Genomic DNA, 57,671 nt, shown 5'->3' with positions numbered 1-57,671 from the left:
ACCACGTACGCCTTGGTCGGCCGTAATGATAAAGGTCGATTCGCAGTCAACAATACGTCCGGCAAGTGCCTCCGGCGAAAAGCCTGCAAAAACAACTGAATGGACAGCGCCGATACGTGCACAGGCGAGCATTGCATAAGCGGCTTCAAGGATCATGGGGAGATAGATTGTAACCCGATCACCTTTTTTTACGCCGCGTTTTTTTAAAATATTGGCGAAGCGGCAAACATTGTCGTAAAGCTCTTTATAGGTGACTTTTTTATCAATATAGGGGTTGTCACCTTCCCAGATCATGGCAACCTGATCGCCACGACTTTTCAAATGCCTGTCGATGCAATTATAGGTTACATTTGTGACGCCGTCTTCATACCATTTGATTGATACGCGTCCGCGAAAACTTGTATTTTTTACCTTTGTAAAAGGTTTGAACCAGTCAATGCGCCGGCCATGTTTCGACCAGAATGCATCCGGATCCTTTATGCTTTCATCATACCATTGAAGATATGTTTCACGATCAATCAGGGCATTTTTCTTGATATTACTAGATACAGGATAGACTTTATCCGACATCTTCTCCTCCTTTCGTGCTGCAATTCTCCTCACGCAACACTTTCTTTATGAAATATCCATTTGTGATGGGTATTTGATATTTACATTAAATGGTATCGTCGGCTTCTTGGAAGTCTTAAAATGATGTTTTTAAAAAACTTATCGTGAATGATTAGAAAAAATCGAAGTAAAATAATTAGAAATTGTCAATTTTTGTTTGTTTTTTACTGAAAATATTCGCCAAGGCATCGATTTTGAAAGACCGGGCAGTAGTTAAAAACAATGAAGTCGTGGCACTTCATGTTGTGTTCGGTATTTGAAAGGAAAATGCTATGTTGGATGAAAAGCTGATACTCTCGCGTGAAGAGGCATTAAAAAGCGGAACCGATGGTTCATCACAAAAATCAGGTCATCAGACAGCAACCGGATCTGCTTCAAAGGCTCAATTGAAAAATCCGCTGGATGCCTATCCACGCCCACCCTATTCGACGGAAAAACAACAAGCTCCCGGACTTGCATCAAAGTTGACACCACTCGCCGATCATGGCGAAAAAACTTACAAAGGGTCGGGTAAACTTTTAGGTAGAAAAGCCTTGATTACGGGTGGTGACAGCGGCATCGGGCGGGCGGTTGCAATAGCTTTTGCGCGTGAAGGTGCCGATGTTGCAATTAATTATCTGAAAGAAGAAGAATCAGACGCGCAAGAGGTCATCGAACTTATCGAACAGGCAGGGCGCAAAGGATTTGCAATTCCCGGAGATCTGACCGATCGGCATTTTTGCGAAAAATTGGTCGAGGAAGCAGTTCAAAAACTGGGCGGCCTTGATATTCTGGTGAATAATGCCGGCCGTCAACAGGCGGTGGAAGCTCTTGCCGATCTCACAGACGAATCTTTTGACAAGACGATCAAAACCAACATTTACGCACCTTTCCGTGTAACAAAAGCTGCATTGCCACACATTCCGGCAGGTGGTTCCATCATTATTACGTCTTCGATTCAGGCATTTGACCCGTCTGCTACCTTGTTTGACTATGCTCAAACCAAGGCTGCCAATGTTGCTTTTGCCAAATCGCTGGCAAAACAACTGGCTCCGAAAGGCATTCGCGTCAATGCTGTTGCCCCCGGTCCCTTCTGGACACCATTGCAACCTGCCGGTGGCCAGCTCATGAAAGCCTTGCCGCAATTCGGTTCCGAAACACCTTTGAAGCGTGCCGGACAGCCGGTTGAAATTGCACCCCTTTATGTTTTGCTGGCATCAGAAGAAGCGAGCTATTGTTCTGGCCAGGTCTTTGGTGCGGCCGGTGGAATCGGCATGGATAGCTGATTATTGGTGAGAAATCGGCGGACGATGACCGAATATTGCCGAACCGACGCGCACACTTGTGGCACCGAAGGCAATGGCTGTTTCATAATCCGCCGACATTCCCATTGACAGTTTTTCCACTCCCGCCTCTTTTGCCAATTTTGCAAGAAGGGCAAAATAGGGGCCGGGATTTTCACCAACCGGCGGAATACACATCAAGCCGACAATATCAAGATGATGGTCGTTCTTGCAATGTTTGACAAACTCAACTGCTTCGTTCGGGGCAATACCGGCTTTTTGTGGCTCTTCCCCGATATTGACCTGCACATAGCAGGCGAGCTTCCGGTTTTGTTTTAACATTTCTTCTTGAAGAAATTTTGCAATTTTTTCTCTGTCAACCGTTTCGATCACGTCAAAAAGCTGGACTGCTTCTTTTGTTTTATTTGATTGCAAAGGCCCGATGAGATGGAGTTTGAGATCAGGAAATTCGTCGCGCAATTGCGGCCATTTGCTTTCTGCTTCCTGAACACGGTTTTCACCGAAAACACGTTGTCCTGCTTCAAGAAGCGGGTGAATATCTTCAACTCCGAAAGTTTTTGACACAGCGATAAGCTGAACGTCATCAGCCGCACGTTTTGCATCATTGCACGCTTTGACGATATTCTCTTTGACTTTTTGCCATTGTGCAATAACCGCATCCATAGTCATTTTCCCTTCTTCATCAATTTTAATGAATAAAAGCGCATAGAAATGGTTGACGCTTTCCTTAATCCGTGGTGAAGCACGTATTGAGTTTTTTGACCACATTTTGCAAGAGTATAATTGTAATGGCAACCGAACGCTACAATCCACGCGCGACTGAACAGAAATGGCAGTCAATCTGGGGCGAAAAAGAAGTTTTCAAAACCGATAATAATGACCCGCGTGAAAAATACTATGTGTTGGAAATGTTTCCCTACCCTTCAGGACGCATCCACATGGGGCATGTGCGCAATTATGCGATGGGGGATGTGGTTGCCCGTTATAAACGCGCCCGCGGATTTAATGTTTTGCACCCGATGGGTTGGGATGCTTTCGGCATGCCGGCAGAAAATGCCGCTATGCAACACAAAGTTCACCCGAAAGACTGGACTTACCAGAACATCGCTTCCATGAAAAAGCAGTTGAAGTCCATGGGGCTTTCTCTCGACTGGTCGCGCGAATTCGCAACCTGCGATGTCGAATATTACCATCGCCAGCAAATGCTTTTTCTCGATATGTATGAAAAAGGGCTTGTTGATCGTAAAACATCCAAGGTCAATTGGGATCCGGTCGATCATACAGTGCTTGCAAACGAGCAAGTCATTGACGGGCGAGGCTGGCGTTCGGGTGCTTTGGTCGAACAGCGTGAGCTTACGCAGTGGTTTTTCAAAATCACCAAATTCAGTCAGGAACTTCTGGATGGTTTGAACGGTCTTGATGAATGGCCGGAAAAAGTGCGTGTTATGCAACGCAACTGGATCGGAAAATCCGAAGGTGCGCTGTTGCGTTGGGAAATCGCCAAGGAAACGCCGATAGACGGTTTCAGTGAAATCGAGTGTTTTTCCACCCGCCCCGATACGATATTCGGTGCTTCGTTTATCGCTATTGCTGCCGATCATCCGCTTGCCCGCAAACTTGCCGAAAAAAATACGAAACTGAAAGATTTTATCGACGAATGTCACCGCAAGGGAACTTCGACAGCCGAGATAGAAACAGCCGAGAAAAAAGGCTTCGATACCGGTTTGAAAGTTGTCCATCCATTTGATGATAAATGGGAAATACCCGTTTATGTCGCCAATTTCGTTTTGATGGAATATGGTACAGGGGCAGTTTTCGGCTGTCCTGCCCACGATCAACGCGATCTTGATTTTGCCAATAAATATGAATTGCCGGTACGTCCGGTTGTTTTGCCAGAAGGTGCGGATCCCGACAGTTTTGTTGTCACGGAAGAAGCCCATACCGAAGACGGCGTTATGATTAATTCCGGTTTTCTTGACGGATTAAAGCCGAAAGCCGCATTTGAAGAAGTTCTCAAACACTTGTCAGGCCAGATGTTGAACGGTCGTCCGCAAGCCGAACGGAAAGTTCAATTCCGCCTGCGTGACTGGGGTATTTCGCGGCAACGTTATTGGGGATGTCCGATTCCGATTATCCATTGTGATGATTGCGGGGATGTACCGGTTCCGCGTGCCGATTTACCGGTAAAATTGCCCGATGATGTCACATTCGACAAACCTGGTAATCCGCTTGACCGCCACCCGACATGGAAATTTGTCAAATGCCCGCATTGTGGCAAGCCCGCACGACGGGAAACCGATACGATGGATACTTTTGTTGATTCCTCGTGGTATTATGCCCGCTTTACTGCGCCACGGGAAAATGAACCGACAAACAGGGAGGCGATCAGGAAATGGTTGCCGGTCGACCAATATATCGGTGGCATCGAACACGCGATTTTGCATTTGTTGTATTCGCGCTTTTTCATGCGGGCAATGAAAATGACCGGCCACGTCAATGTTGACGAGCCGTTCAAAGGGCTATTTACGCAAGGCATGGTGGTTCACGAGACCTATCATAACAAGGAAGGTTGGGTCGCACCTGCCGATATCCGGATTGTAGAAAAGGATGGTGTGCGTCGTGCGACACTTCTCTCCGATGGCAGTCCGGTAGAAATCGGTTCAATCGAAAAAATGTCGAAGTCGAAGAAAAATGTCGTCGATCCCGATGATATTATTTCTTCCTATGGTGCTGATACCGCACGGCTTTTCATGCTGTCCGATTCACCGCCCGAACGCGATGTTATCTGGACCGAAGCAGGAGCAGAAGGTGCCCACCGTTTTGTGCAACGTGTCTGGCGGTTGATTTCGTCAAGTGCCGAAATATTGGCACATGTCAAACCGCAAGCCGGAACAAAGGGTGCAGCACTTGATATTTCCAAAGCGGCGCATCGCACACTTGCGAAAGTGGCCGATGACATTGAAAAGCTTGCTTTCAACCGCGCTGTGGCGCGCCTTTATGAACTCGTCAATAAACTCGCTCCGGAGTTACAGAATCTGGAACAGGCAGATGACGAAAAGAGGTCGGCACTCAGACAGGCTCTGGATTTCTTCATCATCATGATTTCGCCAATGACTCCGCATCTTGCGGAAGAATGTCATGCTGCTTTGGGAGAGACCGATCTGGTTGCCAAGATGTCCTGGCCACACTACGACCCTGCTTTAATTGTGGATAACGAGATAACTATCCCGATCCAGATTAACGGGAAAAAGCGTGGTGATTTGACAATTGCCCGCAATGCGGATCAATCTACTATCGAAAAGGCTGTTCTTGCGCTCGATTTTGTGCAATCAAATCTGGCAGGCAAGAAGCCGAAGAAAATAATTGTAGTTCCACAAAGGATCGTCAATGTTGTTGCCTGACCGTATTCTACATAGCATCAGACCTTTAACAACTGCTGTACTATTGGGGACAACGCTTGCTATATCGGCTTGTACTGTCCAGCCGCTCTATCACGGCGATGCGAATGGTACGGCGCAACTTAATGTTTCGCCGTCTATCCGCTCGAAATTGTCTGGCGTTATTATTGACGCACCAACCGACCGGTTTAACCAGTTGGTTCGTAACCGGTTGATTTTCTTGTTAAATGGTGGCGCAGGTGAGCCATCCGCGCCGACTTACCAACTGTCACTTGGAACAAGTTATTCTGTTCGTACGGCTGTCCAGATGGATATTGGCGATTCGACCGATCGTACGGGCCGTGCATCTGCCGGTGCTATTGATGGCCGTTCAAGCTATGTTCTTAAAGATATGAAGAATAAACCGCTTGCCAAACGCACACGGACTGTCAGTGCCTCGTTTGACCGTCCTCGTCAGGAATATGCAAACTTGCAAGCCGAAGAGGATGCCAAGAAGCGTGCAGCAGAAGAGCTCGCCGAACAGATCTTCCTGTCTCTGGCTCAGGACGTATCGAAGTTGAAGTGATTCGTTGTTCCGGCAGGTGAAAAATCTGCCGGAATTTTTTAATTCTATTCCGTTTGTTTTGTTTCATATCATTGCGAAACACTGTTCTATTGCAAATCGCCATCCGGAATTCGAGCGCTCTTGTTGTTCTGTTGAATTCGATAATTTTTTAACTTTTTGGATTGGCATTATCCGCTTCTATCGTAAGTGTTGAAGAGATTGACGAAAAACCGACGCGTTTTCCTTGGTCGATATTTTGTGGAATTATTCGTTTAACCGGATGCACTCATTTATACCCGCACTTGTTGAGCCATGTGCGACATGTGCGAGTATACCGGTTTGACAAAACGGTCTTACTTGCCATGCGGTCTTATATGTCATGGCGGATATAGTCATCTTCCGGTTCATTCGGGTTGTTGTTTTTTTAAAGAAAATATCCGGATGACAATATATGATATGAACAGGAAAAAGCCCGATCATTCAGTCATATGACCGGTCAAGGACTCAAACAATCGTTCATAAAACGGGTTTCAAAATTGGATAGATCGCGTTTTTCATGTTAGCGGATAATATAAACCGGATAAAATAAAAGCATTGGAAAATCGCTTTTTCCAGTGCTTTTGTTTGGCCGCAAATCGGGCTTTCAATTGTTATTTGTCTTTGTTGAAATCGTGGTTCAGGCAATGGTCTGGCCGGTTTTTTTCCAATCATTCATGAAAATTTCAAGACCTTTATCGGTTAGTGGATGTTTTATCAGCAATTTCAAAATTGAAGGTGGAATTGTCGCGACATCGGCACCGATAAGGGCGGCTTCCTTGACATGATTGACCGTGCGGATAGAGGCGGCAAGAATTTGGGTTTTAAAATCATAATTATCAAAAATTGTACGGATTTCACCAATCAGATCCATGCCGTTCAATCCGATATCGTCAAGCCGTCCGATAAAAGGTGAAACATAGGTTGCACCGGCTTTGGCCGCAAGCAATGCCTGAGTGGCTGAAAAACATAAAGTCATATTGGTTTTCAGCCCTTTTCCGGCCAGAGTCTTACAGGCTCTCAATCCGTCAAATGTCATCGGAAGTTTGATGCAAATATTGTCGGCAACTTTTGCCAATATTTGCGCCTGTTTCATCATTCCGTCAAAATCGGTGGCGGTCACTTCCGCTGATACAGGCCCGTCTACGAGTGCACAAATCTCTTTTGTTACTTCGATAATATCCCGACCGGATTTCAAAATAAGGGAAGGGTTGGTTGTGACACCGTCAACAAGTCCGAGATTATTGAGTTCCGAAATCTCTTCGATAATAGCAGTATCAACAAAAAATTTCATGTTTAGACTCCCAAGTTTTCCGGTACGATCCGGCATTTGGCAATTGCTATGATTTTGCTGTTATGGTCCATTGTTTTATGTAAAAGCAAGTCCAACATGTTACGAGCGATGATAAAAAACGAATCAAAGACACCAAAAACCGTTTCAGTGTTGGTACCGATGCCGGCAGAAACAGCTTATAGCTATTCTGTGCCCGACGATATGAATGTAACTGCCGGATCGATTGTGCGCGTGCCTCTGGGGCCAAGAGAAGTGGCCGGTCTCGTGACCGATGAAGCAAACAGCAGTAACAAAGTGGCAGCAAAAAAATTGCGGCCGATTTCCCGATTGTTCGATTGTCCGCCACTTTCTGCGGATATGATGCGCTTTATCCATTTTGTTTCGGATTATACTTTGTCCCCTCCGGGGATGGTGGCTCGTATGGTTTTACGGGTTCCGGCGGCATTTGATCCCGAACCGGCAATTCCGGGCTTGCGCTATTGTGGTGGCAAAGTCGAAAAAATGACGGCTGCACGCAAACGCGTTCTGGAACTTGCACAAAATGGCATGGCCTGGACCAAATCGGGGCTTGCCCATGCTGCCGGCACGTCGACAAGTGTTGTCGAAGGGTTGAAAAATTCCGGTCTGTTTGAAGAAATAGAAATGCCGCCACCCCCTGTGGTCGCCTATCCCGATCCTGATTATGCCCGTCCGTCATTGGAAACAGCACAGAAATTGGCCGCTGATGAACTTATCAATGCCGTCGAGGCGGATTGTTTCAAAGTTTTATTGCTGGATGGTGTGACAGGTTCGGGAAAAACGGAAGTCTATTTTGAAGCGGTTGCGGAAACGCTTAAAAAAGGCAAACAGGTTCTTATTCTTTTACCGGAAATAGCGTTAACCCAGCAATTTCTTGACAGGTTTGAAAGCCGCTTCGGTGCACCACCGGCAGAATGGCATTCCGATCTCACACCGAAACAACGCGAGCATGTTTGGCGACAGGTCATTGAAGGGCGGATAAGAGTCGTTGCCGGAGCCCGTTCTGCTCTGTTTCTTCCTTTTGAAAATCTTGGACTGATTATTGTCGATGAAGAACATGACACTGCTTACAAACAGGAAGATCGTGTCTTTTATAATGCGCGTGATATGGCAGTTGCACGCGGTTCTTTCGGAAAATTTCCGGTTATTTTATCTTCCGCTACACCGTCGGTGGAAAGCAAGGTCAATGCCCTTCAGGGGCGTTATCACGCGGTTCATCTTCCATCCCGTTTCAAACAGGCGGCGATGCCGGATTTGCGCGCTATCGATATGCGCAAAAATGCACCTCCGTCTGGCCGGTTTTTGTCACCGCCGCTTGAATTGGCTATGCGCGAGGTGATCGAGCGCAAAGAACAATCCCTTATTTTTCTTAATCGACGTGGTTATGCTCCTTTGACATTATGTCGTGTCTGCGGTCACCGTTTCCAATGCCCGAATTGTTCAAGCTGGTTGGTGGAACATCGCTTTCGCGGGCAACTTATGTGCCACCATTGCGGCTATCATGAACCTATACCGGAAGCTTGTCCCGAATGCGGCACACTCGATCATCTGGTTGCTTGTGGTCCGGGGGTGGAAAGAATTGCCGAGGAAACGTTGAAGCTTTTTCCTGAGGCACGCATTCTGGTGTTGTCGACCGATTTGATAGGGGGTGTCAAAAGACTGCGGCTGGAGCTTGAAACAATTGCAAAAGGCGAAGTCGATATTATCATCGGAACGCAATTGGTTGCCAAAGGTCACCATTTTCCCGGAATTTCACTGGTTGGCGTGGTTGATGCCGATCTCGGACTTGCCAATGGCGATCCGCGTGCAGCCGAAAGAACATTTCAACTTTTATCGCAAGTCACCGGTCGCGCAGGCCGTACCGGATTGAAAAGTCAGGGATTGATCCAAACCTATCAGCCCGATCACCCCGTTATGCAGGCTATTATTTCGGGCGATAGTGAAGCTTTCTACAAAAGAGAGATTGACGAAAGGGCACGGCATAACCTTCCGCCTTTCGGGCGTCTGGCCGCACTTATTGTTTCATCGGAAAACCGGAGTGCCGCTGAAGCACATGCACGCGGTTTGCGTCAGGCTGCACCATCGGCAGATGAAATATCGGTTCTGGGGCCTGCCGAAGCACCATTGGCATTGGTACGCGGAAGATATCGCTTCCGGCTGCTTGTTCATGGAAGCCGCCGTGCCGATATGCAATCTTTCATTCGTGCAATGATTGCCAAGGGGCCGAAAATCCGTGGTACAATACGTGTGCAGGTTGACATTGATCCACAAAGTTTCATTTAATGTTGGTGCTTCGGCATCATAAGGGAAAGCCGCGTAAGTTTGAAAACGCGTGAATTTGAAAAGATGTCGAGCTTGGGCGTTCCAAATCGTATCCAGGGGATCGGGATAATGCGTTTTTTATTGGTATTATCAGCCTTGCTGCTTTCGACAAGCACAGTTTTTTCTCAATCTGTTTCCGACGTTATTGGCCACGATAGCCAGAATAACAAAAAAAGTGCCGATGTTACGGTTTTTGTTTTTGCCTATAGTATGCTCAAAGAATCGGACAAAGTGTTTATGCCGATGATTGAAGAACCGGCAAACAATATGCTGAAGATCTGTAAAAAGCCTTCCCGTAAGGCAAGACAATGGGTCTATATGAACATTGTCCAGCAATACGATCATATTCTCAAGGAAATTTATCAATTGGAAAAGGGGCTGAGTATCAATGGCAAGGCAGAGCCTGGTCCCGTAGCCACGCGCATGGCAAAAACATTGAGTGAACGTCGCGATATGATGGAAACTGCACGTGCACTTGATCTTTCTTCCGAAGTGGTGGAAGGGCGCATGGAAAACAACGATGCTTTGATGGATAAGGCACTCATTGAAACGGGCGATACTGTTGCGTCTTCGGCATTTGATACTTTCAGGGAAACAAATACTGCAAAAATAAAGTCCGTTCCTCAGGATATTGAAAAAATGTTGCAAGAAAATTGCCTGAAAGATCCGTCGGGGGAAGAGAATTTCATTGTACCATCAGCCCAATAATCATTGTCCCCGTTTTCTTTTTTGCGAAAGCATGCATATAGAATCGTAACGCAGGTATTATAGGAAATGAAGCACAATTCGGGCTTTACAGGATCTGGAGGCAGGTAATCATGATTGAACTATACTTTCCCCAAACTTGCGGAGAATGGCTTGCCTGGCTCGTGGCGTGGGGATATGTGATTGTCGGCTTGTTCTATTTTTTCTGGCCGAAAGTCGCAATGCGTATGTTCTGGACCTACCCGCAACAAGAATCAGCATCACTTCTTGCGGCAATAAGGGGAAATATGGGCGGCCTACCAATTGGTCTGGGGATAAGTTACCTGTTATTTGCCCAGCCATTTCTTGTGATTGCACTGTTTTTAGCAGCATTTTTTTGCATTGTAGGAAGGCTTGCTTCATTTATAATTGACAAAAGCTTTTCTGGCTTTAATGTCATTGCGCTATTAATCGAAATAGTGTTTGCATTAGCCAGTTTTGTTTATGCTTTCGGTTTTGTAGCTTAAATATTAAAAAAATAAGGCATAGTTTTAAAAAGCAGCCTGTTGCGGTGTTGCGAGTCGCAATTGTGTATGCTAGATGGCTATCAACTTTTTAATATTTAAATAGCGGTTGCATACCGACAACGTGAAAAGTTATCTGGCATCACCGAGTTGGCAGTTTTTATGTCAGCTCTCTGCTAAGGGGAAAGACAGGATAGAGTGTCAAAGTCGTCTTCGCTTACATCTGCAGTAGCCGAACGTTATGCTGCTTCACTTTTTGATCTGGCACATGAATCCGACTGTGTCGATGCTGTAGAAAAAGAACTATCTTCATGCCTTTCATCAATCGAATCAAATGACGATTTAAAACGTCTGGTCTTCAGTCCGGTTTTTTCATCTGTCGAACAGGAAAAAGCAGTGGCTGCTTTGTGCAAAGAAGCAGGAATGGACAAAAATAAGGCCAGTCGTTATGTCGCCAATTTTTTATGTGTTGTAGCATCCAACCGGCGGCTTTTTGTATTGCCGGCCATTGTTTCGGCCTACCATGCTATGGCAGCCAAATTCCGCGGCGAAATATCGGCGGAAGTTGTTTCGGCACAACAATTGACTTCAGCTCAGGAAAAAGAGCTGAAAGCAACATTGAAAGGTGTAGCAGGTAAAGATGTAACCCTGCATACAACTGTAAATCCGGATATATTGGGTGGTCTTATCGTCCGACTCGGTTCGCGTCAGATTGATACGTCACTTTTATCGAAATTGTCTTCGCTTAAGCTTGCACTGAAAGAGGTCGGCTGATGGATATTAAACCGTCGGAAATATCTAAAATCCTGAAAAATCAAATCGAAAATTTCGGTAAGGAAGCCGAAGTTTCCGAAGTTGGTCAGGTTCTGTCTGTGGGTGACGGTATCGCCCGTGTTTATGGTCTGGATAATGTTCAGGCCGGTGAAATGGTCGAATTTCCCGGTGGTGTGCGCGGTATGGCGCTCAACCTCGAAACTGATAATGTCGGTGTTGTTATTTTCGGCTCGGACCGCGATATTTGTGAAGGTGATACGGTCAAGCGCACAAAAACCATCGTTGATGTTCCTGTCGGCCCGGAACTTCTTGGCCGTGTCGTCGACGCTTTGGGTAACCCGATTGATGGCAAAGGTCCGATCAATGCCAAAGAACGCCGCCGCGTTGATGTGAAGGCTCCCGGAATTATTCCGCGTAAATCGGTTCATGAGCCGATGTCGACCGGTCTTAAGGCAATTGACGCACTTATTCCGATTGGGCGTGGCCAGCGTGAACTCGTCATCGGCGACCGCCAGACAGGTAAAACGGCAATTCTTCTTGATACATTTCTTAATCAGAAGCCGGCACATGACGAAAATAAAGAAAAAGACAAACTTTATTGCGTCTATGTTGCAGTCGGTCAAAAACGTTCGACCGTTGCGCGCTTTGTCAAGGCTCTGGAAGAACGTGGCGCACTCGAATATTCGATCATTGTGGCTGCCACTGCTTCCGAACCTGCTCCGATGCAGTTTATTGCACCATTTGCCGGTTGTGCAATTGGCGAATATTTCCGTGATAACGGCAAGCATGCATTGATCGGCTATGATGACCTGTCGAAACAGGCTGTGGCCTATCGTCAAATGTCATTGTTGCTGCGCCGTCCGCCGGGGCGTGAAGCTTATCCGGGCGATGTCTTCTATCTGCACTCCCGTTTGCTTGAACGCGCAGCCAAGATGAATGATGCCCATGGTGCGGGTTCGCTAACAGCTCTTCCTGTTATCGAAACACAGGCCAATGACGTTTCGGCCTATATTCCGACCAATGTTATTTCGATTACAGATGGTCAGATATTCCTTGAAACGAATTTGTTCTATCAAGGTATCCGTCCGGCTGTGAATGTCGGTTTGTCGGTTTCCCGTGTTGGTTCTGCTGCCCAGATCAAGGCAATGAAGCAGGTTGCAGGTTCGATCAAAGGTGAACTTGCACAATATCGCGAAATGGCGGCTTTTGCCCAGTTCGGCTCCGATCTTGATGCTTCGACCCAGCGTTTGCTCAATCGTGGTGCACGACTGACCGAGCTGTTGAAGCAGCCACAATTTTCACCGTTGAAGACAGAAGAACAGGTTGTTGTTATTTTTGCCGGTGTGAATGGCTATCTCGACAAGATTGCTGTCAATCAGGTTAGCAAGTTCGAGCAAGGATTTCTGACATTGATGCGGACCGATCACAAGGATATTCTTGATGGTATCCGTAACGAGCAAAAGTTGACAGATGAATTGAAGAATAAGCTTACGACTGTTTTGGAAACTTATTCCAAGAATTTTTCTTGATCTTATGATGGGACGGTTTAATGGCTTCGTTAAAAGATCTTAGAGATCGTATCGCCTCGGTTAAGGCGACGCAGAAAATCACCCGTGCGATGCAAATGGTCGCTGCGGCGAAACTGCGTCGCGCCGAAGAGGCGGCGGAAGCAGCGCGTCCGTATGCGCAACGTATGGCTGCGGTGCTCACCGATCTTGCTTCTCGTATCGGGGCAGAGGATGCGCCAAAACTGATGGTGGGAACGGGTAAGGACAATGTCCACCTTCTTATTGTCTGCACGGCGGAGCGCGGGCTTTGCGGTGGTTTCAATTCACAGATTGCCCGTCATGCGATAGAGCATATCAAAGTTCTGCTCGCAGAAGGCAAGACTGTCAAAATTTTGACTGTGGGCAAAAAAGGCTTCGATATTCTGCATCGTGATTTCGGTCAATACATTATCGATCATATCAGCTTGCGTGAAGCCAAACATCTTAACTATTCACACGCCAAAAATATTGCTGAAAAAGTTATCGAATTGTTCAAAAATGGCGAATTTGATGTTTGCACATTGTTCTATTCGGAATTTGTGTCGGTCATCAATCAACAGCCGACAGCCCAGCAACTTGTTCCTGCTCCTACAATTGAAGAGGAAGAAGACATTCAGGAAAAATCTGTTGTTCCTGCCGTTTATATTTATGAACCTGATGCAGCGACAATTCTGGATACGCTTATTCCGCGAAATATCGGAGTGCAGATTTTTCGGGCACTGCTTGAAAACGGGGCCGGAGAAATGGGTGCCAAGATGAGCGCGATGGATAATGCAACGCGTAACGCCGGTGAAATGATCAATAAATTGTCGATCACTTATAACCGTCAACGTCAGGCTCAGATCACGACAGAACTGATAGAAATTATTGCGGGCGCAGAAGCGCTCTAATATGGAAGGTAAGGATCGATGGCAAAAGCGGCGACCCCAAAGACGGCAGCCACAAAGGCTGCGGAAAAGAAAGTAACAGCAAAAGCTGCTGCCAAACCGGCAGCCTCGACAGCTTCAGCTAAAACAGCACCGGCATCTGCCAGTAATAAAGGTGCCTATAAGCTTGACACGACAAAAGGTGTTGTCGGGCACGTAACGCAGATTATCGGTGCTGTTGTCGACGTTCAGTTTGACGGGCATTTGCCGAAGATCTTGAATGCGCTTGAAACCGAAAATCTGGGACATCGGCTCGTTCTCGAGGTTGCCCAGCACCTCGGCGAAAATACAGTTCGTACAATTGCAATGGACACCACCGACGGTTTGGTTCGCGGTCAGGAAGTTGTCGATACCGGCGCACCGATCTCGGTTCCGGTCGGCGAAGCAACGCTCGGTCGTATCATGAATGTTATCGGCGAACCGGTTGACGAAGTCGGACCGATCCAATCCGATAAAAAGCGCGCCATTCACCAGCCGGCTCCGGCCTATGTCGATCAATCGACCGAATCGGAAATTCTGGTTACCGGTATCAAAGTGGTTGATCTTCTTGCTCCTTATTCAAAAGGCGGTAAAGTCGGTTTGTTCGGTGGTGCCGGTGTTGGTAAAACAGTTCTGATTATGGAACTCATCAACAATATTGCCAAGGCACATGGCGGCTATTCGGTTTTTGCCGGTGTTGGTGAACGTACCCGTGAAGGTAACGACCTTTATCACGAAATGATCGAAAGCCATGTGAATGTCGACCCGAAAGAGCATAACGGTTCTGCAAAAGGTTCAAAATGTGCTCTGGTTTATGGACAGATGAACGAATCACCGGGTGCCCGTGCACGTGTTGCACTTTCCGGCTTGACGGTTGCCGAAAGCTTCCGTGATGACGGTCAGGATGTGCTGTTCTTCGTGGATAATATTTTCCGCTTTACCCAAGCCGGTTCGGAAGTTTCCGCTCTTCTCGGCCGTATTCCTTCGGCAGTGGGCTATCAGCCGACTTTGGCGACCGATATGGGTGCTTTGCAGGAACGTATTACAACAACCAACAAAGGTTCGATCACATCCGTTCAGGCCATTTACGTTCCTGCCGATGACTTGACCGATCCGGCTCCTGCAACATCGTTTGCCCACTTGGATGCGACGACTGTTTTGTCACGTTCGATTGCTGAAAAAGGTATTTACCCCGCTGTCGATCCGCTTGACTCTTCGTCGCGTATGCTTGACCCGCTTGTTGTCGGTGAAGAACACTATAATGTTGCCCGTCAGGTGCAGACTATTCTTCAACGTTATAAATCGCTGCAAGATATTATCGCAATTCTTGGTATGGACGAGTTGTCGGAAGAAGATAAGCTTGTTGTGGCTCGTGCCCGCAAGATCGAACGTTTTCTGTCCCAGCCATTCCACGTTGCCGAAGTGTTCACCGGTTCACCGGGGAAACTGGTTGCCCTTGAAGACACAATCAAAGGCTTTAAAGGACTTTGCGCCGGTGAATATGACTATCTTCCGGAATCGGCTTTCTATATGGTTGGTTCGATCGACGAAGCTGTCGAAAAAGCGCAGCGTCTTGCCGAGCAGGTATCGTAATAAAATTGGTTCTGTCGCCTTTTATATTGGCGACAGAACCGTTTGCAGTGTCTTGCCCGCACGGGAAGATCTAATTTTGCACTGCAAATAGTTTGAAATCTTCAGGTCTTCTGGACTTATGCGGATTTTATCATTTGTCGTTAGTGTAAGGTGACGAAAGATATGGCTAAGACGTTTTTATTTGAACTGGTTTCTCCGGAGCAATTGTTGCTTTCGGAGCAGGCAACAGAAGTTGTCTTGCCGGGAAGTGAAGGCTATATGACCATTCTTCCGGATCACTCTCCTGTTATGACTGCGGTAACTCCCGGAATTATTACTGTAAAATCGGCAACCGGCCAAATGTCTTTTGTTGTTTATGGTGGTTTTGCGGATATAAACCGGAATGGATGTTCTTTGTTGGCCGAGTCGGCGGTATCGCTCGAAAAGTTCGATATAAATGATTTGCAACGGCGTATCAACGAAGCCCGTGATGTCTTCCAGGAAGCCGAGACGGATGAAGCCCGCAATAGAGCAGAAGATTTTCTTCATCAATTGACATCTGTCGAAAATGTTATTTCGACCACCTGATTGGTCGAACTGTTCGGCTATTCTATAAGAATTTTCAATTTACATTTGCGGGGCTACGTCTGTTAGCCCTTTTTTGTTACGTCTGTTAGCCCTTTTTTGGCTTCTTGATATTATGAATTCGGGAAATATTTTTTGAGTTGAAAGTTATTTCACATGTGAATTTGATTGAATTTTTAATTATTATGAGGTTAAAAAAATATATATACTGACTTTAATTTAAAAATATAATGATAAATCCGATCTGTTAGCTTAATCCTTTCGTTTCAAGTTCAGTTGTATTAAAAAAATAGCGGTAGTCGGCGACGAATTAACTAATATTGTCGATTTCTATGATTGTTTGTTTATCAAAACGAACATCTATGGATATTTTTTCGAGCTTCAATGACAATAGCGTTGTTAGCCTTTTGCAGGCAATTATGCAGCCCGTCATAATCGCGTCACCGATAGACGTGTTTGCAAGAGACGTGTTGACAAGCGATATGTTGGCAAGAAATGCATTTGATAGAAATCTACTTCCCGAAGATGCGCTTGCAAGAGATCCAGTTGTCAGGCAAGTGGATGAAAGGGTATCAGAAAAAACGATTAAAATCCTGGCAGCACCAAATAGCTATTGTTCGTGGCCGGACACCATCTTTGAAGATCAATAGCGTTCCTTCCGAAACATAGAATTTGAAACAAAATGAACAAAGCCTTGCGGCCGTTACGGATGCAGTTTTTTCCCGAAACCCGTCAACTTCCAAGAAAAGCACCAATCATGTTGGAACCGGTAAATGTGAGCGTGTGCGGGCAATTGCCAATATACTGGAAATTTTAAAAATTATCGGCCGTTCCGGAAGTCCGGAACGTTCATTTGTACCGAATTTCTTAACGTTAAACACCCGAAACCGGTTTCAATTTTTTATCATCCTGTTTTTGTTTTGACGATTCAAGGCTTTCGGCTAAAACCGTTTCTATCAGGCAATAAAATTCTCGCACAAAAACGTTATTCATCAATCTTTATAGAAAGCTTTTTGAAAGATTGACTCATAAACGCCACAATTATTAGTTGAATGAACAACTTCAATTCTAACCTGTCGTATTTTCAAAATTATCGACTCTGCAAAGACTGAACCATCAGCCCTTTGCAGAATTCGGCCAAGCGTTTCCGGAAATCTTTAAACCGGTTCAACCCTTCGTGAGGAATAAGGAAGTGAATTGCGAACAAATTGTTAGACTTATATATGTCGCATCATAATCATTAGCATGCTACATAAAGTCGCGGAATATAAATAATGAAAAACGCCAACCAATCAGTGTTGTTTATTGATTTGCTATTCAAGGTGAGCCGTAAATTGCGGAATCTGTTGGATGCCCGTATTCGTGAACATGGATTGACTTTGGCGCGTGCGCTAACATTATCGGCTTTAAAGGATCAGGACGATTTTTTTCAAAAAAATTTGGCTGAAGAACTGGGAATCGAACATGCGACTTTGGTGCGATTGATCGACGCATTGGAAGAGCAGGGGTTGGTTGTACGCAATGTTGCTGAAGATGACCGCCGCGCCAAACGTGTCACTTTAACGCCGGAGGGGAGGGAAACTGTCGAAGAAATTGAAGCTTATGCTTCTGAACTCAGTCGTGATGTCATGTCCGGCATAAAGGAAACGGGTATTGTCGGGGCAATGGGTGTTCTCCAGCATATCGCCGATGCAGTTGAAAAAGAGGGGCACGCATGAGCACCGGCGTTCTACCACTTCCTGACGACGAACGGGAACCACCGTTTCCAAATCCCGGCAAGATATTTGCCGGACCGGTTCACAAGTGTCTTCTCTATATTTTCGCAGCCAGTCTTCTTCAGTGGGTCTATGGTCTCGGCGCCAATATGGTGCAATCCAACATTACCCAATTGACAGGTTTTTTCCATGCGACGGTTGAAGAAACGACATGGCTTGTCGGTGCTTATATGGCCCCGAATGTCAGTCTTTCCATTTTTCTCATCAAAATACGCAATCAATACGGGTTACGACTGTTTGCAGAATTGTCGATTATCGGCTTTTTATTGACATGTATATTGCATTTGTTTGTCACAAGCTTGCAGTCGGCAATTATTATCCGGTTTTTCGCAGGTATTGCGGCTGCACCCATGTCGTCACTTGCTTTTTTCTATATGATCGAAGCATTCGCGCCAGCCAAAAAGCGCACTGTGGGCTTAAGTCTCAACTTGATGAATATTGCTCTTGCGGTTCCTTTATCACGACTGGTTTCACCTGCATTGATCGATCACGCCGGCTTTCACGCATTGTTCGCTTTGGAAATGGGACTTGCGCTTATCGGTTTCGCTTGCATTTTCTATTTGCCGCTAACGCCGATCAAAAGAGCCAAAGTGATCGAGAAGCTGGACTATGTCAGCTACGGACTCATCGCTGTCGGTCTTGGAATTAACGCGGCCATTATGCCGGTTGGAAAATTATATTGGTGGCGCGAAGTATCGTGGATGGGGTGGTGGCTCGCTATTGCCGTTTTCTGCCTTATGCTTGCCTCGGTCATCGAACTGAACCGGAAAAATCCGTTGATTGATCTGCGTTGGCTATTCAGCAAAGAAATGCTTCACATCGCAATTGTTCTTCTCATGTTCAGGATTTTGCTGTCGGAACAGGCGACACTGGCTTCCAATTTTTTCAACCTGTTCGGGCTACTTAATCGCGAAATGGAAGTTATGCACGCCGGAGTGGTGGTCGGCACGGTTCTGGGCGGTCTTTCCTGTGCTATATTTTTCAAGCCTGGCCGCGAGGATTTGTTCCACGTCATTGCGCTTATTCTGCTTGCTGGCGGGTCCTTCATGGATAGCCATGCAACCAACCTCACAAGACCGGACCAGATGATATTAAGTCAAGCAATGATTGGCGTTGGCTATGCGTTGTTTTTGCCTCCTTCCATGTCAAAGGGGCTGGCAACCGCGATCGCCAGAGGACCGAATTATATTCTGAGTTTTATTGCCGTCTTTCTGTTTACACAAAATACGGGTGGATTGATGAGTTCGGCGTTTTTCGGCAGTTTGCAAATTGTCTTTGAAAAATATCATTCAAATATCCTCACCCAACAAATTGTGATGAGCAATCCGATTGTAGCAAATGGTGTCAATCAGCTCTCGGATGCCTACGCCCATGTGATCAGCGATCCGGTATTGCGACATAGCGAGGGGCTTGCGGCATTAGCAAAAAGGTCGACACTCGAGGCCAATGTTCTGGCTTATAATGATGTGTTCCGCCTTTATTCATGTATCGCTCTTATTGTTCTGGTGATGTTGCTCATCAGAATGGCTTTGCGTGGATATAAAAATTTTCGTGACAAACAAGTCCAGTTATCGACACAAACAGCCTGAAAAACAGGCGCTAAAATGCGGATGAAATGGAATGATAAGATTTTTACGTTCAAGAGCAACGGCTGTTTCTATTATTGCAGGTATTTGCGGGATATTGCTGATATTATGGGCATGGCAATTGCCGCCCTTTATCAGCAGTATCGAAACCACAGATAACGCCTATATAAAAGGTTTTGTGACGATGATTAGCCCGCAAGTGGCGGGTAATATATCAAGCGTGAAAATCCAGGATTACGAGCACGTCAAAGAAGGTCAATTGCTTTTTGAAATAGAAGATCGCATTTTCAAACAGAGATTAGATCAGGCCGTTGCCATACTGGATTCAAAGAAGGCAGCATTGGCAAGTTCTTTTCAGCAGGAAGAATCAGCAAAAGCCGATATACGTTCAGCGGAAGCTGCCTTCACCAAATCGGAACTCAATTGGAAACGTGTCGAACCGTTGACACAACGCGGTGTATCTTCGCAAAGCAGCGAGGATTCGGCCCGCGCCGACCGTGACCAGAAAAGTGCGGAACTGGAAGTCAAAGTACAAGCTTTGAAGAAAATTCTTGTCGATCGCGAAGGTTTGAAGGCCGATGTCGAAAGTGCGGAAGCTGCCGTCGAACTTGCACAAATAGACTTAGATCATACGAAGATCTACTCCCCGCGTGACGGGCGCGTTGGCGAAGTTGGTGCAAAACTCGGACAATATGTAACGGCAGGAACCCAGCTTCTGGCAGTGGTTCCCGACGATGTCTGGATTGTCGCCAACTACAAAGAAACGCAATGTGCCAATATGAAAATCGGCCAACCTGTGGTGTTCTCGGTCGACGCATTGGATGGCTATAAATTGAAAGGTCATGTTTCCCGCTTTTCACCGGCTGCGGGTTCGGAATTTGCTGTTCTGAAGCCGGATAATGCAACAGGCAATTTCACCAAAGTTGCCCAACGTATTCCGGTGCGTATCGAAATAGATCCGGACCAGCAATATGTTGACAGGCTTATCCCCGGTATGTCGGTCATTCCCCATGTTGATACATCTGTCGATCCGCAAAGCCATGGAAAATAACAGATCATATTGAAACGGCTTCGTTCGTTTCATCTTCCGACGACTTTTAGAAAATTTAAAAAAAGCTATGAAACGGTGGCGGATTGCGTTAATTCGTAATCCTGCCATTTGCTTTCGGCTTGACAGTTGGTATTGTAAAATTAGAAAAATAACATAGGGAACATACACTCGATGGATTATTTTTTTCAGCAACTGATAAACGGAGTTGCTCTTGGGGCTATTTATGGGCTGATCGCCATTGGCTACACGATGGTCTATGGTATATTGGGCATGATTAATTTTGCCCATGGTGATGTGTTCATGATCGGCGCGTTCATTGCAATGATCGTTTTTATGATGTTGTTGACATTGCCTGCGGCTGTACCGATTGCCCTGGCACTTCTGATTATGTTGATTGTCTCCATGGTTTTCACCTCTGTGTGGGCGTGGGTTATCGAACGTGTAGCCTATCGGCCGTTGCGCGGCTCTTTCCGTCTTGCGCCATTGATTACCGCCATTGGCATGTCGTTTGTTTTGCGCAATTTCGTTCAGGTCGAACAGGGGCCACGGAACAAGCCTATTCCGGAAATGATAAGTGGCGGTTTTGTAATTCCCGGAACCGATGTTTTTGTTTTGAACAAGCAGCTTCTGGTCGTCGTGGTGACCGCAGTTCTCCTTTTCATTTTTTCCCATATTGTTAGCAAAACGCCGCTTGGCCGCGCTCAACGGGCTGTCGAACAAGATGGTAAAATGGCAGCACTTTTGGGTATCAACGTTGATCGTGTTATTTCTATAACGTTCATTATGGGTGCAGCGCTTGCAGCGATTGCCGGAACGCTTTACCTCATGAATTACGGCCAAATCCATTTTGCCGACGGTTTTATTCCGGGCATCAAAGCTTTCACTGCTGCGGTTCTTGGCGGTATCGGGTCTTTGCCCGGTGCGGTTCTTGGCGGCCTTCTTATAGGTTTGACCGAAGCATTATGGCAAACCTATTTTCCGCCTGAATATAAAGACGTCGCAGTCTTTCTCATTCTTGCAATTGTTCTTGTCTTTATGCCATCCGGTATTCTTGGACGGCCAGAAGTTGAAAAGGTCTAGACGGCGGCCATGACCCAGATGAAATCCTTGCCAAATACCGGAAAAGTCGACATTGTCCGAGCCTTTCGCGAAGGTCTGATAACAGCGTTTATCGCCTTGTTGCTATTTGCCTTTATCGTCGGTTTCAGGGCTGATCTCAATTTGAAAAACGAGATGACGCTAACGCCGCAAATCGGCTATCTCATCAATTATGTGATTATTGCCGGCGTCGGGCGTTTTACGTGGTGTCTGTTTGGAGGCGGCACGAAAGGTGCGGTTTTTGCAATTGTTCCTTCGGTCATCCTGTTTGTCGCCTATCGTGCGTGGCTTTATTATGAAGACGCATCTGCCCAATCGACTTATAATCTGTCAGCTCAGGCACATCAGCTCTTGATTACGGGAATTGTGCTCGTTGTTTTTGTTCTGCTTGCCTTTATTTTTCTTTATGCCAAAGGGCTTCAACAAGCGATCAGAATAACAGTAAGAGAGGTAACACCCGGCTTTCAGAAATATGCGCCCGGATGTATTCTTGCTTTATTACTCGTATATCCGTTTTTTATTACAACCTTTGTGGTCGACAATCTGGCGCAGTCACAAAAATGGATTGATAATTATGCGATCCAGATTTTGATTTATGTGATGCTTGCATGGGGGCTTAATATCGTTGTCGGCCTCGCCGGACTGCTTGATTTGGGTTATGTTGCCTTTTATGCAGTGGGAGCCTATACGGTTGCGCTCCTTGGCAACCATTTCGGTTTTTCATTCTGGCTGTGTTTGCCTTTGGCAGGTATTTTTGCCGCCCTTTGGGGAATGATGCTGGGGTTTCCGGTATTAAGATTACGCGGCGATTATCTGGCTATTGTTACTCTGGCCTTTGGTGAAATTATCCGCACAATCTTGCAAAACTGGACGCCGGTTACCGGTGGAGCTGCGGGACTGTCGGTACAAAAAGCAACCTTCTTCGGTATTCCTTTCACCAAGGGTGATGGTGGTTTTGCCGCATTTTTCGGGCTGAATTTTCAGGCCGCCCATTATAAGATATTTCTTTATTACGTCATTCTTGTCATGGTGGTCATAACGGCGTGGGTTGTCGTGAGATTGCGCCGCCTACCCATCGGACGGGCATGGGAAGCTTTGAGAGAAGATGAAATTGCCTGCCGTTCGCTCGGCATCAATACCGTCACAACAAAATTGACAGCGTTTTCTATTGGCGCAATGTTTGGTGGTTTTGCCGGTGCATTTTTTGCAGCAAGGCAAGGGCGCGCCGATTATACCAGTTTTATTTTCGATGAATCGGCCATTATTCTGGCAATCGTTGTGCTCGGTGGCATGGGTTCACTTGGCGGAATAGCTGTTGCCGCCGCCGTCATGATCGGCGGTACCGAATTGCTTCGTGATGTTCCCGCCCTGCAAATGATATTCGGGCCCGATTTCGACCCGCCGCAATATCGTATGTTGTGGTTTGGTCTGGCTATGGTGTTTGTTATGGTGTGGAAGCCGCGAGGCTTTGTCGGCAAGCGCGAGCCGAGTGCTTTTCTGAAAGTGAAGAAAGCTGTTTCAGGTGATTTTACAAAAGAAGGAAACGGCTGATGGCTGACGATAATACCCTTCTTCAGATCGAACATTTGCGGATGCAATTTGGCGGTCTTGTTGCTGTTGATGATTTGAGCTTCAATGTCGAGCGGGGAAAAATAACAGCGCTGATCGGGCCGAATGGTGCAGGTAAAACAACTGTTTTTAACTGTATTACCGGCTTTTATCGCCCGACTGGCGGAATGCTTTCTCTCCACACAAACGAAGGAAAAACGTTTCTGTTGGAGCGACTTGCCGATTACGAGATTACCAAGAAAGCAAAAGTTGCCCGTACGTTCCAGAATATACGTCTGTTCACCGGTTTGACGGTTCTCGAAAATCTGCTTGTTGCACAGCATAACGAGTTGATGCGCGCCTCCGGTATGACCGTGCTTGGTCTGTTCGGCTTTCCTTCCTATAAGCGGGCAGCCAAAGAGGCGATCAAAAAGGCGGAAATCTGGCTTGAAAAAATCAATCTCGTCAATCGTGCGGATGATCCTGCGGGTGATCTCCCTTATGGAGACCAGCGGCGTCTGGAAATTGCACGGGCAATGTGCACCGAGCCGCAACTTCTATGTCTTGATGAACCGGCAGCCGGTCTCAACCCGAAAGAATCGCTGGAACTCAATGATTTGCTTTTGAATATACGTGATGTCGAGCACACATCGGTGCTGCTTATCGAGCACGATATGTCGGTGGTGATGGAAATATCCGATCACGTTGTTGTTCTCGAATACGGGTCGAAAATTGCCGACGGCACGCCGGAAATGGTTAAAAACGATCCGAAGGTTATTGCAGCCTATCTTGGCGTTGACGAGGATGAGGCGGCTTCCGGTGAGGTTACGTCCGGCGGGGAGATAACGGGAAGTGTTGAAATCTCCGAAACAGAAATCATTTCTGCCGACTCGCAGGAACAAGAGGAAAAGCGTTCATGAGTAGCGATGCACCAGAACTCCTTAAAGTCGAAAATATCGAAACTTATTACGGTGCTATTCAGGCTCTAAAAGGTGTGAGCGTCGAAGTCCGGCAGGGCGAAATTGTTACGCTCATTGGTGCCAATGGTGCCGGTAAATCGACATTGATGATGACGATATTCGGTAAGCCGCGTGTAAGGTCGGGTCAAATTTTCTTCGAGGGGCGCGATATTACCTATATGGAAACGCACGAAATTGCGAGATTACGTATAGCGCAATCGCCGGAAGGGCGGCGGATTTTTCCACGTATGACCGTGCTTGAAAACCTCCAGATGGGCGCAAGTATCGACAACCTCAAATATTTTGACGAGGATGTCGAGAAAATGTTCACATTATTTCCGCGTTTGAAAGAACGTTTGCAGCAGCGCGGTGGTACTTTGTCAGGCGGCGAACAACAAATGCTGGCAATAGCGCGTGCTCTGATGTCCCGCCCGCGGCTTCTTTTGCTTGATGAACCGTCATTGGGGCTGGCTCCTCTCATTGTCAAACAGATATTCGATGCGATCAAAGTACTGAACGAGGAAACAGGACTGACCGTTTTTCTGGTCGAACAGAATGCTTTCGGAGCATTGAAACTTGCCCATCGCGGCTATGTTCTTGTGAATGGTGCTGTTACAATGAGCGGAACAGGCGCGGAATTGCTGGCTGATCCGAAAGTCAGGGCAGCCTATCTTGAAGGTGGCCGACACTAATTGAAGTCTTCAAAAAACAATTGTCGTTATTTGAAGTTTTAGGGAGAAAAAATGCAAGGTATCATCTACGAAGAGTCATCGCTTTTTGTCTTTATTCTGGTGACCGTAATCCTCGGTGGCTGGGCTGCATGGATGACAGGGCGTGCCTGTGCATTGACCTGGCACGGACTGAAAGTAGCACTCGTTTCAATGGTACCGCTGGCGGCCGCCATCCGCTTCATCCATTATATTCCCCCCTTTAACGGGACGCTATTATCGCTTCATTATTATCTTGTCGATCTTGTCGTTTTGCTGATTTTTGCAAGCCTCGGTTTCCAGTTTACCCGAACCAACCAGATGGTTCGCCAATATAGTTGGCTTTACAAGAAATCGTCGCCTTTTAGCTGGCACAAGAAATAAGCTTTTCTTTGATGTTGTCTGGAAAAAATACTTTGGATGTTTTACAACTTATGAAGAAAAAGAGGAGAACGGAAATGAAGAAGGCTTTACTGACAACTGTTGCGGCGATCGGTCTTGGTGCGTTCATGAACAGCGCCTGGGCCGATATTAAAATCGGTGTGGCGATTCCGGCTACGGGACCAAGTGCGGCAATTGGCGCACAAATTCAACACGGTGCGGAAATGGCCGTTAAAAATATCAATGACAAGGGAGGAGTAAAAGGCGAAAAGCTTGTTATTGAAATTGTCGATGATGCATCCGACCCCAAACAGGCTGTTTCGGGCGCAAATAAGCTTGCCGGTGACGGCGTGGAATTTGTTGTCGCACACTATAATTCAGGGGCCGCTCTTCCGGCAGCCACTGTTTATGATGAAAACGGAATGCTGGCAATTTCAGCCGGTGTTACCAATCCGAAATTGACGGAATCGGGCTATCCGCTACAGTTTCGTGTTTGCGGCCGTGACGACCAGCAAGGTTCATTTGCCGGTGAATTCATAAAAAAACATGTTCCTGATCCGAAGGTCATGATTATCCACGACAAAACCGCTTATGGAATTGGTATTGCCGAAGAGGTTAAAAAGACACTGAACAAGCTTGGCGTTACCGAATTGAGCTTTGACGGTGTCAATGTCGAAGATAAGGATTTTTCGGCGATTATCGCAAAAATGAAGCAGAGTGGCGCGAATGTTGTCTATTTCGGCGGGCTTTATACACCGGCCGGATTGATGTTGCGCCAAATGGCGGAACAGAAGGTTAAACCTGTCTATATCGGTGGGGATGCTTTTGCCAGCAATGAACTTGCGGCGACTGCCCAAGATGCCGTTATCGGCGTTATGAACACTTTCAACGCCGATCCGCGTGCCAATAAGGATAATGACGAATTGGTAAAAACCTTCAGGGCAAGCGGATTTGAACCGGAAGCATTCACGCTTTATTCCTATGCGGTTGTGCAACTTATTGCCGAAGGCATTGAAACCCAAGGACAAAACCCGCAAAAAGTGGCTCAATACCTGAAAACAAAAGGACCCTTCAAAACCGTGCTCGGACCTTTGGATTTTACCGAGAAAGGCGATCCGAAAGAGGGTGGTTTTGTTATGAACCGTTGGTATAAGGCTCCGGACGGAAGCTATAATTATTCCGAAGTCAAGGATTGAAAAATAAAGTCGGAAAAGAACTAAAGTAAGCCAAAAGAGCTGAAAGCGACTGGAAGATAAAAAAGCGCGTTTAACGCGCTTTTTATTTACTTCTATCTTCATTACACGATCAGATATGACCAATCGGACCTTTTGAATGTGCCGCTCATTTTAAAAATTTGTTTCTCAACTCTTAGTGAGACAAATTTTATTCAAACACATATGCAATCCGATTTTTTATCGTTCCGGTTATTTACGTCGTAACAAGAAATAAGCTGCAACGCCCAGAACACCGACAACTGCCAAAGCAGTCTTCGGATAATTTTTTGTCTGCTTTGTGATATAGTGGGCTTGCTCGCCAACGACATCAAGCGCCTGACGGCCTTTGTCTTTTATTGTTTCGGCAATTTCACCGGTATTCTCGAAAAAACCATCACCCTTCGTTAAAGGTTGTTTCAGCGATTGTGTCAGTGATTGAAGCTCGGATTTCAGATCTTGAATGCGTTTTTCGATTTTTTCTTTTGTGTCACTGCCGTTTAATACATTAAACATTGTTTTCTCCTTGCGCTTGAAGCCCCGTATAAGTCGAACACAAGGCCGGGAATTTCCACGTCTAAGAATAGATCACGTATAAGAATAGATAATGCAAAAATATGTTCCTTCCAGTGTAAAGTAACAGGTAGAGCCGGTATTTTTTCGTAAAGAAAAATTTCGCGGGCTTATGGGAGGAAAAATACAAGGCTTTGCAGGAGGGAAAATAATTGTCGGATAAAGTGCGGAAATTGTGCGATAAACGATCTGCCATGTCATATATATAGTTATATATAAAAATGATGATTGATAAAAACGGGAATGTGAATCATCAAAAAAGTGAAAAGCTTTTTTAATTTCCGGTTGGGAAAATGCCGCTATAACAGTTATAAAGGGGCGATGTGTTTATCCCGACCGTTCAATGAAAAGAGACATCATCCGAAAATGAACAAGCACGAATATTTTTCAAAACCGTTTCCGCGCCGCAAGTCTGTTGCCGTCAATGTTGGCGGTGTCATGGTGGGGGGGAACAATCCGGTTGTCGTGCAATCAATGACGAATACGGATACGGCAGATGTAGATGCTACAGTAGCGCAGGTTGCAGCACTGGCAAAAGCGGGCTCCGAACTGGTACGCATCACTGTCGATCGGGATGAATCGGCAGCCGCCGTGCCAAGAATTAGAGAACGGCTCGATAATCTTGGAATTACAGTTCCGCTCATCGGCGATTTTCATTATATCGGCCACAAATTATTGGCCGAATATCCCGATTGTGCGAAAGCCTTGGCAAAATACCGCATCAATCCGGGCAATGTCGGGTTTCGCGAAAAACGTGATAAACAATTCAGTGAAATTATCGAATTTGCAATCCGCTATGACAAGCCGGTACGGATCGGCGTGAACTGGGGTTCGCTCGATCAGGAATTGCTCACGCGTTTAATGGATGAAAATGCCGAAAAAGGTGGCCCTCTCTCGACCGACGAGGTTATGCATGAAACGGTGGTGCAATCTGCACTTATTTCTGCGCATCTTGCTGAAGAAATCGGCCTTGGTCGCGATAAAATCATTCTTTCGGCTAAAGTCAGTCAGGTGCAAGATCTCGTTGCCGTTTATACCATGTTGGCCGAGCGCTGCGATTATGCTTTGCATCTGGGGCTTACCGAAGCCGGTATGGGGACGAAAGGTGTTGTTGCCTCTTCAGCAGCTCTAGGTATTTTGCTGGAACAGGGAATTGGCGATACGATTCGTATTTCTTTGACACCGGAACCGGGTGGTGACCGCCGCCGTGAAGTGCAGGTTGCCCAAGAGCTTTTGCAGGTCATGGGATTCAGGCAATTTATACCGACTGTTGCCGCTTGCCCCGGTTGCGGGCGTACCACCTCGACAGTATTTCAGGAACTCGCGCAGAAAATACAGGGTGATATTCGTAAAAACATGCCGGTCTGGCGGGAAAAATATCCCGGTGTCGAAACGCTTAATGTTGCTGTCATGGGGTGTATCGTCAACGGGCCAGGGGAATCAAAACATGCCAATATCGGTATTTCGCTTCCCGGTACCGGCGAAATGCCGGCAGCCCCAGTTTTTATTGACGGGAAAAAGGTAAAAACATTACGTGGCGCGAATATTGCGGCTGAATTCGAGCAGATGGTTGCCGACTATATCGAGGAACGTTTCAAATAGATTTGCGATCGTCAATTCAAAAACCATGAAGTTGACACTTGAAACGGGTGTCCAACTTTGAAGGGTGCGTTTTTCGCGTGAGTTTTTCAAACAGCAAAAAAGTCGTTTGCTTTTTGTCGTCATCAAAAACGATGAAAAGCCCGGTTTACCTATTTCAGGGTTGAAAGAGCTTGAACGCGTTTAAAAATTCAAAATGTTTTAAAAGCTTTGTTGGAATGAAAAAATGTGCTTCGCCCGATAAAGCCGGAAACCGGAGAGTTAAGGAAGGCAGATCACGGAAGAGCTGGAACGGTTGCCCTTTAAGCGGAAGCGATTGTTTTTGAACGTGTCGCCTATCGGAGGCTCGTCAATCAAGTGAAATAAAGAAAAACCTAACAGTCAAATTGACGGTCATCTTTGTATGACCGGAGTTTTATAAATTTGGAGCGCGCTTCTAGAAAGACATGTCGGAGTGGGAGTTTTCTCTATCAATCAGGATTTTGCCGCTGCTCTTATCTTTTAGCCAGTCAATAAAGTTTTGTTGTTCAGCTTTTGGCAAACGCAGTGTCAATTCACATCCGGAATCGTCAAAATGCCGATTTTCAATTTGCGCAAGGAAATTCTGAACCTCGTTTTCGATAATGGGCAAAAGATTGAAAGGGCAGTGAAAAGTCAAATTTTGCCAGTCCACAAGCTCGACGAGTTCGGCATTCTGGAGTGCTCTTGCCGCACCGCCCCCGTAAGCACGAACAAGGCCACCGGTGCCAAGTTTAACCCCTCCGAACCAGCGTGTGACAATGACGAGAACGCAATCACAATTTCTGCCTTCAATGGCATTGAGTATCGGTTTACCGGCAGTTCCTGTTGGCTCGCCATCATCGTTGAAGCGGTAATTCTGATGGAACTTCCAGGCATAGCAATGGTGTGTTGCTTCTTCTTTGCGAACTGTTTCAATGATCTCTTCTGCCTGTTCCACGGAATTGATCGGAAAAGCACGTGTTAAAAAACGGCTTTTTTTAATTTCTTCCAAAAGCTCGGTTGCAGAAGCAAGAGTAAAGGCCATCAATATTTTCCAAAGTCTTCGGTTTTAACGGGAGGGGCATAGTGGCAAATTGTGCGTTTTCAAAACATCCGACTTTTTAGCGTTTAGCCGACTTTTTAGCGTTTAGAATGACAAATCGTGTGCGTTCGACGAATGTCTTTTGACGGATTTTTTGTCGTCAATCGTTCCTTTCCTGCCGGTTTTTTCACCCCCGTCAATTGTTCGGTTTTCCTGTCGATTTTTCCGTTCTCCCCTTTAATTCTTCCTTTCCCCCGTTAATTTTTCCGCTCCCCCGTTAATTTTTCCGCTCCTCCCTTAATTTTTTCGCTCTATGACAAATCTTGCAGTCGCCCTTAAAATATCGGCTTTGTTACCGAATGGTTCAAGCAAGCTATCAGCCTGTTCCATCAGGCCTTCCAGTTGGTGTTTTGCCCATTCGACACCGTGTAGGGCTACCAAAGTTGCTTTATTGGCGGCTATGTCTTTACCGGCGGTCTTGCCGAGAGCTTCGGTATCGGCAGTCACATCAAGAACATCATCGGCAAGCTGGAAAGCCAAGCCGATTGCCGCGCCGAATTCGGAAAGTCTTTCGCGATCTTCACGTGTTGCATTGGAAAGGATAGCACCCGCTTCACATGCATAGCGAATAAGTGCGCCGGTTTTCATGGCTTCCAATGTGATAATGCCGCTTTCATCAGGTTTTTTCGTCTCCGCTTCGAGGTCGAGTACTTGCCCGCCAACCATGCCGCCAAGACCGGCACTGCGGGCAAGACCATTTATCAGTTGAAGCCGGATTTTTGCATCAAGCTCCAATTTGTCATCGGAGAGAAAATCGAAAGCAATTGTCAATAATGCGTCACCGGCAAGAATGGCTGTTGCTTCGTCGAATGCTTTATGGACAGTAGGCTTGCCGCGCCGCAAATCATCATTATCCATGGCCGGTAAATCGTCATGTATCAGTGAATAACAATGGATTGCTTCAAGTGCTGCTCCAACGCATTGTGCTGCTTCGATATTGGCATCAAAAAGTCGCGCTGTCTCGATAACAAGAAAAGGCCGCAATCTCTTGCCACCATTCAAAACGCCATGGCGCATTGCGGCGAGAAGGCGTGGCGGACGGGCAATCTCTCCCGACTCGATATGGTTAGAGAGTTTCGCGTCCAGCATTTCACCAATCTGGCGGGCATTTCTGGCAAGTAAATTGGTAAAATCTTCCATTGAGTATTCCTCTATTCTTTGCAAGATGCACATGAAACATTCAAACGTCGCCGTCAATGCTTATAAACGAGACAATATTGATATAAACGAAGGTTGTTTATTAAACGAGGAATAATTGTTGTCTGAAAGCCAAAGCCCGCAAGTTCGTTTCCATAGAAAGCGTTCAGGAAAACTGCGCGTGGCGCTTTACCTATTGGTGTTTTTGCTGGCTTTGCCGTTTTTCATGCTGCTTCTTTATAAACTGCCTTTTATTCATCCTGTTTCTACTTTGATGTTGCGTGATAAAATCACTTTCACGCCTTATGAACGCGAATGGACTTCTATTGAAGATATTTCTCCTCATCTTGTTTATGCGGTTATGATGTCGGAAGACGGGCAATTCTGTTTCCATAATGGCGTTGACTGGGACGAATTGAAAACAGTTATTTCTCGTAATGGAGGGCCTAATAGAGGGGCATCGACCATTACTATGCAAATGGTGAAAAACCTGTTTTTGTGGCATGACCGGTCTTATCTCAGAAAAGGTCTGGAAATTCCTTATGCAACAGTTGCCGATGCTGTTTTGTCCAAACGGCGCATTATGGAAATATATCTCAATATTGCCGAATGGGGGCCGGGAATTTATGGTGCAGAAGCTGCTTCACGACATTTTTTCAAACGCTCGGCAAAAAGCCTCAATCCACGGCAGGCTGCCTATCTTGCGGTAACATTGCCCAATCCGAAACTGCGCAATCCCGCACGTCCTTCGGTCAATCTTACAAGGCTTGAACGGCTCATTGAAAGGCGCTTGCGACAATCGGGTGCTTATACGCAATGTCTGCGGGAATAAGCCATGCCTCACGAAAATGGGGTGGCATCAACGTTAACGGAAAGAATTTGCAAGCAGTGAGCGAAGCGGAAGCGTGTTGGGCACGTGTTAAAAACCGGTTCGGGTCTTATATAGCAAATCGACCACAACAATTTTAAAATATTTCAGCCCGACTGTTTATTTTGAAATTTTTAGCCTGTAAGAGACACAATATCGGCCTATTTCATAAAAAATGCTGATTTCAGTCTGGTCAAAGCCTGATAATCAGTGTATAGGCACGCCAAACCTTCTATAATTTTGTCTGCCGATATAGCTTCGGGTTATGGTGGCAGATACGTTTTAAGCAAATTTGGAGTATAATTCCATGGCTGTACCTAAACGAAAAACGACACCGTCAAAGCGCGGTATGCGTCGTTCTGCCGATGCCCTCAAGGCTCCGACCTATGTTGAAGACAAGACTTCCGGCGAGCTTCGCCGCCCGCATCATATCGATCTGAAGACCGGTATGTATCGTGGTCGTCAGGTTCTGACACCGAAAGACTGAAGTCTTTTTGAATTTAAAGAAAAACCGGTCTGTTGGCCGGTTTTTTTATGTCCGGGATCATTTTGTTTTTTAGCGTTTTCGGTGAGTCGGTTTCGCGAGATTTCGGGTTACCCGTTTTGTAAAATATGATCGACCAACCGGTTGCCAATAAGATTCACGCCCCCGATACTTGAAGTCCGGCTATTTTTGAAAGCGGAGCGGCCGATTTAATTAACTGATTCCTTTGTCCGGTCTCAGGCCAAATAATTTTCTGTTCCGTTTTCAATTTGTGAAGTTTCAGGTAAAGCGCGCATTTTCAATGCCGCAATATGGTTTTTCTGCCCGTTTGACCATGTGAACGATAACTGCCAATCCGGACGATCGAAAAGTAACGATCAAAAAACTTTATATTTTTATTTTCCGAACAGGGATGTTCAAAAAGCCCGCAGCAAAATTCTATTTTCTGTTTCGGGAATGTATTCGTAAAAACGGTGATGGGAACCTGATTATTGGCACGAAACAAAGGAAACGGTGTAAAGAAGTGAACCGGACGCTTTCCGATTTGCCGGAATTTTTCTTGTCGCCCAGATTTTTATGACAATTGAATATCGCGTCGGGTGTCCGATATATGGTTAATAGCAAATAGCCGGTTTTTTAGATTACGCCTTGACCTTATTGCTATATTTTGGTTTCTCTCCTCTGTAACGACACAGTATGTTGTAAGAACATAGCAGGAACATGCTAATGTCGGTGATTCGTCGCCGATTCGTTCCGGTAGTGTTCCAGAGGTTAAGAATGTTGGTTAATGTCTTGTAAATGGTAAAGCTTGCTTATCGTTTGACAGGGCGTTAAGGCATGTTTTGGCGGTCAAACCGGCAAAACTGATTATTTGGAGTAGATGATGGCCAAAGCCCCTCTTATCCTTTCGGGGCGTGATGTAACAGCCGTTCTGGGGCCGACAAATACTGGCAAAACCCATTTGGCAATCGAGCGGATGCTCGCTCATGATAGCGGATTGATCGGCTTACCGTTACGACTTCTTGCACGTGAAGTTTATAACCGTATCAGCGAAAAAATTGGCCCTGACCGCGTTTCTCTCATTACCGGAGAGGAAAAGATTATTCCTCTTGGTGCACCTTATTCGGTTTGTACTGTGGAAGCTTTGCCGCGGGAAACCAAAGCATCTTTTGTTGCCATTGATGAAGTGCAACTTGCCGGCGATCTCGCACGTGGCCATATTTTTACCGACCGGATTTTACATTTGCGCGGCACTCAGGAAACAATGTTGCTGGGCGCTTCGACGATGCAAGGGATTTTGCAAAAGCTTTTGCCCGGTCTGAATGTTATCAGTCGCCCGCGTTTTTCCCAATTGCTTTATGCCGGTTCAAAAAAGTTGACCCGTTTGCCGAGTCGCACGGCAATCGTCGCCTTTTCGGCCGATGATGTTTATTCTATTGCCGAACTTATCAAACGGCAGCGCGGCGGGGCAGCGGTGGTCATGGGGGCGCTGTCGCCACGCACAAGAAATGCACAAGTTGCTCTTTATCAATCGGGGGATGTGGATTTTCTGGTTGCGACCGATGCAATCGGTATGGGGCTTAATCTTGATGTCGACCACGTCGCTTTTGCGCAGACAAGAAAATTCGACGGCTACCAGTTTCGCGATTTGACGGCGGCAGAAATGGCACAAATTGCAGGACGTGCCGGTCGTCACATGCGTGACGGGACCTTCGGCGTAACCGGCCGAATCGCGGATTTGGACAAAGATTTGGTAGAGAGAATCGAATCACATCATTTTGATCCGGTCAAAGTTCTCCAATGGCGAAGCGAAAGTCTGGATTTTTCAACGCTTGACAGCTTGAGAAAATCGCTGGAAACAGCCGCGCCTCTGGAAGGGCTTGCCCGTGCACTACCGGCGGTGGATGTTCAAGCTCTTGATAATTTGTCGCGCGATTATGACATTATCCGCCTTGCCGACCGTCCGGAACGCGTTTCCTTGTTATGGGACGCATGTGCGCTTCCCGATTATCGCAAAATAGCACCGGCACAACACGCAGAAATTATTGCCAACATCTATCGTGATCTTGTAAAACGCGGCAGTGTTAATGAAAACTATTTGGCCGAACAGGTTTCCCAAGCTGATCGAGTCGATGGCAATATTGACACTTTATCGCATCGGATTGCACAGATTAGAACCTGGACATTCGTGTCACATCGACCCGGATGGCTTACCAATCCGCAACACTGGCAAGAAAAGACGCGAGAAATTGAAGATAGATTGTCAGATGCGCTACATGAGAGGTTGACGAAACGATTTGTAGACCGCAGAACAAGCGTACTTATGAGGCGGCTTAGAGAGAATGTGATGATGGATGCCGAAATAGTTCAAACTGGCGATGTTCTTGTTGAAGGACATCATGTTGGAAAACTTGATGGGTTTCGTTTTATTGCCGATGTTAATGGCGAAGGTGCCGATGCAAAAGCTCTAAGAGCTGCTGCGGATAAAATATTGGCTGTGGAATTTGAAAAAAAAGCAGACCGGTTGGCTGCTTCGGCCAATGGCGATTTTGCGATCGGTTCGGACGGTGTGGTTCGCTGGATTGGCCAACCTTTGGCAAGTCTTGCTGCAACCGACGATATTTTAAAGCCGCGCGCGGTCCTTCTTGCCGACGAACAATTGACAGGACAGGCACGAGAAAAAGTCGCCGAGCGGGTAGACCGTTTTGTCAGTTTCCATTTTGAAACAGCATTGAAGCCGCTTTTTGACCTTATCAATGCGGATGCGCTGGTTGGTATGACACGGGGACTGGCATTCCGTCTGGTAGAACATCTGGGCGTTTTACCGCGTCGTGACGTTGCCGAAGAAGTCAAAAGCCTTGACCAGATTTCACGCGCTGCCCTGCGCCGTCTTGGTACGCGGTTCGGTGCTTTTCATATTTTTCTGCCAATGATGCTGAAACCTGCACCGGCACAAGCAATCACGCTTTTATGGGCATTGAAAAATCATGCAAGGGATTTGCCGGGCTATGGCGATGTTTTGCAGGTGCTTGCAGCCGGCCGGACATCGGTTGTTGTCGACCCGGCTTTCAACCCCACCTTTTACCAGCTTGCCGGTTACCGCATTCTTGGTCGGCGCGCTGTCCGCGTCGATATTCTTGAACGTCTCGCCGATCTCATTCGCAATGCAGTAAACTGGAAACCGGGAAGCGGTTTGCGTCCGGACGGTGCTTATGATGGCCGCCAGTTTCTGGTTACTCCGGCAATGATGTCCATTCTTGGCGCAACGGCCGAAGATATGGAAGAAATTCTCAAAAGTCTCGGCTATCGGTTCGATAAAAAAGACAAAGCCGAAGTTTTGGCAAAACTCAAGGAATTCGATCAGGCTTCGACAGAAGAAACAAAGCCGGTTGCCACAAATGTGCGTCCTGCCGAGCCGGTTGGCGATTTTATAAACGCAGCCGCTCTTCAGAAAACACCGTCAAAGCCGGAATCGGAAATACCGGATGCCGAACCGGTAGGGCCGCATTTTACCAAAAAGACGACGGAAGAAGAGGAAAAACCTGTTTTGCTTTGGCATTATCAGGGGCGCCATGATTATCGGCCGTCACGGTCAAACAATGACAGGAAAAAGCGTTCCGAGCAGCGCTTTGAAAAGTCGGGCGAAAAATCGGGGCAAAAGCCGGGTGAAGGGGCAGAAAAAACAGGCGAGCCACGGCGTGACAAGCAACGCCCGCGCAAAAATTCGTCGTTTAATAATCCGAAAGCCGATGCTTCATACAGACAACATAAACCGAAGGCTCAGTCAAAACCGGTTGATCCTGATTCGCCGTTTGCAAAACTGGCTGCCTTGCGTGACCAATTGAAAAAATGATTGAAGAGGCTGTCCCTAAACAGCGCCTGGACAAGTGGTTGTTTTTTTCGCGGACGGTCAAAACGCGTAGCCTTGCTGCCAAACTGATCGAGGGCAGCAAGGTCAGGGTTAATCGTGTAAAGATTGACAAGTCGAGCTATTCCATAAAAGTCGGAGATGTTTTGACTATTCGTCTGGAGCGGTCGGTTGTTGTCTATAAAGTTGCAGGGCTTGGCGTGCGTAGGGGGCCGGCTCCTGAAGCCAGATTGCTTTATGAAGATTTGACGCCGGAAGTAAGTCCGACAGACAGACAGGAAAATGTCATTTCTTCGGGGCCACGACCGACAAAGCGTGACAGACGACATTTGTTGCGCTTTCTAAAACAGGAAATGTGAACATATTGGTGCATATGCGGGGTTGAAACCGACCGTCAAAAACGTTAACTCATTGCTGTTATCGTTTCATTTCCGTTTAAAAGTGTGACAGGCTTTTGTCGGAATGCGCTTGACGTGAACACTGGAGATTGAAAAATGACCTATGTTGTGACCGACAATTGCATTCGCTGCAAATATACTGACTGCGTTGAAGTATGCCCGGTCGACTGTTTCTATGAGGGGGAGAACATGCTTGTTATCCACCCTGATGAATGTATTGATTGTGGTGTATGTGAACCGGAATGTCCGGCGGAAGCAATCAAGCCTGATACCGAACCCGGACTTGAAAAATGGCTTGAACTCAACATGGAATATTCGGCTAAATGGCCAAATATAACCGTCAAAAAGGACCAGCTTCCCGAAGCAACCGAAATGGATGGTGTTACCGGAAAACTGGAGAAATACTTCTCGCCCAAACCGGGAACCGGTGATTAGATATATAATCAGTTGAACTTGACTGGCCGATGATTGATTTCGACGGTTTTTTGTGTTATCGTCTTTCCGTTAAGCCGATAACCGGATGTCGTTGACGTTTCTTTTTCTCATCGAAAGGTGTTTTAATCTGGCATAGTTCGCACTTTCTAGTGGATGGGTTTGTCGCGTCCAGTCGGATTGTGTAGAGGTTGATGGATTTACAGTCGCATTTGCTTTGCAAATGCATGAAACTGTTTTGCGCCAGTTAAATCAAAAGGAACGTTCATAAAATTCGGGGGTCGGATATGGCTCTTTATTTGCAGAGCCTTCAACCTGTGTTTGTCGGCAACAATGCCGAGCACAAATGGAGTTGGTTAAGAATATGTCATCCCCCAAGAAAAAATCCCCGGCTCGTCAGGGGTTCAAGGCTCAAGAATACATCGTTTATCCTGCCCACGGTGTCGGCCAGATTGTTGCTATTGAAGAACAGGAAGTTGCCGGCCTTAAACTTGAACTCTTTGTTATCCATTTTGAAAAAGACAAGATGCATGTCAAAGTGCCGGTTGCCAAAGCTATTTCGATTGGCATGCGCAAATTGTCTGAAACAGATTTTGTCGACCGTGCATTGAAAGTGTTACAAGGGCGCGCCCGTATCAAGCGTACCATGTGGTCGCGTCGTGCACAGGAATATGATGCAAAAATCAATTCCGGTGATCTGATTTCGATTGCGGAAGTTGTCCGTGATCTTTTCCGTGCGGATAACCAGCCCGAACAATCCTATTCCGAGCGTCAGCTTTATGAAGCCGCACTTGACCGGATGGCGCGGGAAATTGCTGTCGTCAATAAAATTTCGGAAACCGAAGCTGTTCGCGCAATTGAAATCAATTTGGCAAAAAGCCCGAAGCGTAGTGCAAAAACAGATGCCGAAGGTGATAGCGACATCGACATTGATATAGATGGCGAAGATAGTGAAAATGTTGCTGCTTGACTGAAGTCAAGAAGAGACATTCCACTCGTTTATCAAGTTTTCTAAAAGCCCGCTTTTCAAAGCGGGTTTTTTATTTGCAACCGTTTACATTTATCAATTCAACACGGAATGATTGTGAAAAAAATACCGAAAGTTGATTTTTTTAAACTTTTGATTGTTTTTTTATGGAACCAAGTTCCTCGGTGGGCGTTGTGTGCCTGAAAGAAACACAGAATGTGTCGCTTTTGTGTACCAACAAATTTTCTGAGGGGCAAATCATGGCCGGCATCTCAACGTCAACGCAACTAATCACAAATTTTACTGCGGGAACAGACAATACACTTGGCCGTAACATGATGCGTTCGGCAATGCGTGCTCCCTATCTTGAAAGGAATGACGAACATTCTCTGGCATTGCGTTGGCGCGATGAGCAGGACAGTGTCGCAATGCACAAGATTGCAGTTTCCCATATGCGGCTTGTCATTTCGATTGCCGGAAGGTTCAAACATTTCAAATTGCCTTTAGGTGATCTTGTTCAGGAAGGCTATGTTGGTCTGCTGGAAGCTGCTGCACGTTTTGACCCTGAACGCGAGGTTCGTTTTTCCACCTATGCAACCTGGTGGATCAGAGCGTCTATACAAGATTATATTTTGCGGAATTGGTCGATTGTGCGCGGCGGTACAAGTTCCGCACAAAAGGCACTTTTCTTCAATTTGCGTCGTTTGCGCATAAAACTCGCCACTGAGGATAGAACGCTCACCAAACAGGATATTTTCCGTAACATCGCTGAACAATTGGGTGTTTCGGTTGGCGATGTTGAAACCATGGATTTCCGTTTTTCGACGACCGATAATTCCTTGAGTGCACCGATGATTGCCGATGACGAAAATTCCGGTAGCAAGATGGATTCGCTAGTCGATGAACATCCTTTGCAAGATGCGTTGGTCGAAGATGAAATTGACGGTGATCGGCGTTCCAAATGGCTCAATGATGCTTTGCAGATTTTGAACGACAGGGAGCTACAAATCATCCGTTTCCGTCGGTTGAATGATGATGGTGCAACGCTTGAGGCACTGGGTGAAAAAATGGGCATTTCCAAAGAACGCGTACGCCAGATCGAAGCGCGCGCCATGGAAAAATTGCGAAATTATCTTCTTTCTGTTAATAGTGCGGATGCCTATCAGGTTTGATCGCTGAACGAGTGCGTAAAGTCTTCTTGAGCGATCTTGAGCAGTCAGGCTAATACCTGACACTATCGCTTTGGAAGAATTGGCCGGAACAATCGGCCAGGAGAATTACGTTTGTCACCGTTCGACAGAAACGCCCATCTTGAACAAAAAATACTTGCCTATTCCATTCTTGCAACCATTGTTCTGGCTATTGCTGCGGTTATTACCGGAATTCTGACGGGAGCTTCTTCAATTATTTTCGACGGAATGTATTCGTCGATTGATTGTCTGTTCAGCATTGCCGCGCTTCTGGTCGTTCGTCTGATCGAGATTGATGTCAATCGCCGCAGCCGTAAAGCGCCGAAATTTATCGAGCGGTTCCAATACGGTTTCTGGCATCTTGAACCTATGCTTCTGGCAATTAACGGTTTGTCTTTGATGGTTGCCATTATTTATGCTTTGTTCGAGGCGACGGGGAAGATATTGAACGGTGGCAAACTACCCCATTTCGATGCCGCCATCTGGTTTTCGACTTTTGCAGTTTTTCTGTGCTTCGGCATGGCATTTTACGAACATTATTTCAATCGCCGTCTAAAATCGGCTTTTATAACGATTGATGCGAAAAGCTGGATTGTGTCGGGCGGCATCGGCTTGGCACTTTTATTTGCTTTCAGCTTTGCCACCCTTATAGAGGGTACAGATTATGAGTGGATACTGCCTTATATTGATCCGGTTGTTCTGGCTTTTATTGCGCTGATAATGTTGCCAATGCCGGTGAAAACCGTTTTGCGTGCCATGCGTGACATCCTCATGATAACGCCGGTTGATCTTGATGAACATGTTAATACCGTTGTCGATGCAATTGTGGAAAAATATGGCTTTGTCGGTTCCCAGAACTATCTGGCCAAGGTGGGGCGATCGACCATGATAGAAATTCACCTCATTTTGCCGGAACATTATAAAATTGCGGAGGTGGAAGAGCTTGATAAAATCCGTTCCGAAATTGGCAATAAAATAGGTCATGCAGGCCCTGACCGCTGGTTGACAGTTTCTTTTACCTCAAGTCCGCAATGGGCTTATTGATTAAAAGATTTATATCCGAACATCCGGAATTATTCCGAAATAATCTTGACCCTGTCGCCGGCCGATAAATTTGTAGTCGGCGAGAGTGCATTGATAATGCGCAACAGTTTCTCTTTTGCGTTGGTGCCTTGCATGTGTGTGGCAAGAGATGCGACGGTGTCACCCAAACGGACGTTGATGACACGAATACGCAAAGGTTTGAGCGCGGAAATTTCGCGCGACGACAAGGTTTTGAAAGTCGAAGTTGTAGAAGTTGCGATACTATCAAGTTCTGTCGAGTTTTTCTGGGCTGCCGTCAAAAATCTGTATACGCGATCTTTGACGAAAATCACGACAACATCGAACTGCCAACGATCATTGGCAGCATGGGCACGGGCAGCTTCCAGACCGTTAATGGTAAGAGGCCGGATAGTGGACGCATCAAGACCGCTTACCCAACCGCTTTTTATATAGTCAACCGGCGTTAAACCGCGCGGTAATGCGACCCCGTCAAAGCGTATCGCGATGTCATTATTGCCGCTCGCAATAACAGCATTTGACGAATTATCAATCGTGAAATTCTGCGGAACAGAAAACGTAATCCCCAATTTGGGGTGAATGAACTGGTTGCCGCGAATATATCCTTCATCGGCAGTATCTCCGAAAATCATTCCGTCAATACCGTTGAGAAAATCGTCGCGGTCGGTTTTGCCGACACCGGGAGCTCCCACTTTGCGTGCCTGATCGGTTGCAAGCTGGATACGTTGGGGCGTTGACGGGTGACTTGCCAGAAAGTCGAGTGTTGCGTCGGTTGCACCCGAAACATTACGAAAAGCGGCGTAAGCTTCCATAGATTGGAGGAAACGTGGCGACGCAAACGGATCATAACCTGCTCGCCCTAACATTTTTATACCGATTGCATCCGCCTGCAATTCCTGATTGCGCGAAAATTGTGCAAGGCGCAGTTTCCCGCGAATGGCTGTTTCACGTTCGGCCGAATGATCTTCCAGAACTTCACTGACAACCTGGTTTGTAAGTTCCACCTCGGCTTCTTTTTGCTGGCGTAAAATACCATGATTGGCGGTGACATGTGCCATTTCATGGGCGAGAACCGCTGCTACTTCGGAAGAATCATTGGCAAGTGCGAGAAGACCGCGTGTGACATAGACATAGCCACCGGGAAGCGCAAAAGCGTTGACATTGGGCGAGTTCAAAATTGTAATTCTGTAGGTCTGATCGGGGTTGTCGGAGACGGCTGTGAGCCTTCCGACGATTTTTGCAACCATTCGCTCCAGTTTCGGATCGCTATATTCACCGCCATAGGTTTGTAAAATCCGCGGGTGTTGGGAGGCTCCCAATTGCGCAAGAGAATCGCCCTTGCTCACTTTGTCGACAGTGACAGGAGCGCCCGAAGGCATAAGACCACCGTCGGGCTTATTGTAATCGACAAGCTGGCAGCCAGTTAACGGGAAAAAAACGCAACTTAAAAAAAAGACAAAACCGGCGGCTTTCGCGGCACGATTATCATCGCGCTGCAACAAAAGCGGCTTGATAGAGTTGTCTTTTTTGCGTTTACTCATTGTAACTGGTGCTTGACCCTCATTGCAGGCAAACTGATAAAAGTACACTATAAGGCTGAAAAACTTTGAAGCTAACAGGCTTTTTCAAAATTTCCCCTATAATAGAACGGATAGATTTCAATTCTTGTGACATATAGCTAACCTCAGAACAATCAAATAGATGCCGATTGGAAAATTAAAATGGGAAATTTACGTAAAAACCGGAAATCGGAGTGGTTATGAAAAGCTATACGATCGTTCTTGATGGACATCTTCAGGTGACCGGGCGGCTCATCAGCCAGATTGGCAAGAGCAATGTCATCGTTGCAGATGGTGCAATACGTTATATTGAAGCTCTTCATGTCAAACCCGAATTATGGGTGGGTGATTTTGATTCAACCGGATCCGGATTGAAACTGAAATACAATACTATAGAGCAGAGGTCATTTCCTGTTGCCAAAGACAAGACAGATGGCGAACTTGCGATTGATTTTGCTTTGGAACGGGGAGCCGAACGCATTATTTTATGTGGCGCATTGGGGGGCAAACGTTCCGATCATGCTTTTTTCCACTTTGCTCATGCATTGGCGATGAAAAAAAAGGGCATTGACGTTCTCTTAACAAGCGGCAACGAGGAAGGTTATGCCATTCTTCCCGGACATTATACCTTCGATTTTCCTGTTGGTACAATTTTCAGTCTTATCGGCTTTGATGACCTCGGTGGTCTTACAATCGAGGGAGCGAGATGGCCGCTTTTTGAAAAAAATGTGCCCTTTGGTTCATCATTGACCCTTTCAAACGAGGTAAATGGCAAGCTTCAATTGCATCTTACCACGGGGCGGGCGCTGTTGTTGGCTACACTTCCTGAAGTGTGAAGAATTTTAACTGCAAGGTTGGTGGAAAAAATGCGGCCTACCCATATTTATTAATCAGGATGAGGTGAGTGATAGTTTTAACTTTATCTTGGTTTTGCCTTATTATTACGACACAGTATCAAGAATATCAAAAAGAGAAAGAGTGACGACATGTTTAAACGTATTTCTGTAATTGCCATGGTTTCGGCGTTGGGACTTGCAACTGTCGCCTGTTCCCCGAATGAACAACGTACCGCCGGTTATGGCGTTGGTGGTGCAGCTCTGGGTGCATTGGCAGGCGGCGCTATCAAGGGCAATGGCAAGGGAGCATTAAGAGGGGCTGCAATCGGTGCGGCAGCCGGTACTCTGGTTGGCGTTGCAACCAAGCGTAACGGCGTTCAATATTGTAATTATCGCGATGCCTATGGGCAGATGTATCAGGCACCTTGCAACCAATATCAATAAGTTTATCAAGGTTTTACAATTGAAAGGGGTCGGTTTGCTGACCCTTTTTTATTTTATGTGTTTAAACGTTATATTTTGCTATTAATCTCTTAAATAGCAGAATGGAATCATAATGGCGCCTCCTCTTTTACGTCTCGATCATATTTCACTTACCTTTGGCGGTACACCATTGCTGACCGATGCCGCGCTATCGGTGTCGAATGGCGATCGTATTGCGCTTGTTGGTCGTAACGGGTCGGGTAAATCAACGCTTTTGAAAATTGCAGCCGGTCTTGTCGAACCGACAGACGGGGAAATTTTCCGGCACCCCTCGGCAACAATCCGCTATTTGCCCCAAGCGCCTGATCTTGAGGGTTTTAAAAATGTGCGTGCCTATGTCGAGGCCGGACTAGGGCCTTTGGATGATGTCCACCGTGTCAGCTATATGCTCGATCATCTGGGATTGAGCGGAGAAGAAAAACCCGACCAGCTTTCCGGCGGTGAAGCACGCCGCGCGGCATTGGCACGCGTCATTGCCCCCGCTCCCGATATTTTGCTTCTTGACGAGCCGACCAACCATCTTGATCTCACGACAATCGAATGGCTCGAAGGTGAACTCAAAACGATACGTTCAAGCATTGTATTGATTTCGCATGATCGCCGTTTTCTGGAAAATGTCTCGCAATCGACAATCTGGCTTGATCGGGGCGAAACAAAGCGCCTTGGTAAAGGCTTTGCTTTTTTCGAGGAATGGCGTGACAAGCTTCTTGAAGAAGAAGAAATCGAGCAACAAAAACTCGGCCGCCAGATTGTGCGTGAAGAGCATTGGCTGCGCTATGGTGTTACAGCGCGGCGCAAACGCAATGTGCGTCGTCTTGATGAACTGCAGAAATTGCGGCAAAAATACAAGAACTATCGCGGGCCGCAAGGCAATGCCGTTATGGAGTTGAGCGATTCACAGGAATCCGGAAAACTGGTGATCGAAGCCAAAAATATCAGCAAAGCTTACGGCGAACATGTGCTTGTCGATCATTTTTCCACCCGCATCCATCGCGGTGACCGTATCGGACTGGTTGGACCCAACGGCATTGGTAAAACAACATTGTTGTCTATGTTGAGCGGGGTTTTGACACCCGATAGCGGAACTGTAAAACTGGGTGTCAATCTCGAAATTGCCACGCTCGATCAAAAACGCTCGCTTGATGAAAATGAAACGCTCGCCCATTATTTGACCGACGGGCGCGGCGACAGTGTTATCGTCAATGGTGAGCAACGTCATGTTGTCTCCTATATGAAAGATTTTCTGTTTTCACCTGAACAGGCGCGCACACCGATCAAGGAATTGTCGGGCGGTGAAAGAGCACGGCTTATGCTGGCGCGCGTCTTGTCACGTCCTGCAAATCTTTTGATACTCGACGAACCTACAAATGACCTTGATATGGAAACACTCGATCTTTTGCAGGAACTTGTCAGCAATTTTCCGGGAACTGTTTTGCTTGTCAGCCACGATCGCGATTTTCTTGATCGTACGGTTACCAGCATTATCGCCCCTGAAGGTAACGGTCGCTGGCTTGAATATGCCGGTGGTTATAGCGATATGATTGCGCAACGAAAAGGTCGGGAAATCGAACAGAAGAAAGGCGTGAAACCGTCCTCGTCGCAAACGTCTGGCGCAGTTGAACAGGTGAAACGGGAAACAAAACAGAAGCTATCCTATAAACAGAAATACGCTTTGGAAAAATTGCCTTCGGAAATTGATGGCCTTCATCGCGACATAGCGCAGATGGAAAAAGAGTTTTCCGATCCCGACCTCTATACAAAAAATGCCAAAAGGTTCGAGGAACTTTCGCACCTTCTCGAACAAAAACGCAAAGACCTTGAAACAAAGGAAAATGAATGGCTGGAGCTTGAAATGCTGAAAGAAGAACTTGAAAAATAGCTTTGTTTAAAAGGCTGTAGGTTTCAGCTTCAAGTGAATTTCGTGTCGGTCGGGTTTTGTGTCGGTTTTCTACCGGTTTCGCGTTGGTTTTTATTTGGCGGGTGACCGGAACCCGATAAATAACCGGTGGCGCAAGGAAAAGCCGCAATCATAAAAGAAAATAGATAATAAACAAAAAAGCCTTCCCGAAAGGGAAGGCTTTAGAGTTTTCAGAAAATTCAAAAATCAGCTCATGCCAAGTGCATCTTTATAGAGCTGGATCATAGCTTCTTCTTCCTGCCGCTCGTGGTCTTCTTTTTTGCGCAAACGGATGATTGTGCGCACCGCCTTGCTGTCAAAACCACTTCCTTTAAGCTCGGCATAAACCTCTTTGATGTCGTCGGAAATTGTTTTCTTTTCTTCTTCGAGACGTTCGATACGTTCGATAAAAGACCGTAATTGGCCAACAGCCACTGCTTGTTTTTCGTCTGTCACTTCACTCATGGAAATGGCCTCCAGATAAATCGTGTTGAAACGAGTCGTTCAGTCGATCGTTCAGTTTCCTGTTGATGTCCGAGTCCGACCCCTTGAGTCAAGATGCAGGTTCCTTTTTTTCACGCCTGTTGGAAAGCCGTAAAATTTTCTAACGCAAACGTAAACGTCAATTGTCTGCTCGCGAGGGATGAAGTTGTTTCATGTGAATCTCCCGCATTTCATTTATTTTCCTGAAGAGCGGTTCGAGATAATTTGCCCATTCCCGCACACCCTCTTCACCCGCTATCAAATCCTGCCGGACTTCGATCAATATATGGGCGATGCCTTTTTTTGTACAATGGCGATACATTGTGTCACCCTTCAGCGCTCCATCATAAGGTTCGTTATCACCGACCTTGATATGTCCGATTTTGTTCAATCCTTCAAAAAGCGGATCGAATACGCGCCTGTCGCTATCCCATAAAAGGCCGATATGCCATGGGCGGGCTTTGCCCCGCCAGACAGGTGTAAACGAATGGACAGAAACAACAAAAGGGCTGTTTCCGCTTGCTTCCCCGACATTGGCGATGAGCCTTCCGATTGCCTTGTCGTAAGGCGTATAATAATTGTCGATGCGGCGTTTCCTTTCAGCCTCACCGAGTGGATAATTATGCGGAATTACCGAACCGTCGGATAGTTGCATGATAAGTGTCGGGTCATGTTCTCCGCGATTAGGGTCGATCAACAATCTTGAAAAATGGCTGATGACGGCGGGGGCTTCAAGGCGTTTGGCCAGTTCCTCGGTCAATAATTGTGCACCTATATCATAAGCGATGTGTCTTTTGAATTCGGCAGGATCAAGCCCCAGCGAACCATATTCGACCGGCAGATCGCTGCTTGCATGATCGCAAATGAGTGCGAGCCCTGCTTGCATATTGCCGGCAATTTCTTTGAAGGGATGGAAAATTTCTTTCTGTTTCATTTTTTTATCATCACTTTATAATATGATATGTTTTGAAAACCTCTGACATTGACAAAGTTTGAGAAACTACACAAAACACAATTCAAGTGCAAAAGAACAGCGGTCGGGACGAAATAAAACCGAAGGTGCCAGGAATGTTGTTGAAAAAGACTCGGATTATACTCTTCGGTGGCATGTTTGCGTTCACCTTTCTAAACGCAGCTCAGGCAGATTTTCGTGTCTGTAACACGACCCAGGAGGTTATCGGCGTTTCCATCGGATACCGTGCAAAAGTCGGCTGGATGTCCGAAGGGTGGTGGGTTGTCGGTCCGACACGTTGCAAGACGATTATTGATGGGCCTTTAACCTCGCGCTTTTATTATCTTCATGCGGAAGATGCTAAAAATCACGGGCGCTGGGATGGACCTATCAATATGTGTGTGAAGGATTCCGAATTTACCATTAATGGCGTCAATGACTGTTTTGCACGCGGCTTTCAAAAAGCCGGTTTTCAGGAAATCGATACAGGCACACAAACAAGCTGGATGGTTCAGCTAACCGAGCCTGTATCCAATAATCCGGCGTTAAATACGCCGCTTGTTACAGGAGCTCCCACAAAATGAAACGTAACCGTAAAGTAAAGATTGTTGCTACGCTCGGACCTGCATCGTCTGACGAAAACATGATTGAAAAGCTTTTTTTAGCGGGAGTTGACGTTTTTCGTATCAATATGAGTCATGCCGATCATGACACAATGCGCTCTCTCGTAAAAATCATTCGCAATATCGAGAAAAAGCAGGGGCGGCCAATCGGCATTCTTGCCGATTTGCAGGGGCCGAAATTACGTGTGGGAGAATTTGCAAAAGGTAAAGTCGATCTTGTTGTCGGGCAAACTTTCACGCTCGATAATAAGGATATTCCGGGTGATAATACGCGCGTCTATCTGCCCCATAAGGAAATTTTCGACGCCGTCAAGCCCGGTGAACGCCTGCTCATTGATGATGGAAAGCTCCAGCTTCTTGCTCAAAAATGTACACATGAATCCATTGAATGTAAGGTTGTGGCGGGAAACCATATTTCCGACCGTAAAGGGGTAAGTCTGCCCGACACACTGCTCGGTGTCGGCGCAATGACCGAAAAAGACCATAAAGATCTTCTGGCGGTTCTTGAACAGCCGATCGACTGGATTGCGCTTTCCTTTATCCAGCGTCCTGAAGATATTGCCGAAGCGCGTAAAATTTCCAAAGGAAAAGTGGCGATTCTTTCAAAAATCGAAAAGCCGCAAGCCGTTCGCAGAATCAACGAAATTGTCGATTTATCCGACGCGGTTATGGTGGCGCGTGGTGATCTTGGTGTCGAAATGCCGTTGGAAGCCGTGCCCGGTATCCAGATGGATATTATCAAATTGTGCCGACGCGCTGGCAAGCCGGTCGTCGTCGCAACGCAAATGCTTGAATCCATGATTACTGCACCTGTTCCCACCCGTGCAGAAGTTTCCGATGTTGCAACGGCCGTTTATGAGGGGGCCGATGCCATTATGCTTTCGGCTGAATCGGCTGCCGGTGCTTATCCGGAAGAAGCTGTACGTACGATGGATAAAATTGCTTGCAAGATCGAACGGGATTCCAATTATGAACCGATGATCGACGCCCAACATCCTGCACCCGAACCAACCGGCGCCGATGCAATTTCGCTCGCCGCAAGGCAGATTGCCGAAACGCTCAATCTTTCGGCTATTGTTGCTTATACGGCCTCCGGTGCAACAGGTATACGCGCATCCCGTGAACGGCCGATACCATCCATCATTGCTCTTTCACCCATTACCGAAACGGCACGGCGTCTTGCCCTTGTCTGGGGGCTTCATTGTGTTGTCACGGAAGACGCTCACAATCTTGACGATATGGTCGAAAGAGCCGCTGCCATTGCACTACGGGAAGGCTATAGCGTTCCCGGCGACAGAATTATCGTAACGGCCGGCGTGCCACTCGGAACACCGGGTGCAACCAATATGTTGCGTATTGCCTATGTCGCCAAGGAAGATGGTAAACGCAGATAATCTGTCTGCGTCAATTTCTTAATGAATATCAACTCTGCGGCGGAAGCTGAAAAGCCTGTTCCGTCGCAGAGTGTAAGCTTGTGATGAACGATCAGGCTTGCTGTCTTCATGTGGTTCACGAGCGCAAGACGAAGATAGAGAAATCTCAGGACATGAAGCGGGCGGAACAGGGCGCTTGGTATCGGGGCATAGCATCACGGATAATATGAAGAAAAAGGCTGACGATTATTGTGTGGAGCCCGACAATTATGCGAAGCCTTGCGATTGCGTGGAACCCGCCGGTTAAAAACAATCTGCCGCAATAACAGCGAGAAAATGCAGTATTTTACAGCTTGAAACCAAAAGCGGATTATCAAATAACAGAACCGGTTTCTGCTTGTTTTGAAATATTTTTGAACAACCGCCAAATCTTTTAAAAATAATAATGAAAAATTATTCTTCAGGTGGGGTCAAGAATTTACTTGTCGTCTTTAGAAGTTTGCTTGTTTATTTTTTTGGGGGGGGTCTTGTCTAATTCACCGGTTGCTTGTCTATTTCATCGGTTGCTTGTCTGTTATATTTTCAAAAAAGTTGGACCATCCAATTTTTTAAAAGATGTGTTTCTTCAATTTTCAATGTCACTTGTTGAAGAAACAAACACACAAGCTCAAGACCGGTATGACCGGTTTATTGATTTTTGACAAGCTGGCGGGCAAGAGCGTCAATATGATTGGCTGCCCTGTCAATGGCTTTGGCAGCAACTGTTTCATAACGTTGGCAAGCATCGGCCAATTGGTTATTTTCTTGTTGTAGAGTTTCGTTTTCCTGTTTCAGATTGTTTAGCTGACGCCGCGCTTCATCAAGTTCATCCATGACCATGATGCCGGCCATGACAGAAAGACGGTGGTCGCCGATTTCGCCGAAATTGGATTTTAAATGGCTGATATACTGGTCAAGCTGATGGGCGAGACCGGCGAGATGTTCTTCTTCGCCTTCGTCGCAAGCCATTCGGTAGGTTTTGCCATCAATAGTAACTGAAACAGTTGCCATATTTATTTGCCCTTTACCGGTCAACCACAGTGCGTATCGTTTCCATTGCAGTAATAAGGCGGCGTGATACTTCCTTATTGGCTTGTTCAAGACGTTCGGCACGTGATTCAGATGTATCAAGTGCTTGCGCCAGACGGCTGCGATCTGCATTCATGCGCTGGATTTCTTCTTCGAGTTCGCTAGTGTCATATGAATCTTTATTGTCATTGACAACGGCATTTTCAAGCGTTTTAAGAGCGTTTTCCAGACGATTGATCGCTTGATCGAGAATTGATGTGTCTTGTGGCATCGAGTTCCGGATCCTTTTTGTAAAATGTAACTTTAAAAACGAATCATTCCGGTAAATTTTATCCTGTTTTTGCTATTCTTAAATGTCTTCCGGCTTTGTGGCAAGAAATCCACCGTATCAAAGCTGGTGACAGTGGGATTTTATTGACTCACACCGTTTAAGTGATATTTGTCAGAAGAAGCATTAGACCGAATTTAATAGCGATCAAAGAGTAGCCGATTCTCATGAAAAATAATGACAAGCAGAACCAGATGGCCAATGCTATCCGTTTTCTATCTATAGATGCAATCGAGAAAGCAAATTCCGGGCATCCGGGGCTTCCGATGGGAGCTGCCGATATTGCAACCGTTCTTTACACAAAATTTCTCGCTCATGACCCGAAGAAGCCGAATTGGCCCAATCGCGACCGTTTTGTTCTTTCGGCAGGTCATGGCTCCATGCTGCTTTATTCGGCTATGTATTTGTCCGGCTACGAGGATGTCACAATTGACGAGATAAAAAATTTTCGTCAGCTTGGTGCAAAAACTGCCGGTCATCCCGAATATCGTCATATCAACGGTATTGAAACGACAACCGGTCCATTGGGGCAGGGAATAGCCAATGCTGTCGGTATGGCACTTGGCGAGCGGATCATGAATGCACGCTGGGGAGATTTGGTCGACCATTACACCTATGTGCTTGCCGGTGACGGCTGCCTCATGGAAGGCATTTCGCAAGAAGCCATTGCTTTCGCCGGTCATATGAAGCTGAACAAGCTTATTCTCCTTTGGGACAATAACCAGATTTCGATTGATGGTGCGATCTCCGTTTCCGATAATACCGATCAATGTGCACGCTTTGAAGCCTGTCAATGGAATACAATCAAAGTCGACGGGCACGATCAGGATGCGATTGCCAAAGCAATCGAGAAAGCAAAATCATCCGACAAACCGACTTTGATCTCGTGCCGGACAACAATCGGTTTCGGCTCTCCCCATAAAGCGGGAACCAACAAGGTTCACGGTTCGCCTCTCGGTCAAGAGGAAGTTGCCGAAACGCGCAAAGCATTGGGCTGGGAAAGCGAGCCTTTTGTGGTTCCTGCCGAAATTCTTGATAGCTGGCGTCTTGCAGGCCTCAACGCCGCAAAGAAACGTCAGGAATGGGACAAGAAGCTTGAAGCACTTGATCCGCAACAACGTGCCGAATTCGACCGTTTGATGCGGGGTGATCTTCCGGGTAATTTTGACAATGTCATTAGCGAGTACAAGAAGAAGCTGGCCGCAGAGCAGCCGAAGGTGGCAACGCGTGTCGCTTCGCAAATGGCACTTGAAGTTATTAACGGGGCGGTCAACGAAACAATTGGTGGATCAGCCGATTTGACAGGCTCCAACAACACCAAAACAAGCCAGACCAATGATATTACGCCAGAAGATTTTTCCGGTCGTTATATCCATTATGGTATTCGTGAACATGCAATGGCCGCGATTATGAACGGCTTGTCGCTTTATGGCGGCATTATCCCTTATTCGGGGACGTTTTTGTGTTTTTCCGATTATGCCCGCCCGTCGATGCGGCTTTCATCATTGATGGGAATTCGTGTCATTTATGTCATGACACATGATTCGATTGGTCTGGGGGAAGATGGGCCTACCCACCAGCCGGTTGAACATCTTGCAAGTTTGAGAGCAATTCCCAATCATCTGGTTTTCCGTCCCGCCGATGTTGTTGAAACGGCCGAATGCTGGCAATTGGCGCTGAAATCCAAAACGACACCATCCACTTTGGCGCTGACCCGTCAAGGATTGCCGACCTTGCGGAAAAACTATGAAGAAGATAATCTCTCGGCACTGGGTGCTTACGAACTGATGACGGCAAGTGACGATGCGAAAGTCACAATCTTTGCATCGGGTTCGGAAGTGGAAATTGCGGTAAAGGCGCGTGAAGTGCTTGAAGCGAAGGGAATTCCTACAAGAGTGGTATCTGTCCCTTGTTTTGAGCTTTTCGAGCACCAAGTAGAGTCTTATAAAACAGCATTGATAGGCAATGCTCCGGTAAATATCGCTGTAGAAGCAGCTATTCGACAAGGGTGGGATCGTTTTATTGGCCGAGATGGTGTATTTATAGGGATGACCGGTTTTGGTGCGAGCGGTCCTATCGACGCACTTTACAAACATTTCGGGATCACTCCCGAAGCCGTCGTTGCAGCGGCGGAAGCAAAGCTTTAATATTCAAATATCTCAATTAAAGGGAGAGATAATATGGCAGTACGTGTAGCAATCAACGGATTTGGACGTATTGGGCGCAATGTTGTGCGCGCAATCATTGAAAGTGGTCGCAAAGATATTGACATTGTTGCAGTTAACGATCTGGGGCCTGTTGAAACAAATGCCCATCTGTTGCGCTATGATTCGGTCCATGGACGTTTCCCCCATGAAGTAAAGGTAGCGGGTGATACCATTGATGCGGGCTGCGGGCCGATCAAGGTCACGGCTGCACGTGATCCCGAACAATTGCCATGGAAAGAACTTGGCATTGATATTGCTTTGGAATGCACCGGTATTTTTACCGCCCGCGAAAAAGCTGCTGCCCATCTTGATGCAGGTGCCAAGCGTGTTATCGTTTCCGCACCGTCAAAAGGCGCTGATCTGACAGTTGTCTATGGCGTTAATCATGACAAGCTGACAAAAGAGCACAAGGTCATTTCCAATGGATCTTGCACCACCAATTGCCTTGCTCCGGTTGCCCATGTTCTCAACAAAACTGTCGGCATTGAAAAAGGCTTTATGACAACCATTCACTCTTACACCGGCGATCAACCGACTTTGGATAAATTGCACAAAGATCTTTACCGTGCACGCGCTGCCGCTTTGTCGATGATTCCGACATCTACCGGTGCTGCCAAGGCCGTTGGCCTGGTCTTGCCGGAACTTGACGGCAAGCTTGATGGCGTTGCTATCCGTGTTCCGACTCCGAATGTTTCGGTTGTCGACTTTACCTTTATTGCAAAGCGTCCGGTTACGCCGGAAGAAATCAATGAAGAAATCCGTGCTGCTGCAAATGGACCTTTGAAGGGTATCCTCGGCTATACCGATGAAAAACTCGTCAGCCACGATTTCAACCATGATCCACATTCGTCGGTTTTCCATACCGAGCAAACACGCGTTATGGATGGAACATTCGTTCGTATTCTTTCCTGGTACGATAATGAGTGGGGCTTCTCCAACCGTATGGCTGATGTTGCTGTCGCTTTTGCAAAAACCATCTAATAGAACGATGGGGGCGCGAGCCCCCGTTTTCTTTTGAAAAGCGGGGCTTTGTCGATTGTCAGGTCAAGGCCTTGCTATAAAAAGTAAATGAGCGGACCGTTTATGAAAAAAGAACGGCCATGTCTTGAAAATCTGGAGAAAAATATGGCTTTTCGCACCCTTGATGATGTTGACGTAAAATCCAAACGCGTTCTTTTGCGTGTTGACCTCAATGTTCCTGTCACAGACGGAAAGGTCACAGATGCAACCCGCATCGAGCGGGTAAAACCGACCATCAACGAATTGAGTAGAAAAGGTGCAAAAGTTATTTTGCTTGCCCATTTCGGGCGTCCGAAAGGCAAAGTCGTTGCCGAATTTTCGCTGAAGCAAATTGTTCCGACCGTGGAGAAAGTCCTTGGCAAAACAGTAGGTTTTGCCGAAGATTGTATCGGTGAAAAAGCAAAAGCCGCAGTCGATGCCATGAAAGATGGCGATGTTGTCCTTTTGGAGAATACGCGCTTCCATGAAGGCGAAGAAAAGAACGATCCGGCATTTGTAAAAGCATTGGCTGAAAATGGCGATATTTATGTCAATGATGCGTTTTCCGCTGCTCACCGTGCCCATGCTTCAACGGAAGGGCTTGCCCATTTGTTGCCAGCCTATGCCGGACGCTCCATGCAGATGGAACTCGAAGCACTTGAAAAAGGACTTGGCCATCCGGCGCATCCGGTTGTAGCCATTGTTGGCGGAGCCAAAGTTTCTACGAAGATTGATCTTCTGAACAATCTGATAGAAAAAGTGGACGCACTTATTATCGGCGGTGGCATGGCCAATACGTTTCTTGCAGCCGAAGGTTTAAGCGTTGGAAAATCGCTCTGCGAACACGACCTTGGCGAAACAGCCCGCGCTATCATGACCAAGGCGAAGACCGAAAATTGTTCGATCATTTTGCCGGTTGATGCCATTGTTGCCGAAAGCTTTGAAGCAAACTCGCCCAATCATCGTTATGGAATTGACTCCATTCCGGCCGATGGAATGATCCTTGATATTGGTGAAAATTCTGTCGAACGTATCAATGCAGCAATTGACGATGCTGCAACCATTGTCTGGAACGGGCCACTTGGCGCTTTTGAACTTCATCCTTTCGATGCGGGTACAGTTGCTGTTGCCAAACGTGTCGCTGCCCGCACAAAACAGAAAAAACTCGTTTCTATTGCTGGCGGTGGGGATACCGTGTCGGCGCTGCACCATGCCGGTGTCGCTTCCGATTTCACTTATATCTCGACAGCCGGCGGAGCCTTTCTCGAATGGATGGAAGGCAAGCCTTTGCCGGGTATTCTGGCTTTGGAAAAATAGGTTTAAAATGCGGGGAGAGAGAGTTTTCTTTTTTAAAGAATTTTCCGCCTGCAAATTCAGGTAAACGAAACGGAGGTTTGTCCGTTTCACTTTGAATATTATTATTTTAATGTCTGGCTATTAGAACAGAGGAGCCGCCCCAATGAGTGAACGTATTGAGGATATCGCAATTGCTATGACAGCAGGAGGAAAAGGTCTGCTTGCTGCTGATGAAAGCACCAGTACGATTAAAAAACGTTTTGATGCGATCAAGCTTGAATCGACCGAAGAAAACCGCCGCGACTATCGTGAGATGTTGTTCACGACTAAAGAAGCTATGGAAAAATATATTTCCGGCGTCATCCTTTATGATGAAACAATCCGCCAAAAAGCTTCCGACGGCCGCATGTTGACCGATATAATCAAAGCGGCCGGTTCAATTCCCGGTATCAAGGTTGACGAAGGGGCAAAACCGCTTGCCGGTTTCCCTGATGAAACGATCACCGAAGGACTTGACGGTTTGCGTGGACGTTTGAAGGAATATTATGAATTGGGTGCCCGTTTTGCCAAATGGCGCGGCGTTATTGCTATTGATAGCAATAAATTCCCGACATGGGGTGCTGTAAGGCAAAATGCACAGGCCTTGGCACGCTATGCCGCACTTTGTCAGGAAGCACAGATTGTGCCGATTGTAGAGCCGGAAATCCTGATGGATGGCAAGCCCGGAGACCATTCGATCGACCGTTGCTATGAAGTAACAGAACATGTCTTGAGAACAGTTTTCGACGAGCTATTTGCCGCCCGCGTCAAGATGGAAGGCATGATTTTGAAACCCAATATGGTGATTGATGGCAAAAAAGCCCGTAAAGCTTCGGTCGAAGAAGTTGCAGAAAAAACAGTTCGTGTTTTGAAGACGACAGTTCCTTCGGCTGTTCCCGGAATTGCATTCCTTTCCGGCGGTCAATCGGACGAAGAAGCAACGGCCCATCTTTCGGCAATCAACGCAATCGGCAATCTCCCGTGGAAGGTAACATTCTCTTACGGGCGCGCTTTGCAAGCTGCTGCTATCGCGGCCTGGGGCGGTAAAAAGCAGAATGTTGCAGCCGGACAAAAGGCTTTTGCCCACCGTGCAAAGATGAACTATCTTGCAGCACTTGGCAAATGGACCAAAAAAGACGAACAAACGGCCTGATTTTCAAAAATAGAATTATAAGAGTTTCAAAAAGCCCGAAGCACTTGTTTCGGGCTTTTATTATAAAAGTGTATCATATTTGTTACAGATTATCTTTTAAAAACGCCTTAGAAATAAAAACACTATTAAAAACTTGAATAGATTCTTCAAGTTTGTATAGATGCATCAGAATTTCTATTTGCTCGTCGGGATTTGCATGGACATGACGGGCTTGCTAAGTGAGAGGTCCATGACAGACAGTCAATACATTATCGACAGGTTCGATAAGTAACTTTTCGGGGCAATGATGAATAAATTATTTCAGGCATTCATGGTAACTTCAGCGGTTATCGCAATTCAAACAACAGCGGCAAAGGCAGCCGATGTCGCCTTGCCGGAAGCTGAGCCGGTCGAATATGTCCGTGTCTGCGACGCTTATGGCGAAGGGTATTTCTATATTCCGGGCACCGATACATGTTTGAAACTGGGTGGTTTTGTCTATGCGCAGGCGAAGGGTGGTGACGATGTTTATGCCCGTTCGCGTGACGAACGTAATATGAAAACCTGGCGCGATGAAGTCCGTGCCCATTTGCTCGTAGCAACAGCTTCCGAAACCGAACTCGGAACCCTGAAAACACATATCGAGTTACGTTCCGATTTTGACGACGGCACGGATTCATCTTCGTCGGAATTGCGTTTCGGTTATATCGAACTCGGCGGTTTGCATATCGGTGTTGATGAATCGGCATTGAATACATTCTTCGATTATTATGGCAACTTCATCAATGATGACGTTATCTTGGGCGGCGCCTATCGTACCAATATGATCCAGTACCAATATGCTTTCAGCAGTGGTCTGACGGCAATGGTTTCAATCGAGCAGGGCGGCGACGAAGATACCGACTTCAACGGAACGATAGAAGATTACACCCCCGATGTTGTGGCCGGTTTGAAGTTTGAACAAGGTTGGGGATCAATTACAGGTGCCGGTGCTTACGATGCCGTAAATGAAGCCTGGATTGGCAAGGCAAAAGTCAACCTGAAGATTACCGACGCATTCAATATCTGGGTTATGGGTGCCTATAAGGATTTGAAAGACACCTATTATGAGGACATCGACGATAAAGATTCCATCATCCGCGACGGTCGTCGCGGTATCCGCGCTGTCGACAGTTTCTACGGTACATGGGGCGGAAAATGGGTTGGCTGGCTCGGCGCTTCTTATAAATTCACGCCGAAAACAACAGGAAACTTCCAGTTGTCTTATGAAGGTGTAGGCAATACCTACACAGCCGCCAATGTCGCTTATGAAATGCTTCCCGGTCTTACCGTTATGCCGGAAGTCAACTATCGTAAATGGAATGATGTCCATTCAGATTTGCACGATCAGGATGCTATCGGCGGCGCTATCCGTATTCAACGCGACTTCTAAACCGTCAAATATCGCTGGTAAAAAGCCCCTTCACGGGGCTTTTTGCATTTTATAAGCAGATTAAGCAGCTTTTTGCGTTTTATTAGCAGAATTTTATCGACATCGGCGGGCAATAATAAACTTCGGTATTTCCATTGTTAAAACCGGCACAATTCGATTTTTAAACCGGTCAGTCCGGTTGTTGCACATCTTGCCGACACCGCTAGAAAAACATATTTAAAAAAAATTATGATTAGTAATAAAAGTATAATTTTTATTTTAAATAGCTATATATAGTGTAAAATAGATACTGAAATATTATTCAGTGAACAGTAAACTATTTATATAACTAATAAAAATAATTATAATAAAAGTTATAAAGAACATATAACTATAAAATAAAAAATGATTATTCATGTTATTATCATAAAATGATATAGATTTTGAAATATAAACGAAATATCGTTTATATCGCTATTTTATAGGATCGACCTTTCTATGGGCGGATATAGGCGGCGAAACAGCAAGTGAAGCCGGTGTGCAGAAACAATTTTGCAGAAAAGAAAAACAATAGGAGGCCGCCGAAAAGACCGCATGAGGAAGTTGAGAAGACGCTAGCAGGATGGGAAAGCTATCGCAGGTTGGGCGGGCGATAGCGGATTGGGGGGACTGTAGCGAGAGCGAGGACAGTAGCCGGATGCAACGACATTAGCGGAACGGGCGGCTATAACTCGTTGGGCGGCGGGGAGAGGATGGGGACTGTAGCAAGAGCGAGGATAGTAGCCGGATGCGACGACATTAGCAGAATGGGCGGCTATAACTCGTTGGGCGGCGGGGAGAGGATGGGGACTGTAGCAAGAGCGAGGATAGTAGCCGGATGCGACGACATTAGCG

The 57,671-nt window shown here is 46.5% G+C and carries 50 protein-coding genes and 2 pseudogenes (1 of these 52 only partly in view); 41 read left to right on the top strand and 11 right to left on the bottom strand.

Annotated elements, in window-relative coordinates:
- Positions 1 to 570, bottom strand: partial view of an acetate--CoA ligase gene (gene acs / locus GQS64_RS00675; RefSeq protein ID WP_198230325.1) — the start only. The gene continues 1,386 nt to the left of window position 1, outside the view; 570 of the gene's 1,956 nt are visible here — the first part of the coding sequence; its start codon is at positions 568 to 570; its stop codon lies off the left edge, out of view.
- 311 nt (positions 571 to 881) lie between these two features.
- Between acs and GQS64_RS00670 the strand changes: the two genes are divergently transcribed.
- Positions 882 to 1,874 (top strand): SDR family oxidoreductase, encoded by a 993-nt coding sequence (locus GQS64_RS00670; RefSeq protein WP_198230324.1) that lies wholly within the window; start codon positions 882 to 884, stop codon positions 1,872 to 1,874.
- On the opposite strand, the gene GQS64_RS00665 is transcribed toward GQS64_RS00670, so the two are convergent.
- Positions 1,875 to 2,555 (bottom strand): YggS family pyridoxal phosphate-dependent enzyme, encoded by a 681-nt coding sequence (locus GQS64_RS00665; protein ID WP_198230855.1) that lies wholly within the window; start codon positions 2,553 to 2,555, stop codon positions 1,875 to 1,877.
- A 125-nt stretch (positions 2,556 to 2,680) separates the two neighbouring features.
- Here GQS64_RS00665 and leuS point away from each other — a divergent pair, with 125 nt between their 5' ends.
- Both leuS and lptE read left to right on the top strand, forming a co-directional pair.
- Entirely contained in the window at positions 2,681 to 5,293 is a 2,613-nt protein-coding gene (gene leuS / locus GQS64_RS00660; protein ID WP_198230323.1) for a leucine--tRNA ligase, read from the top strand.
- Positions 5,280 to 5,855 (top strand): LPS assembly lipoprotein LptE, encoded by a 576-nt coding sequence (gene lptE, locus GQS64_RS00655; RefSeq protein ID WP_077994086.1) that lies wholly within the window; start codon positions 5,280 to 5,282, stop codon positions 5,853 to 5,855. Before leuS ends, lptE begins: the two co-directional genes overlap by 14 nt.
- Positions 5,856 to 6,510: 655 nt before the next feature.
- Here the strand turns inward: lptE and fsa are convergent.
- Positions 6,511 to 7,164, bottom strand: a complete 654-nt coding sequence (fsa, locus tag GQS64_RS00650) for a fructose-6-phosphate aldolase (protein ID WP_077994084.1) — start codon at positions 7,162 to 7,164, stop codon at positions 6,511 to 6,513.
- A gap of 48 nt (positions 7,165 to 7,212) precedes the next feature.
- Between fsa and GQS64_RS00645 the strand changes: the two genes are divergently transcribed.
- The 18 genes and pseudogenes from GQS64_RS00645 (at position 7,213) to GQS64_RS00560 (ending at position 26,396) form a co-directional block, all read left to right on the top strand.
- Entirely contained in the window at positions 7,213 to 9,465 is a 2,253-nt protein-coding gene (locus tag GQS64_RS00645) for a primosomal protein N' (protein ID WP_369805175.1), read from the top strand.
- A 108-nt stretch (positions 9,466 to 9,573) separates the two neighbouring features.
- A complete protein-coding gene (locus GQS64_RS00640) occupies positions 9,574 to 10,212 on the top strand; it encodes a hypothetical protein (RefSeq protein ID WP_149866704.1) in 639 nt (212 codons plus the stop codon).
- 110 nt (positions 10,213 to 10,322) lie between these two features.
- Positions 10,323 to 10,715, top strand: a complete 393-nt coding sequence (locus GQS64_RS00635) for a DUF4345 family protein (protein ID WP_198230321.1) — start codon at positions 10,323 to 10,325, stop codon at positions 10,713 to 10,715.
- Between the two features lie 195 nt (positions 10,716 to 10,910).
- Positions 10,911 to 11,486: a F0F1 ATP synthase subunit delta gene (locus GQS64_RS00630; protein WP_077994079.1), complete on the top strand. Its 576-nt coding sequence runs from the start codon at positions 10,911 to 10,913 to the stop codon at positions 11,484 to 11,486.
- Positions 11,486 to 13,015, top strand: a complete 1,530-nt coding sequence (atpA, locus tag GQS64_RS00625; RefSeq protein ID WP_077994078.1) for a F0F1 ATP synthase subunit alpha — start codon at positions 11,486 to 11,488, stop codon at positions 13,013 to 13,015. Before GQS64_RS00630 ends, atpA begins: the two co-directional genes overlap by 1 nt.
- 20 nt (positions 13,016 to 13,035) lie before the next feature.
- A complete protein-coding gene (locus GQS64_RS00620; RefSeq protein WP_077994076.1) occupies positions 13,036 to 13,923 on the top strand; it encodes a F0F1 ATP synthase subunit gamma in 888 nt (295 codons plus the stop codon).
- Positions 13,924 to 13,941: 18 nt separating this feature from the next.
- Positions 13,942 to 15,531: a F0F1 ATP synthase subunit beta gene (gene atpD / locus GQS64_RS00615; protein ID WP_198230320.1), complete on the top strand. Its 1,590-nt coding sequence runs from the start codon at positions 13,942 to 13,944 to the stop codon at positions 15,529 to 15,531.
- 162 nt (positions 15,532 to 15,693) lie between these two features.
- Positions 15,694 to 16,098, top strand: coding sequence for a F0F1 ATP synthase subunit epsilon (locus tag GQS64_RS00610; protein WP_077994072.1), 405 nt, complete (start codon positions 15,694 to 15,696; stop codon positions 16,096 to 16,098).
- Positions 16,099 to 16,457: 359 nt separating this feature from the next.
- Complete coding sequence (locus GQS64_RS00605) at positions 16,458 to 16,745, top strand: hypothetical protein (protein WP_198230319.1); 288 nt, start codon at positions 16,458 to 16,460, stop codon at positions 16,743 to 16,745.
- Between the two features lie 624 nt (positions 16,746 to 17,369).
- Positions 17,370 to 17,813 (top strand): MarR family winged helix-turn-helix transcriptional regulator, encoded by a 444-nt coding sequence (locus tag GQS64_RS00600; RefSeq protein ID WP_077994064.1) that lies wholly within the window; start codon positions 17,370 to 17,372, stop codon positions 17,811 to 17,813.
- On the top strand, positions 17,810 to 19,459 hold the full coding sequence (locus GQS64_RS00595) for an MFS transporter (protein WP_077994062.1): 1,650 nt from the start codon (positions 17,810 to 17,812) through the stop codon (positions 19,457 to 19,459). The genes GQS64_RS00600 and GQS64_RS00595 overlap by 4 nt, the downstream gene beginning before the upstream one ends.
- A 31-nt stretch (positions 19,460 to 19,490) precedes the next feature.
- Positions 19,491 to 20,507: an HlyD family secretion protein gene (locus GQS64_RS00590; protein WP_198230318.1), complete on the top strand. Its 1,017-nt coding sequence runs from the start codon at positions 19,491 to 19,493 to the stop codon at positions 20,505 to 20,507.
- A 171-nt stretch (positions 20,508 to 20,678) separates the two neighbouring features.
- Entirely contained in the window at positions 20,679 to 21,587 is a 909-nt protein-coding gene (locus GQS64_RS00585) for a branched-chain amino acid ABC transporter permease (protein ID WP_077994059.1), read from the top strand.
- A 153-nt stretch (positions 21,588 to 21,740) separates the two neighbouring features.
- Positions 21,741 to 23,156: a high-affinity branched-chain amino acid ABC transporter permease LivM gene (gene livM / locus GQS64_RS00580; protein ID WP_369805705.1), complete on the top strand. Its 1,416-nt coding sequence runs from the start codon at positions 21,741 to 21,743 to the stop codon at positions 23,154 to 23,156.
- Positions 23,156 to 23,968, top strand: a pseudogene (locus GQS64_RS00575) (ABC transporter ATP-binding protein); the annotation flags it as partial. The gene livM and the pseudogene GQS64_RS00575, both read left to right, overlap by 1 nt.
- Before the next feature lie 101 nt (positions 23,969 to 24,069).
- Entirely contained in the window at positions 24,070 to 24,804 is a 735-nt protein-coding gene (locus tag GQS64_RS00570) for an ABC transporter ATP-binding protein (RefSeq protein WP_077994054.1), read from the top strand.
- A gap of 51 nt (positions 24,805 to 24,855) precedes the next feature.
- Entirely contained in the window at positions 24,856 to 25,203 is a 348-nt protein-coding gene (locus tag GQS64_RS00565; RefSeq protein ID WP_077994049.1) for a DUF6867 family protein, read from the top strand.
- Positions 25,204 to 25,277: 74 nt separating this feature from the next.
- On the top strand, positions 25,278 to 26,396 hold the full coding sequence (locus tag GQS64_RS00560) for a branched-chain amino acid ABC transporter substrate-binding protein (RefSeq protein WP_077994047.1): 1,119 nt from the start codon (positions 25,278 to 25,280) through the stop codon (positions 26,394 to 26,396).
- 228 nt (positions 26,397 to 26,624) lie between these two features.
- Here GQS64_RS00560 and GQS64_RS00555 read toward each other — a convergent pair whose 3' ends face one another.
- Complete coding sequence (locus GQS64_RS00555) at positions 26,625 to 26,927, bottom strand: hypothetical protein (RefSeq protein WP_077994045.1); 303 nt, start codon at positions 26,925 to 26,927, stop codon at positions 26,625 to 26,627.
- Positions 26,928 to 27,350: 423 nt separating this feature from the next.
- Between GQS64_RS00555 and ispG the strand changes: the two genes are divergently transcribed.
- Positions 27,351 to 28,586, top strand: coding sequence for a flavodoxin-dependent (E)-4-hydroxy-3-methylbut-2-enyl-diphosphate synthase (gene ispG / locus GQS64_RS00550; protein ID WP_077994043.1), 1,236 nt, complete (start codon positions 27,351 to 27,353; stop codon positions 28,584 to 28,586).
- A gap of 433 nt (positions 28,587 to 29,019) precedes the next feature.
- Here the strand turns inward: ispG and GQS64_RS00545 are convergent, their stop codons facing one another.
- The gene (locus GQS64_RS00545) at positions 29,020 to 29,628 is read right to left on the bottom strand and encodes an IMPACT family protein (protein WP_077994042.1); all 609 of its coding nucleotides are present in this window, start codon (positions 29,626 to 29,628) and stop codon (positions 29,020 to 29,022) included.
- A 294-nt stretch (positions 29,629 to 29,922) separates the two neighbouring features.
- Entirely contained in the window at positions 29,923 to 30,825 is a 903-nt protein-coding gene (locus tag GQS64_RS00540; protein ID WP_077994040.1) for a polyprenyl synthetase family protein, read from the bottom strand.
- Positions 30,826 to 30,943: 118 nt separating this feature from the next.
- Between GQS64_RS00540 and mtgA the strand changes: the two genes are divergently transcribed.
- The 8 genes from mtgA to GQS64_RS00500 all read left to right on the top strand — a co-directional run bounded on the left by mtgA (position 30,944) and on the right by GQS64_RS00500 (position 40,073).
- Positions 30,944 to 31,654, top strand: a complete 711-nt coding sequence (mtgA, locus tag GQS64_RS00535) for a monofunctional biosynthetic peptidoglycan transglycosylase (RefSeq protein WP_225868121.1) — start codon at positions 30,944 to 30,946, stop codon at positions 31,652 to 31,654.
- 343 nt (positions 31,655 to 31,997) lie between these two features.
- Positions 31,998 to 32,177 (top strand): 50S ribosomal protein L32, encoded by a 180-nt coding sequence (rpmF, locus tag GQS64_RS00530; protein ID WP_075869347.1) that lies wholly within the window; start codon positions 31,998 to 32,000, stop codon positions 32,175 to 32,177.
- Positions 32,178 to 33,057: 880 nt separating this feature from the next.
- Positions 33,058 to 36,027: a DEAD/DEAH box helicase gene (locus tag GQS64_RS00525; RefSeq protein WP_198230854.1), complete on the top strand. Its 2,970-nt coding sequence runs from the start codon at positions 33,058 to 33,060 to the stop codon at positions 36,025 to 36,027.
- Entirely contained in the window at positions 36,024 to 36,401 is a 378-nt protein-coding gene (locus GQS64_RS00520; protein WP_077994037.1) for an RNA-binding S4 domain-containing protein, read from the top strand. Before GQS64_RS00525 ends, GQS64_RS00520 begins: the two co-directional genes overlap by 4 nt.
- Positions 36,402 to 36,536: 135 nt before the next feature.
- Positions 36,537 to 36,875 (top strand): ferredoxin FdxA, encoded by a 339-nt coding sequence (fdxA, locus tag GQS64_RS00515; protein ID WP_075869344.1) that lies wholly within the window; start codon positions 36,537 to 36,539, stop codon positions 36,873 to 36,875.
- A 361-nt stretch (positions 36,876 to 37,236) separates the two neighbouring features.
- On the top strand, positions 37,237 to 37,842 hold the full coding sequence (locus GQS64_RS00510) for a CarD family transcriptional regulator (RefSeq protein ID WP_077994029.1): 606 nt from the start codon (positions 37,237 to 37,239) through the stop codon (positions 37,840 to 37,842).
- Positions 37,843 to 38,099: 257 nt separating this feature from the next.
- Positions 38,100 to 39,011: an RNA polymerase factor sigma-32 gene (locus GQS64_RS00505; RefSeq protein ID WP_077994697.1), complete on the top strand. Its 912-nt coding sequence runs from the start codon at positions 38,100 to 38,102 to the stop codon at positions 39,009 to 39,011.
- Positions 39,012 to 39,122: 111 nt separating this feature from the next.
- A complete protein-coding gene (locus GQS64_RS00500; protein ID WP_198230316.1) occupies positions 39,123 to 40,073 on the top strand; it encodes a cation diffusion facilitator family transporter in 951 nt (316 codons plus the stop codon).
- Positions 40,074 to 40,102: 29 nt separating this feature from the next.
- Here GQS64_RS00500 and GQS64_RS00495 read toward each other — a convergent pair whose 3' ends face one another.
- Positions 40,103 to 41,470, bottom strand: a complete 1,368-nt coding sequence (locus GQS64_RS00495) for a M48 family metalloprotease (RefSeq protein WP_246798495.1) — start codon at positions 41,468 to 41,470, stop codon at positions 40,103 to 40,105.
- 380 nt (positions 41,471 to 41,850) lie between these two features.
- Here GQS64_RS00495 and GQS64_RS00490 point away from each other — a divergent pair, with 380 nt between their 5' ends.
- From GQS64_RS00490 to GQS64_RS00475, 4 genes and pseudogenes are all read left to right on the top strand, one after another.
- A complete protein-coding gene (locus GQS64_RS00490) occupies positions 41,851 to 42,486 on the top strand; it encodes a thiamine diphosphokinase (RefSeq protein ID WP_198230314.1) in 636 nt (211 codons plus the stop codon).
- A 150-nt stretch (positions 42,487 to 42,636) separates the two neighbouring features.
- Positions 42,637 to 42,930: a glycine zipper 2TM domain-containing protein gene (locus GQS64_RS00485; protein ID WP_075869339.1), complete on the top strand. Its 294-nt coding sequence runs from the start codon at positions 42,637 to 42,639 to the stop codon at positions 42,928 to 42,930.
- A gap of 112 nt (positions 42,931 to 43,042) precedes the next feature.
- A pseudogene (locus GQS64_RS00480) lies at positions 43,043 to 44,528 on the top strand (ABC-F family ATP-binding cassette domain-containing protein); the annotation flags it as partial.
- Complete coding sequence (locus GQS64_RS00475; RefSeq protein ID WP_418214886.1) at positions 44,507 to 44,848, top strand: hypothetical protein; 342 nt, start codon at positions 44,507 to 44,509, stop codon at positions 44,846 to 44,848. The pseudogene GQS64_RS00480 and the gene GQS64_RS00475, both read left to right, overlap by 22 nt.
- Before the next feature lie 225 nt (positions 44,849 to 45,073).
- Here GQS64_RS00475 and GQS64_RS00470 read toward each other — a convergent pair whose 3' ends face one another.
- Complete coding sequence (locus tag GQS64_RS00470; RefSeq protein WP_075869337.1) at positions 45,074 to 45,331, bottom strand: DUF2312 domain-containing protein; 258 nt, start codon at positions 45,329 to 45,331, stop codon at positions 45,074 to 45,076.
- A gap of 157 nt (positions 45,332 to 45,488) precedes the next feature.
- A complete protein-coding gene (locus tag GQS64_RS00465; RefSeq protein ID WP_198230312.1) occupies positions 45,489 to 46,283 on the bottom strand; it encodes an N-formylglutamate amidohydrolase in 795 nt (264 codons plus the stop codon).
- A gap of 134 nt (positions 46,284 to 46,417) precedes the next feature.
- Here GQS64_RS00465 and GQS64_RS00460 point away from each other — a divergent pair, with 134 nt between their 5' ends.
- Both GQS64_RS00460 and pyk read left to right on the top strand, forming a co-directional pair.
- Positions 46,418 to 46,885, top strand: a complete 468-nt coding sequence (locus GQS64_RS00460; protein WP_077994022.1) for a DUF1036 domain-containing protein — start codon at positions 46,418 to 46,420, stop codon at positions 46,883 to 46,885.
- The gene (gene pyk / locus GQS64_RS00455) at positions 46,882 to 48,318 is read left to right on the top strand and encodes a pyruvate kinase (RefSeq protein WP_077994020.1); all 1,437 of its coding nucleotides are present in this window, start codon (positions 46,882 to 46,884) and stop codon (positions 48,316 to 48,318) included. The genes GQS64_RS00460 and pyk overlap by 4 nt, the downstream gene beginning before the upstream one ends.
- A 666-nt stretch (positions 48,319 to 48,984) precedes the next feature.
- Here the strand turns inward: pyk and GQS64_RS00450 are convergent.
- Both GQS64_RS00450 and GQS64_RS00445 read right to left on the bottom strand, forming a co-directional pair.
- Positions 48,985 to 49,347, bottom strand: a complete 363-nt coding sequence (locus GQS64_RS00450; RefSeq protein ID WP_077994019.1) for a cell division protein ZapA — start codon at positions 49,345 to 49,347, stop codon at positions 48,985 to 48,987.
- A 13-nt stretch (positions 49,348 to 49,360) separates the two neighbouring features.
- Positions 49,361 to 49,636: a DUF4164 domain-containing protein gene (locus GQS64_RS00445; RefSeq protein WP_075869331.1), complete on the bottom strand. Its 276-nt coding sequence runs from the start codon at positions 49,634 to 49,636 to the stop codon at positions 49,361 to 49,363.
- A gap of 224 nt (positions 49,637 to 49,860) precedes the next feature.
- Between GQS64_RS00445 and tkt the strand changes: the two genes are divergently transcribed.
- The 5 genes from tkt (at position 49,861) to GQS64_RS00420 (ending at position 56,798) form a co-directional block, all read left to right on the top strand.
- On the top strand, positions 49,861 to 51,840 hold the full coding sequence (gene tkt, locus GQS64_RS00440) for a transketolase (RefSeq protein WP_077994017.1): 1,980 nt from the start codon (positions 49,861 to 49,863) through the stop codon (positions 51,838 to 51,840).
- Between the two features lie 33 nt (positions 51,841 to 51,873).
- A complete protein-coding gene (gene gap / locus GQS64_RS00435; RefSeq protein WP_198230311.1) occupies positions 51,874 to 52,881 on the top strand; it encodes a type I glyceraldehyde-3-phosphate dehydrogenase in 1,008 nt (335 codons plus the stop codon).
- Between the two features lie 144 nt (positions 52,882 to 53,025).
- On the top strand, positions 53,026 to 54,216 hold the full coding sequence (locus GQS64_RS00430; RefSeq protein WP_077994015.1) for a phosphoglycerate kinase: 1,191 nt from the start codon (positions 53,026 to 53,028) through the stop codon (positions 54,214 to 54,216).
- A 142-nt stretch (positions 54,217 to 54,358) separates the two neighbouring features.
- On the top strand, positions 54,359 to 55,387 hold the full coding sequence (locus tag GQS64_RS00425) for a class I fructose-bisphosphate aldolase (RefSeq protein WP_077994014.1): 1,029 nt from the start codon (positions 54,359 to 54,361) through the stop codon (positions 55,385 to 55,387).
- A 310-nt stretch (positions 55,388 to 55,697) separates the two neighbouring features.
- A complete protein-coding gene (locus tag GQS64_RS00420; protein ID WP_246798475.1) occupies positions 55,698 to 56,798 on the top strand; it encodes a porin in 1,101 nt (366 codons plus the stop codon).
- Positions 56,799 to 57,671: the final 873 nt, after the last annotated feature.

Source organism: Bartonella sp. P0282 (assembly GCF_048452985.1).
GTDB lineage: Bacteria > Pseudomonadota > Alphaproteobacteria > Rhizobiales > Rhizobiaceae > Bartonella > Bartonella choladocola.
The sequence above is the reverse complement of the archived record's forward strand: the minus strand, read 5'-3'. Positions and strand labels throughout refer to the sequence as shown.

Coding starts and splice junctions, on each gene's coding strand:
- GQS64_RS00670 (WP_198230324.1), top strand. CDS start 882: ATGTTGGATGAAAAGCTGATACTCTCGCGTGAAGAGGCATTAAAAAGC.
- GQS64_RS00665 (WP_198230855.1), bottom strand. CDS start 2,555: ATGGATGCGGTTATTGCACAATGGCAAAAAGTCAAAGAGAATATCGTC.
- leuS (WP_198230323.1), top strand. CDS start 2,681: ATGGCAACCGAACGCTACAATCCACGCGCGACTGAACAGAAATGGCAG.
- lptE (WP_077994086.1), top strand. CDS start 5,280: ATGTTGTTGCCTGACCGTATTCTACATAGCATCAGACCTTTAACAACT.
- fsa (WP_077994084.1), bottom strand. CDS start 7,164: ATGAAATTTTTTGTTGATACTGCTATTATCGAAGAGATTTCGGAACTC.
- GQS64_RS00645 (WP_369805175.1), top strand. CDS start 7,213: ATGATTTTGCTGTTATGGTCCATTGTTTTATGTAAAAGCAAGTCCAAC.
- GQS64_RS00640 (WP_149866704.1), top strand. CDS start 9,574: ATGCGTTTTTTATTGGTATTATCAGCCTTGCTGCTTTCGACAAGCACA.
- GQS64_RS00635 (WP_198230321.1), top strand. CDS start 10,323: ATGATTGAACTATACTTTCCCCAAACTTGCGGAGAATGGCTTGCCTGG.
- atpA (WP_077994078.1), top strand. CDS start 11,486: ATGGATATTAAACCGTCGGAAATATCTAAAATCCTGAAAAATCAAATC.
- GQS64_RS00620 (WP_077994076.1), top strand. CDS start 13,036: ATGGCTTCGTTAAAAGATCTTAGAGATCGTATCGCCTCGGTTAAGGCG.
- atpD (WP_198230320.1), top strand. CDS start 13,942: ATGGCAAAAGCGGCGACCCCAAAGACGGCAGCCACAAAGGCTGCGGAA.
- GQS64_RS00610 (WP_077994072.1), top strand. CDS start 15,694: ATGGCTAAGACGTTTTTATTTGAACTGGTTTCTCCGGAGCAATTGTTG.
- GQS64_RS00605 (WP_198230319.1), top strand. CDS start 16,458: ATGGATATTTTTTCGAGCTTCAATGACAATAGCGTTGTTAGCCTTTTG.
- GQS64_RS00600 (WP_077994064.1), top strand. CDS start 17,370: ATGAAAAACGCCAACCAATCAGTGTTGTTTATTGATTTGCTATTCAAG.
- GQS64_RS00595 (WP_077994062.1), top strand. CDS start 17,810: ATGAGCACCGGCGTTCTACCACTTCCTGACGACGAACGGGAACCACCG.
- GQS64_RS00590 (WP_198230318.1), top strand. CDS start 19,491: ATGATAAGATTTTTACGTTCAAGAGCAACGGCTGTTTCTATTATTGCA.
- GQS64_RS00585 (WP_077994059.1), top strand. CDS start 20,679: ATGGATTATTTTTTTCAGCAACTGATAAACGGAGTTGCTCTTGGGGCT.
- livM (WP_369805705.1), top strand. CDS start 21,741: ATGACGCTAACGCCGCAAATCGGCTATCTCATCAATTATGTGATTATT.
- GQS64_RS00570 (WP_077994054.1), top strand. CDS start 24,070: ATGAGTAGCGATGCACCAGAACTCCTTAAAGTCGAAAATATCGAAACT.
- GQS64_RS00565 (WP_077994049.1), top strand. CDS start 24,856: ATGCAAGGTATCATCTACGAAGAGTCATCGCTTTTTGTCTTTATTCTG.
- GQS64_RS00560 (WP_077994047.1), top strand. CDS start 25,278: ATGAAGAAGGCTTTACTGACAACTGTTGCGGCGATCGGTCTTGGTGCG.
- GQS64_RS00555 (WP_077994045.1), bottom strand. CDS start 26,927: ATGTTTAATGTATTAAACGGCAGTGACACAAAAGAAAAAATCGAAAAA.
- ispG (WP_077994043.1), top strand. CDS start 27,351: ATGAACAAGCACGAATATTTTTCAAAACCGTTTCCGCGCCGCAAGTCT.
- GQS64_RS00545 (WP_077994042.1), bottom strand. CDS start 29,628: ATGGCCTTTACTCTTGCTTCTGCAACCGAGCTTTTGGAAGAAATTAAA.
- GQS64_RS00540 (WP_077994040.1), bottom strand. CDS start 30,825: ATGGAAGATTTTACCAATTTACTTGCCAGAAATGCCCGCCAGATTGGT.
- rpmF (WP_075869347.1), top strand. CDS start 31,998: ATGGCTGTACCTAAACGAAAAACGACACCGTCAAAGCGCGGTATGCGT.
- GQS64_RS00525 (WP_198230854.1), top strand. CDS start 33,058: ATGGCCAAAGCCCCTCTTATCCTTTCGGGGCGTGATGTAACAGCCGTT.
- GQS64_RS00520 (WP_077994037.1), top strand. CDS start 36,024: ATGATTGAAGAGGCTGTCCCTAAACAGCGCCTGGACAAGTGGTTGTTT.
- fdxA (WP_075869344.1), top strand. CDS start 36,537: ATGACCTATGTTGTGACCGACAATTGCATTCGCTGCAAATATACTGAC.
- GQS64_RS00510 (WP_077994029.1), top strand. CDS start 37,237: ATGTCATCCCCCAAGAAAAAATCCCCGGCTCGTCAGGGGTTCAAGGCT.
- GQS64_RS00505 (WP_077994697.1), top strand. CDS start 38,100: ATGGCCGGCATCTCAACGTCAACGCAACTAATCACAAATTTTACTGCG.
- GQS64_RS00495 (WP_246798495.1), bottom strand. CDS start 41,470: ATGCCTTCGGGCGCTCCTGTCACTGTCGACAAAGTGAGCAAGGGCGAT.
- GQS64_RS00490 (WP_198230314.1), top strand. CDS start 41,851: ATGAAAAGCTATACGATCGTTCTTGATGGACATCTTCAGGTGACCGGG.
- GQS64_RS00485 (WP_075869339.1), top strand. CDS start 42,637: ATGTTTAAACGTATTTCTGTAATTGCCATGGTTTCGGCGTTGGGACTT.
- GQS64_RS00475 (WP_418214886.1), top strand. CDS start 44,507: ATGATTGCGCAACGAAAAGGTCGGGAAATCGAACAGAAGAAAGGCGTG.
- GQS64_RS00470 (WP_075869337.1), bottom strand. CDS start 45,331: ATGAGTGAAGTGACAGACGAAAAACAAGCAGTGGCTGTTGGCCAATTA.
- GQS64_RS00465 (WP_198230312.1), bottom strand. CDS start 46,283: ATGAAACAGAAAGAAATTTTCCATCCCTTCAAAGAAATTGCCGGCAAT.
- GQS64_RS00460 (WP_077994022.1), top strand. CDS start 46,418: ATGTTGTTGAAAAAGACTCGGATTATACTCTTCGGTGGCATGTTTGCG.
- pyk (WP_077994020.1), top strand. CDS start 46,882: ATGAAACGTAACCGTAAAGTAAAGATTGTTGCTACGCTCGGACCTGCA.
- GQS64_RS00450 (WP_077994019.1), bottom strand. CDS start 49,347: ATGGCAACTGTTTCAGTTACTATTGATGGCAAAACCTACCGAATGGCT.
- GQS64_RS00445 (WP_075869331.1), bottom strand. CDS start 49,636: ATGCCACAAGACACATCAATTCTCGATCAAGCGATCAATCGTCTGGAA.
- tkt (WP_077994017.1), top strand. CDS start 49,861: ATGAAAAATAATGACAAGCAGAACCAGATGGCCAATGCTATCCGTTTT.
- gap (WP_198230311.1), top strand. CDS start 51,874: ATGGCAGTACGTGTAGCAATCAACGGATTTGGACGTATTGGGCGCAAT.
- GQS64_RS00430 (WP_077994015.1), top strand. CDS start 53,026: ATGGCTTTTCGCACCCTTGATGATGTTGACGTAAAATCCAAACGCGTT.
- GQS64_RS00425 (WP_077994014.1), top strand. CDS start 54,359: ATGAGTGAACGTATTGAGGATATCGCAATTGCTATGACAGCAGGAGGA.
- GQS64_RS00420 (WP_246798475.1), top strand. CDS start 55,698: ATGGTAACTTCAGCGGTTATCGCAATTCAAACAACAGCGGCAAAGGCA.